Consider the following 42,245-nt stretch of genomic DNA (forward strand, 5'->3'; position numbering starts at 1 on the left):
GGTAACTCATGGCCGCGGATTGTGTCGACCATTCCAGGACGGGAACAAGCCCCGGAATAGCGAGAGAAACGCCACCACCCACCGGTGGAACATGAATCGAAATCGAATAATCCCCCTGACCTGCGGTCGAAAAAAGTTGCTTTCACAAAACCAATTATTCGACCAAGAAAAGATCACCTTTTCGCAATTCCGATGTGCTCCCATCGTTATTCGGTCGTGTGGATCCAGTCCTATTTCCCCAGCCGTTCCCGTGGCATGCTTCGCGCCGCACAAGTCGGGGGAATGTTGTTATTGGAGAACGAATTCGGGCAGCAGAATGACTTACGCGCAGCCACAACCGGCTCACGAGCAGTCGCGAAGCCCTCATGGGCCGCCGATTCGGCGTCGACGCCCCGGCCGCAGAACCCTTGCCGCTTTTGCGGTGCTCCTGCTGGTTTTGGTCGGATTTCTGGCGTACGTGGATTTCTCGCTGAAGCGGGAGGACGCGCTGCCGGCCGACGGAAATCGGCCGGCGGACGGACCGGGCACGAATTGGTTGTTGGTGGGTTCGGACAGCCGGGACGGTCTCGACGCTGAGCGGCAGGCCGAACTCGGGACCGGGGGCGTCGCGGGGCGGCGCACCGACACGGTGGTGCTGGTGCACATCCCCGAAGGGGACGGCAAACCCACCATGGTGAGCTTGCCGCGCGACTCCTACGTGCCGATCCCCGGGCACGGCAAGGACAAGCTCAACGCCGCATTCGCTTACGGCGGCCCGCAACTGCTGGCCCGCACCGTGGAAACCGCCACCGGGGTGCGCATCGACCACTACGCCGAGATCGGCCTCGGCGGTTTCGCCGACATGACCGACGCGATCGGCGGTGTGGACATCTGCGTCGAGGAACCGATGCAGGACCCGAAGGCCAATCTCGACCTGCAGGCCGGGTGCCAGACCCTCGACGGCCCGCAAGCCCTGGGGTACGTGCGCACCCGCGCGTCCGCGCGCGGCGACCTCGATCGGGTCGAGCGGCAGCGCGAGTTCCTCGCCGCGCTGACCGAGAAGGCCTCCAGTCCCGAGGTCTTCCTCAACCCGGTTCGCCTGCTCCCCCTGGTCCTCAACACTTCCGGCGCGTTCCTGGTCGACCGGGGCGACCACGTCTGGCACCTCGCGAGCCTGGCCTTCGCCATGAACGGCATCGCCTCCGGAGAGGGCACCACCACCACGGTCCCGGTCGGGGGTTTCGGCGAGACCTCCGACGGGGCATCGGTCCTCAAGTGGGACTCCGACAAGGCCGGGGCGCTCTTCGACGCGCTGGCCAACGACACCCCGGTGCCGCCGGAGACCACCACCACCGCCTCGACGGGCGGCTGACCAACGCCGGGAGGGGGAAACACGGGTGATCAGCCACTGCCTCGACGGGTGACGCGCCTTCGAGGCGGTGCTCGTCGCAATCGGTCGCCCCGTTCCTCCTGGGAGCAAGGCCGGACCACCTGCGCGCACTGCGGACGCAGGCGGTCCGGCTTTCATCCACATCGGATCGAAGAAAAGACCACCTCGTCGGGGAAGACGAACACAAGAGTCCACGTGGGACAAATCCAAGAGAGCGAAGGACTGGAGATTCGTTCACCGACGAGGAAAGCGGAGCCGCCAACGACGAACGCCCCGCGCGGTTTGACCACCAACCGCACGGGGCGTTCCACCGATCAGGTCACCGCGGGGCGAGGTGCTCCTGCAGGTCGTCGAGGACGAGGTTGGCGGCGATCGGCCCGAGTCCGAGGAACCAGGTGTCGTCGGGGACCTCGATGGCCTTGCCGTTCTTGACGGCGGTCAAGGAGGACCACTGCACGGAGTCGATCACCTCGTTCATCTTCTCCTCGGTGGCGTCCCCGTAAGCGGCGTAGAACAGCAGGTCCCCGTCGGCTTGGCCGAGCTGTTCGCGACTGATCTCGACGAAGGTCTTGTCGACGAGCTGGCTGTCCGGCCGACCGAGGCCCACGTCGGCGAGGATGGTGCCGATGTAGGAGCCGGTGCCGTACATCCGCAGGCCACCGGGGAGGAACCGCAGCGTGCTCACCCGGGTGTTGGCGGGGTCGCCGAGCTGCCTGCCGATGTCGGCGGCGCGCTCGTGGTAGTCGTCCAAGATCCGCTGCGCTTCCGCTTCCTTGCCGAGGGCTTTGGCGTAGAGGAGGAAGTTCTCCTTCCACGGCTTGCCGACGGTTTCGGCGAAGACGGTGGGGGCGATCTTGCTCAGCGCGTCGTAGTTCTGCTCGTCGCGGACCTTGCTGGACAGGATCAGATCGGGTTTCAGCGCGGCGATCTTCTCCAGGTTGGGCGAGCCGATGGTGCCGACGAATTCGATGTCGCCCGCTTTCTCGGCCAGGTAGGGCTGCAGCGAGCTGTTGACGTCGGGCAGCACGGTGCCGACGGGCTTGACGCCCAGGGCCAGCGCGGCGTCGAGTTCTCCGGTGTCGAGGACGACGACTCGCCGCGGCGTGCCGGGAACCTCGGTCCGCCCCATGGCGTGGTCGACGATTCGCCCGCCTTCCTGCGGAGCAGCGGATTGGTCGGGGGCGGGCGCGCCACACGCTGCGGCGGTCCCGAGCGCGAGCACAGCGGTGATCGCCGCGAGCAGTCGACGGGGATGGAACATGGTGCTCCCTGCTCTCCAAGAACCGAGTTTGGTTTGGTTAGGCTAAGCTAATACGAACGTGGTGTCGATGGAAGAGAGCGACATCACCGCAGGTGCATGCCCTTCCAGCACGGTCGGCTGCCGATGCGGCATCGCGAGCTGGTGGGCCCGCCACTGCGAGCACCACGCCGGGCGCTCGCGGTGCCGAGCCCGCCGCGCGGTCGACCACCAGACCAGCACGCCCACCATGACGCGACATCCCAGATCGAATCCGAAGTGGACAAGATGATCTGCCGACCCGAGGCCGGCCATCCGCCCCCGCGGTCACGACGAGAGACCGAACACCCAAGCCTGACCGCCTCCGCAGCAGGCGCCCGTGCAGCACCCCCACCGGAGAAACCCTGCTCATGTCGGTGCTCGGTGTTGAGATGGCGTCATGAGGTGGGAAACGCATCCGGTGACCCCGGAACGCTTCGACGATTTCGCGGACGTCATCAACCGCAACCGACGCCTCAACCACTGCTGGTGCCTGTCGCACCGACTCCCACCGGCGGAGATCGAACGCCTGGGCGGTGGCAGTCGCGAGCAGGCCATGCGCCGCTGGTGCGAGCGGGAGCATCCCCCGGGGGTGGTGACCTACCGGGACGGCGAGCCGGTCGGGTGGTGCAGCATCAGCCCCCGCAGCGAGATCCCGCGGCTGGCCCGCTCCCGCCTGATCCGCCCCGTCGACGACGTGGCGGTGTGGAGCATCATCTGCCTCGTCGTCCGCCCGGGCCACCGCCGACAAGGCGTGACCGGGCCGATGCTGGAAGGCGCGGTGTCCTACGCCGCCGAGCACGGCGCGCCCGCCGTGGAGGCCTACCCCGTGGACCCTCCCGGGCGCATGGACCTGACCATGGCGTTCGTCGGCACCAAATCCATGTTCGAAAGGGCCGGTTTCCGCGTGGTGGGCACCACCGACGCCGTGGCCAGCGGCATGCCCCGCTTGGTCATGCGCCGCTACTTCTCCTGAGCGAAAACCATGCAACCCTACCTCTCCTGAGCGAAGATTGAGGTAGACCTGCCGTGTCACACCAACTCGTCCACAGCAACATCGGAAGAACAACAACGGTTCCGGCCTGACGAATCGATTGCCACCGCAGCGCCCCTGCTCGCGATCTACTGCCCGTCGGGGACGAATTGCCCTGTTGATCGATTCAATCACCCGGAAGGTGGGTCGTGTTGCGACGGTCCTGGCCGCGTGCGGGATCGCCCAACAGTTCCTCCGCGGATTCGAGAGCAGGTATCAAATGGGCACAATCACCACACCTGACGGAACCGAGATCTACTACAAGGACTGGGGATCTGGCCAACCGATCGTGTTCAGCCACGGCTGGCCGCTGTCGTCCGACGACTGGGACAACCAGATGCTGTTCTTCCTGCAGCAGGGTTACCGGGTCATCGCGCACGACCGGCGCGGGCACGGGCGTTCCAGCCACCCCGCCGAGGGCCACGACATGGACCACTACGCCGACGACCTCGCGGCGTTGACCGAGCAGCTGGACCTCCAGAACGCCATTCACGTGGGCCATTCGACCGGCGGCGGTGAAGTGATCCGCTACCTGGCCCGGCACGGCCAGAGCCGAGCGGCCAAAGCCGTGCTCATCAACGCGGTTCCACCGCTGATGGTCAAAACTGGGAACAACCCGAACGGCACGCCCAAAGAAGTGTTCGACGAATACCAGGCGCAGCTGGCGGCCAACCGTTCGGAGATGTACTACTCGGTGGCTTCCGGGCCTTTCTACGGATACAACCGCCCGGACGCGAAACCTTCGGAAGCCATCATCCTGAACTGGTGGCGCCAGGGCATGACGGGCGACGCGAAAGCGCACTACGAAGGCATCGTCGCCTTCTCCCAAACCGACTTCACCGAAGACCTGAAGAAGGTCACCCTCCCGGTCTTGGTGATGCACAGCGTCGACGACCAGATAGTGCCCTACCAGGCCGCCGGCCCCCGGTCAGCGGAGCTCCTGCCGAACGGGACGCTGAAGACCTACGAAGGCCTTCCGCACGGCATGCCCACCACGCACGCCAAAACGATCAATGCTGATCTGCTGGAGTTCCTGAAGAGGTAGCCGCATCCTCGCACCGGAATTCACCGAGGACGACCGGGGACAGCGCTGCCGAGCGGTCTTCTGCTCGGCAACACCGCCGCCTCGGTGAATTCCGGGTGGTCGCGGAACGTTCAGCTCGACTCCCACTCCCGCGTCGGACGGCGAGTCCGGAAGGAGTCCGCGCGCACCTCGGCGAACCGGGTTCGGGTGAACAAGGTCGAGCCGTCGGTGAAATCGGTCCGCAGGAACGTCGGGCGCGGAATGCTGCGCCCCAGCAGGGCCAACTGCATGTCGGCGATCCGCTCCAACGGCACCTCGAAGTAGGTGGCCGGGACGTTCTCCGACGAGGCCAAGTTCTTGGCCGCGTTCTGCACCTGGCTCACCACCGCCCGGGCCCGGCCGAAGAACCCTCCCCCGGAGGACTCCTGCTGCTCTTCTTCCAGGTGCTTTTCCTTGACCACGACGGCCAGCCGCTGGGTGGTGAGGACCAGGAACGCTTCCCCGGGGACGTTCGCGATGTGGTCGCCGAACAGCACGGCATCGCGCCCGGGCTGGTCCGCGAACACCCACCCACATGATCGACGGGTCGTCGGCCCACTCGTCGTTCAGGAAATCACCGTTGGTGAGCTGTTCGCTGGGCAGCGGCCAGTTCGGTGGTTCGATCCGCGTTCTGCGGACTTCGGACATCACGGGGTGCGGGACGCGGAACTGCTGGTCCACCACCGATCCCACGTAACCCTGGACTGGGAGTTCGATCCACAGCAGTGATTCGCGTTCCCGCAGCCACCGCTGTTCGAGGACCGGTTTCCACTTGCGCCACAACGAGTTCTGGTCGATCAAAGACAGGTCGGCCACGATCCCTCACCGCCTGCTGCTGTTGAACGCTTCGACCATGGCGCGTGCGCTGGCGGGTTCTTCGCGTTCAGCACGAAGCCCGAGCCGTCCTCCAGCAGCAGCGCGCAATGCCGCAGATCGTTGGGATCCTTGGCGTCACCCGCCAACTGGCAGTGGGCGATGTCGTTCAATCCCAGCTCGAACCACGGGTGGACTTCTTCGCCCCGAATCGGCTCACCGGGCTGGTTCTCGCCGAACCTCTCCGGCTCCCTGGTGACCAGAGCGCGCGCCGTCTCGCGAAACCCCGGGCCTTTGGTGATCTCCTCCATGCCCTCCGGAACTTCGACCTCCGGGACGAGCACCCCCCAATCTGGTCGGCGTCAGCACCCACAACTGCTCGAGCGCGACAGTGCCTTCTGGGCGCTTGGACCTGGCCACCGCATCGCAGCGCAATCCGGATGCGAACCGACAACGGTCAAATCAGCTGAGGGAGTGCTGCCACCGGAGGTCTTTCCGCTGTCATCGCCACCGCCGAAGGCCGCGGTCAGAATCCCCACGGCCACCGCGCCACCGACTTCGGCAGCAGCTTTGTCGGCCGCCCGGGCAAACCGCTTACCGACGCTCTGCTTCTCAGTCTGCTTTCGGAAACCGTTCTCGGTGCATCCATCCACCCGGTAGGTCTTGCGAACCTGCCACACCGCCCACAAGATCGGCTCACCCGGCTGGCACCAACAGCGCCGCGCGGTCAACGCCGCACCGAGTCCCTGCGACACCGTCACGATCCACGCCCCTCGGAGTTGGAAACCGCGTTCCTCCGCCGCGCGCCGCTCCTGCTCGCTCGACGGGTCCACCGCCTTGTCGTATCCGTACTCGACGCCCTGCTCGACGCCCTCCTGGGACACGGCCTTGCTGTCGCTTACCCGCTGACCTGCTGCATCTCCTCCTGGAGCTGCCTGCTCACGCGGCTTGCTCATCGAACTTCCGCATCACCTCCTGCAGACGCTGCGACGCCTGCACCGCATTCCTTCCACGCGTATTCGGAAGGTGGCGGCTCGTGATGCTATCGGGGCAAGCGATCTGGTCAGCCCCAGAAGAAAACATCCGTGCCGTGAGAAACCGCTCCACGCGTCCGCGACCGACACGCGAAGCGATCAAGCGAGGATCAAAAGCAGTGCAGCGGAAACGCCCGCAGTTCCGCTCAGTTGAACCGCACCCGAACTCCACCTCTTCATCCCAATTGTCCGCAATGGACGCAAGTGGGTCTTGGCGCTCCACCGCGAATTGAGCGAGTGCTCAGCGAACCCCGCAGCGCGAATACCGGCCAGTAGTCCTGGATGCAATGCCGTTGCAACGTCGCGTGCCGCACTCTGACGTCCTGTTCTCCCCGCGCTCGCAGAGGAGAGGATTCGTGGTCGAACTCGGTCGCGGCAAGGGCTCTCGCCAAACAGGTGTGGATGCTCCGGTAGCGCTACAGCGCCCTCCGACGGTCTCCGGCGCCCCCTTTCCGCGTCTGCCCGCAAACACCTCGCTCTGCCGCGGGACTCCGCCGGGGGAGTGACCCACCGAGCACCAGCACTTCGGAGGTAGAAGATGGATCTTCGCAGGTGAGAAGGACCGCCGGTGCAGCGCGAAACCCGTGGCGCTGAACGGATACAGCTCGTTCTCGGGGTAGCTCTGGACCAGGTCTCCCCCTAACCTGAGAGTATGATCTTCATCACTCGCGGGACTGCAGTGGCATAGGATCGACTGACCGCCAGCACGGAAGCAAAACCGCTGAAAAGCGCAACCATGACGCGGAAGTCGGCCGCCTGGCGCTTGGAGGATGCCGCCATGACCGTGCAAAGCCGTGTATCCCGTCCCCTGCACCAGACTGCGGTCAGCACTACCGCTCCCGCGGCTGAGCTTCCTGGCCCGCGCACCGCGGAGAGCATGAGCAGCACGGGCCAACTGGCCAAGTTCCACGTTCCGGAAGTGGTGTTCGGTCCGGGTGCCCTGGCTGAACTGGGCCACTGCGCTCGCAGACTAGGTGCCCGACGCCCATTCCTCGTCACCGACGCGGGGCTCACCGAAGCGCGGTGGGCGGCCGAGGCGGTCGACCACCTCGAACAGGCCGGGCTGTCCTCGGTGGTGTGGAACGCGGTCACACCGAATCCGAAGGACCACGAAGTCGAAGCGGCCTACGCGCGCTACGCCGAAACCGACAGCGACGTGATCATCGGTGTCGGTGGCGGCTCGGTGATCGACGCCGCCAAGGGCGTGGCGATCTTGGCCAGCAACGGCGGCCGGATCCTCGACTACGAGGGCGTGGACAAGGTGGTCAACCCCATTCCACCGCTGGTCATGGCGCCTTCCACCTCGGGCAGCGGCGCGGACGTCTCCCAATTCGCGATCATCACCGACACCGCCGCAGCCAAGAAGATCACCATCCTGAGCCGGACCCTGGTGCCGGACATCTCCCTGGTGGACCCGAGGCTGCTGACCACGATGCCGGACTGGTTGAACGCCTCCACCGGTCTCGACGCCCTCACCCACGCGATCGAGTCGTTCGTCTCCCGCGCCCACAACTCGCTCACCGAGCAGCACTCGCTGCACGCCACGCGATTAATCATGAACAATCTCGCCCGGACCATGTTCCGGCCGACCGAGGCCGCGCCGCGGATCGCGATGGCGCAAGGAGCGCTGGAGGCGGGGATGGCCTTCACCAACGCGATCCTCGGCGCGACCCACGCGATGAGCCACCAGGTGGGCGGTTTGCTCGACGCCCCGCACGGCGTGATCAACGGAGTGCTGCTGCCGCACGTGATCCGCTTCAACGCCGAGACCCATGCCGAGCGCTACGTACCGCTGGCACAAGCCGCCGGCATCGACACCGAAGGGACACCGGCCCTCGAGGTCGCCCACGCCTTGGCGGCGCGGATCAAAGAACTGGCCGACATGGTCGGGGTCCCCAAGAACCTGAGGGCGCTCGGCGTGACCGAAACCGACGTCCAGCTCCTGGCGCGCAACACCCTCCAGGACGCTTGCCTCACCACCAACCCGCGCGAAGCGGGAGCAGCTGAGATCGAGTGGTTGTTCCGGGCGGCGCTGTGAGTTCCGGCTTGCCTCGCGAGGTGACCGTGGAAGCGCGCGAAGACCTCGAGAAGGGTGTCGAGCAGCAGGATCTCGGTGTGCTCACCGGGCTCCGCTCCGGGAAGCGCTCGTTCTACCCGGAATACGTCCGCTCGACCGAGCGGCTGGAGTACACGGTGCGGGCTCTCGACCGCATCTCCCGCGCACTGGTGCGAACCGTCGAAGGACCGCGCTGCCTCGTGGAAGCGGTCGTCCGGGCCGCCGCGGAGCACTTGCAGGCCAAGTGGCTGCTGCTGGCCATAGCCGATGGCGCGTTGCGCGCCGCGCGCCCCAGGTTCCTGCTGCTGCGCGACGGGGAGCTGATCGACGACGAAGCCGCGCTCCCGCCGGAGGTGCGCGAGCACTTGGAAACGGTGTGCTCCCGACCGTGGGAGCTGGAGTGGGCCTCGGACGGGGACGGGTGGATACGAGCTCCGATGACGCTGGACGGCGAGCCGGTCGGCGGCATCGTGGGCTGCCCGGGCAACGAGGTGTCGGTGGCCGACACCGATCTGGCCATCCTGCGGGTGTTGGCCAACCAAGCGGCGGTCGGCTTGCACAACTCCTTCCTCTTCCACGCGGCCGCGCAACTGCGCGGCCGCACCGAGCAGCTTTCGAAAGCCGCTGCCAGACAAGCCCGGGACCTGGCGGTGCGCAACGCCGAGCTGCAGGAAACCCAGCGGCGGCTGGTGGAGGCCATGCAGCGGCAAGCGCTGGACGACGAGCGGCACCGCATCGCACGGGAGCTCCACGACACGGTCACCCAGTACGTGTTGAGCGCCGGGATGACGATCGAGGTCTGCCGATCGGACCTGGCGGACATGGGTTCTGAAGCGGCCCAGGTCGCGGAGCGCTTGGCGACGGCGAAGGACCTCACCCAGCAGGCCGTCGAGCGGTTGCGGGCCGCGATCTACGCGCTCCACCAGAACACCGAGGAACCGCCCGGTTCCTTGCCGGATCTGCTGAAGAGCCTGTCCACCGTGCATCTGCACGGCGATTTGAAGGTGCAGGTGCGGATCACGGGGAAGCCGGTGCCGCTGCCACCGGAGGCCGAGAGCTCCCTCCTGCGCCTGACGGGCGAGGCCCTGTTCAACACCGTTACCCACGCTCGGGCGTCCCGGTCCCTGGTGCACCTGACCTACGGGGACGACCACCTCCGGTTGACCATCTCCGACAACGGGGACGGTGATCCCGCGCAGTTGAGGCGATCCTTGCGCTTGGCCTCGACGACGGACCTCGCCGGGCAGCACCGGGGCTTGGTCAACATGGCGACCCGGGCCCGGGAGCTCGGCGGCACCCTGGCGATCCGGCGGTCCCGGATGGGCGGTGTTCTGCTGCAGATCCGGGTTCCCCTGCCGACGGCTTCACCGGTGGAGGTGGCGTTGTGACCGCGGAAGCGAAGGAAGTCCTGGAGCAGTGCGACAGCACGGCTGCCGAGCCCACCCAGGTGCGGATCGTGCTGGTGGACGATCACGCGATCGTCCGCCACGGGTTGCGGGCGGTCCTGGAGCGCGAAGACGACCTGCAGATCGTGGGCGAGGCCGCCACCGTGACCGAGGCCCTCACCGTGGTCGAACGCACCCGGCCCGACATCGTGCTGCTCGACCTCAAACTGTCCACCGGGGACAACACCGAGGGCCTGGAGCTGTGCGGGCAGCTCACCCAGCAGTACCCGGACATCGGGGTGCTCATCCTCACCACGTTCCTGGACGGTGACCTGGTCGTGGAAGCGATCCGCCGCGGCGCTCGCGGGCACGTCGTCAAGGACGTGGACACCACGGAGCTGGTCCGCTCGATCCGGGCGGTGGCGCGTCGGGAGAGCTCGTTCGACTCCAGGTCGGCTGCGGCGATGGTGGAGTCGATGAACGCCCCCGCGAACAAGCCTTCCTTGACGGAGCGGGAGCTCAACGTGCTGCGACAGCTGGCGCGCGGGTGGAGCAACCGCGACATCGGCCGCAAGCTGTTCATCTCCGAGACCACGGTCAAGTTCCACGTCCGCAACATCATGCGCAAGCTCGGTGCCGTCACCCGCGCCGAAGCCGTCTACGAAGCCAGCAAGGCCGGACTCATCTAGCCGACGGCACTGCACGGGGTTCGCAGCTCAGCTGCGCGCCCGGACCTGTTCGCTCGTGCCGGAGCGACGAGCGCGCGGTGGCTCGCTCGTCTCGCGGTCGCGGGTGTGGACGACCAGCCAGCCGCCGTGGTGTTCGTCCACTTCGAAGGGAAACCCGCTGGCGCGGCCCATCTCGACCAGGTCGTTCCGCGTGAAGGTGCGCACGTGCCCGTAGGCGGCGGTGGGTTCGTCTTCGAAGGGCACGGCCACGACAACGCGCTCGCGGGCCAAGCGCAGGGCCTCGGCCAGCACCGCATCCCCGTGCTCCACGTCGAGGTGCTCCAGCAAGTGGATCGCGGTGACCGTGCGCACCGCCTGGTCCAGCAGAGGTACCTGCGCCGCATCGCACACCAGGGTGCGCAGTTCGAGTCCCCGCGCTGCCGCCATCGTGGCGAGGAGCTGCATGCTACCCGGCACGAGATCGGAGGCGATGACGGCGTTCCTGCCGCGTTCGGCCAGCAGCATGGGCAGGAAACCGAAGCAGGACCCCAGGTCCAGCACGCACCCGGGCGGCACCAGGTCCAGCGCCCTCCGGTAGACCGGGGCGAACCCGGCGATCGAGGAGTGGCCGGCGTCGACCTCGGGCTGCTCCCAGCACTGCTTGATGCGGGCCAGGGTGTTGTCGTAGAAGGCGGCCCAGGCTCGGGCCGGTGCTTCGGCCACGGAGAGCACGATCTTGGTGAAGACGTGCTCGAAGACCTCAGCCCCGCTGAGCCACCCGGGGGCGAACAGCTCCTCGGCGAGGAGACCGGCCAGGTTGTTGTCCAGCTCTTCGGGCTGCAGCCAGTGGGTGATTTCGATGCTGTGCCACCGGCGGCGCAGGCAGAAGTGCTCGGTGCGGACCTCTTGGGGGTCGCAGTCGGGCGGTGGTCCGCTGCGCTGAACCACTTCCACCGGCCGGCCCGGCGGTGGGTCGGAGTCTTGGACGCTCGGTGCGGCATGTGGTGCGCTCACCGCCCGGTCACCTCCATCGCCATGGTTTCGGCAGCGCGTTGCAAACCCGACAGGTCCCGCACGACGCGCACCCGGTCGCAGTGCTCGGCGTACAGCGGGAGGTCGCACTTGCCCAGCGACCACGAGTACCGCGGCTCGGGGGTGAGCCAAATGGTCTCCCGAACGCGGCGGGTGATCTCCTCGAAGGCCTCGACGTTCGGATCGTTGCCGTTGCCCCGCCCGTCGCCAAGGACCAGCAGCGTGGTGCGGCGGTTGAGCGCGGTGCCGTGCTCGTCCAGGAAGAGGCCGAAGGTGCTGCCGTAGTTCGAGTTGCCGTCGACGTCGAGCACACCGCCTTGGGGAAGCCCGTCGAAGACGAGCCCCAGCGCGCGTTCCAGCGGGTGGTCGGCGAACAGCTCGGTTATCTCGACCGGTTCGTCGACGAAGGCGAAGCTGCGGACCTGGCTGAACAGCGACTGCAGGCCGTGCACCAGGTGGAGGGTGAACCGGGCCGTGGCCCGCACCGACAGCGACACGTCGGCCAGCACGACCAGGCGCGGCTTGTCCTCGGCGCGGGGGATGGTCACCGGTCGGAACGGCACCCCGTCGTACCGCATGTTCCGCCGCATCGTGCGGGCCGGGTGCACCCGTCCCCGCGGCGTGTTGCGGCGCCGGCTGGTCAACGCCCCGTGCAGGCTGTTGGCGATGCGTCGCAGGGATTCTTCGAGTTCTTGCCGTTCCTGCTCGTCCACCCGGTCGATCCGTCCGGTGGAGATCTCCCTCGACTCCACATTGGATTCGAGTTCGGCGAGTTTGGCCAGGTGCCGTTTGATCAGTTCCGGCAGGTTCTCCAGGATGCCCGCCACCGGCTGCCGCGGGGAGCCGGCCTCCTCGTCGGTCTCCTCCCCGCCGGCCAGCCAGTCGAGCAGGGTTTGCTCTTCGGCCACCGAGAGCTCGGTGTCGATCCGGTGCCCGGTGTGGTCGGCCAGTTTCCCCGGGACGCCGGCGTTGTGCAGCCGCTCGGTCTCCAGTTGGACCGACGGGACGGAACTGGCGCCCCCGGTGGCGCTGTCCTGGGAGAACAGGATCTCGTCGGTCATCGAGGCGAGGTCGATCTTGTTGCTCTCCTGGTGCAGGTTGTACTGCTGCGCCAGGTCCTTCTGGTCGAAGTAGTCGCGGATGTCGACGGGTTTGGCGTGGGTGTGGCCCTGCTGCGGCGTTTCCGAGGGCTCCTCGGAAGCCGTGAAGGACTGCAGATCACCGGTGTCGGACAGGTCGTCGTGCTCGTGGGAGTGTTCGTGCTCATCCGCGCCCGGGACGACCGAGGTCAGCGCGAAGAACGCCGCGAACACCTCGTCGAAGATCTCCTCGTCGCGGCGGTCCTTCACGAGCGCGACCTTGAGCGCGTCGCGCAGCACTTCCTTGCTGGTGAGCATGCCGGGTTGGGAAGCGCAGCGCATCGCGTCGGTGGCTTCCGACACCGATATGCGCATCCCGAACAGGCGGAGGAGCCGAACGAACCGGTGCAGAGCGGATTCCATGGTTGCCTTCCTGCCAGTTGTCCGCGAAGTTCCCGCAGCACCGCCCTGGCCGCGTCACCGGCGACGCCGGATGGCCGCGGTGAACGCGCGCTGGCCCTGGCTTCCGGACTGCTGCGACCGGGAACGCGCATCGCTTCCGGGCGCCCCGTAGTAGTTCTCGTCGAAACGCCCCGGCAGGTCCTTGGCGGCCCGCACCTCGCGCCCGTCGACCTCCTCCTCGTCGTGGGAATGCGCATGCCCGTGGCCGTGACCATGCCCATGACCATGACCGTGTCCATGTCCGTGTCCGTGCAGGTGTTCGGGCACTTCCCGGTCCGGGTCCACCAGCTGTGGGATGAGGTCGAGCACTTGCCGCAGGTCCCGCTCGTACTTCACCACCACGTTGACCGTCTCCGACAGCAGCTCGGCAGTGAGCTCCTCGGCCCCGAGCACGGCCAGCGTGCGCGCCCAATCGATGGTTTCGGAAATGCTGGGGGCCTTGCGCAGTTTGAGCTCCCGCAGCTCCCGAACCACCGTCACCAGCTGCCGGGCCAACGCCTCCGGCAGCCCGGTGCTCTTGGCGCGGACGATCTCCAGTTCCCGCTCGTGATCCGGGTAGTCCAGGAACAGGTGCAGGCACCTGCGCTTGAGCGCGGCGGACAGGTCGCGGGTGTTGTTCGACGTCAACACCACGTAGGGCGGGGTCGCGGCCGCGTAGGTGCCGACCTCCGGGATGGAGACCTGGAACTCGGCCAAGCACTCCAGCAGCACCGCCTCCAGCGCCTCGTCGGCCCGGTCGACCTCGTCGATGAGCAGCACGGCGGGCTGTTCCCCGCGGATCGCCTCCAGCAGCGGTCGGGGGGCGAGGAAGCGGTCGGAGAAGAACACGCTGTCCTGGTCGCCGATGCGCTCCACCGCCGTGGCCAGGTCCGGCGCGTCCGCGATGATCTCGCTGATCTTGTCCCGCAGCATCTGCGTGTAGAGCAGCTGCTTGCCGTAGTCCCAGTCGTAGAGGGCCTTGCTCTCGTCCTGCCCCTCGTAGCACTGCAACCGCAGCAAGCGCCGGCCGGTCACCTCGGCCAGCTTCTTCGCCAGTTCGGTCTTGCCGACACCGGCTGGTCCTTCCAGCAGCAGCGGCTTGCCGAGCCTGGACTGCAGGAAGACGGTGGTCGCCAAGCGGCGGTCCGCGATGTAACCGCACTCGGCGAACCTGGTGGTCACCTCTTCCACCGATTCGAAAGGCGCGTCGTCGGCACTGGTCGCGGCCTGCGATCCCGAGGACGGATTGGGCACGAGTACCTCCCGGTGCTTGGAACGAGCGACGAGGGGCCGTGGCGCCCGGATCCCGCCGCGGCACCACGCCCCTCCGCGGAAATCAGCTGATCAAGTCGTCGAGATCGCCGGTCATGCAGTGCTCGACCACCGGCCGCACTGTGTCGAACGTGCTCTCCTTCGGGTTCCCCGGAGTGCACGCGTCACCCAGCACGTGCTTGGTGATGCGGTCGACGTCTTCGGCGTCGCCCCTGATCTCCTTCGCGCGCTCGTAGAACTTGGTCGGCCCTTGCCCGAGGCGGTTCTTCGAGTAGGTGTCGGAACGCACGTCGACGAACCGCTCCGGGATGCCGACGTCGCGCAGCAGCCGCACCGCCGCGGCCAGCGCCGCGTCCGCGGCCTGCACCGTGGTCATGCCGTGCGTGTCGACGCCCATGGCCTCCGCGATGTCGGCGAAGCGCTTGTAGGCCACCGGCATGTTGAACGCCCACACCCGGGGCAGCGCGATGGCGTTGTTCAACCCGTGGTGGGTGTCGTAGAACGCGCTGACCGCGTGCGAGATCGAGTGGATGAGCCCCAGGCCCCCGGAGTTGAACGCCTGCGCGGCGATGTACTGGGCGTACATCATGCCCTCCCGCCCAGGCAGGTCCTGCCCGTTCCACACCGCCTGGCGCAGGTGCTGCGCGGTCAGCTTGATCGCGTGCAACGCGTTGCCGAGCGAGGGCTGGAAGTTCAGGCGCGACACGTACGGCTCGGAAGCGTGGGCCAGCACGTCGAAACCGCACTGCGCGGTGTAATCGATCGGGCAGTCGTAGTACAGCACCGGGTCGTCGATCGCCAGGGTCGTCACGCACGTGTCGTCGAAAGCGACGTACTTGTGCGGGTTGTCGGGATCGGTGGTGGTGTCGGTGATGACGTAGGCCCAGGAGGTCTCGGAACCGGTTCCCGCGGTCGTGGACACCGCGATGTGCGGCGGGTTCTTCGGGTTCTCCGACTTGTTGAACCCCTCGAACTCGTTGATGTTGCGCCCGTCGTGGGCGACCGAGATCCGCGCGCCCTTGCAGGCGTCGTGCGAGGAACCCCCTCCGATGGAGACGAAGGAATCGCAGGAGTTCTCCTGGTAGAGCTGAACCGCGTCCATGACGTTGTAGTCCTTGGGGTTGGACTCGACCTTGTCGTACACCACGACCTCGAGCCCGTGGTACTTCATGGACTCCACGATCTTGTGCACGATGTCGGTGCCGCGCAGCCCCGAAGTCATCACCAGCGTCTTGCGGAAGCCCAGCTTCTTGGCCTCCGGACCGATCAGCTCGTGCGCTCCCGGCCCCATCAAAGCCCGGGGGAAGGGATGGAATTCCTTGATGGGGAACGGTCTGAGCAGCTCCTCGACCTTCATCTCGCCGTCCTTTCCACACGCAGCGTTGCACTGGCCACGGCTCTCGCCCGGGAGGTGAGCACCACCGCTCCCGGTTGAGCCGTGAAAGTAGTGCGCCACGTCACGCCTCGAGAACCCTGCGAAGCCCAAGACTCGCCCTCCGGAAGCACGATCAGAACGAACGGCGGGGAGCGGACCTGTTCGATCGGACAGGGGGCAGACCTCCCCCGGCGAACGTCAGCTGCTCGCACCTGTTCGAACGGACAGGTGCGGATGACCCGCTCGCACGGCGAAGCGCGAATTCCCCCGCCATAGCGTGTTTTTTGCCGCTGGCGCCGGTGGCGCCGCGGCGATCAGAACCCGCACCGAAGGAGGGGAACGATGGAGGATTCCGCCACCAACACCACCGACCTCGCCGTGACCGGCACCGAACCGGAATCCCCCGACGTGGTCGAGGAATTCCTGGTCGAAGAGGTCTCCATCGACGGCATGTGCGGCGTCTACTGAGGACGGTGAGCGATGGGTAGCCCGGCCTTCCGGCCCGATCTTCCGTACCGGAAAAACCCGCAGGTAGCGCTACGGCCCGAACCCTTCGGCGCGCTCGCCTACCACTTCGGGAACCGGCGGTTGTCGTTCCTGAAGAGCCGCCAGCTCGTCGAGGTCGTCGAACACCTCGACGACCACAGCTCGATCGACGAGGCGCTCACCGCCTGCCAGGTGGCCGAACAGCAACGGCCGGGCTACCTGCGCGCCCTGGCCTCGCTCGCGGAGGCCGACATGATCGTTCGCCGGCAACCGACTTCGTGAAGGGCGGAAAGGCGCCATGACCATCACCGCGCAGCCACCGAACCAGCAGCCGGTCCCGCCCTTGGTCGAGCAGTTCAAGCACGGCCTGGACGCCCCGATCTGCCTGACCTGGGAATGGACCTACGCCTGCAACCTCACCTGCGAGCACTGCTTGTCGTCCTCGGGCCGCCGCGACCCGGACGAGCTGACCACCGGGGAGATCAAAGCGGTCCTCGACGAGCTGTCCCGCATGCAGGTCTTCTACATCAACGTGGGTGGCGGCGAACCCACCGTCCGCCCCGACTTCTGGGAACTCCTCGACCACGCCATCTCCCGCAACATAGGCGTCAAGTTCTCCACCAACGGCATCCGGATCACTCCGGAACGGGCCCGCCGGCTCGCCGCCACCGACTACGTCGACGTCCAGATCTCCCTGGACGGGGCCACAGCAGAGGTGAACGACGCGATCCGCGGCCCCGGCTCCTACCGCACGGCGCTGCGGGCCATGGACAACCTGGCCGCCGCCGGCATGCGCGGCTTCAAGATCTCGGTGGTCATGACCCGCCAGAACGTGGACCAGCTGGACGAGTTCAAGAAGATCGCCGACTCCTACGACGCCCAGCTGCGGATCACCCGACTGCGCCCCTCCGGTCGAGGCGCGGACGTGTGGGACGAGCTGCACCCCACCGCCGAACAGCAGCGGCAGATCTACCGCTGGCTGCTCGACCACGGGGAGAACGTGCTGACCGGCGACTCCTTCTTCCACCTCAACGCCCTCGGCGAAGGCGCCCTGCCCGGCCTCAACCTGTGCGGCGCCGGCCGAGTGGTGTGCCTGATCGACCCGGTCGGCGACGTCTACGCCTGCCCGTTCGCCATCCACGACGCGTTCAAAGCGGGCAACGTGCGCGACGCCGGGTTCGAAGAGGTGTGGCGCAACTCCGGCCTCTTCTCCAAGCTGCGGACCACGCAGAGCAGCGGGGCCTGCACCTCCTGCTCGGCGTTCGACGCCTGCCAAGGAGGCTGCATGGCGGCGAAGTTCTTCACCGGGCTCCCCCTGGACGGGCCGGACCCCGAATGCGTCAAGGGGCACGGCCGACAACTCATGTCCACCGTGGACCCGAACGCGATTCCTCGAGCGGAGAAGGACCACTCCCGGCGCACCTCCCGCAACCGGGTGCTGCTCGGCATGCCAGCGGTGCGGACAGCACCGCGCCCGTGCGACGAGAACCCGCTCGCAGACCTCCCGTGACCAGGCGGCTCGCGCTTCGGGGACCGCTGCGGCGCGGCCCCGAAGCCGGAGAGGAACCCAGTCATGACCGGGCACCTGGCCGACCGAACATGGCCTGAACTGGAAGCACGCGAACCGCTGGTGCTGCTGCCGCTCGGCGCGTGCGAGCAGCACGGCCCCCACCTGCCGCTGGACACCGACGCCGCCATCGCGACCGCGGTCGCCGAACGCGCTCTCGCCCTGCTGCGCAGCGACACCGACGTCGTCCTGGCCCCCACTCAGAACTACAGCGCCAGCGGCGAGCACGAAGGCTTCCCCGGAACCATCTCCATCGGCCACACCGCTCTGCACCTGTTGATCGTCGAGATCGGCCGCTCGATGCTGCGCTGGGCTTCCCGGCTCGTCGTGGTCAACGGCCACGGCGGGAACCTGAACAGCTTGGCCGGCGCGGTGCGGCGGCTCCGCTCCGAAGGACGCAACGTCGCGTGGTGGCCGTGCGCGAACGGGGAACCCCACGCGCACAGCGGCCGAGCCGAAACCTCGATCGTGCACGCCCTCCGCCCCCACGCCGTGCGCGGAGCACACCTGGAGCCCGGCCCGGACGCACCGGCCGTGCTGGACCAGCTCCAGACCCTCGGTGTCAAGGCGGTGAGCCCGAACGGCGTCCTCGGCAACCCGGCGGGTGCCAACGGCGCCGAAGGCGCCGAGCTGCTGGCGAAGATGTCCACCGCCCTGGCCGCCGCCGTGCGGGGCTGGCAGGTCGACGACACGGGGCGGCTGCTGGTCGCGCCGAAGGTGGGCGCGCCATGAGCGAGCGTCGCGTGGCAGTGGTGACCGGAGCCGCGCGCGGCATCGGCGCCGCCGTAACCCGCCGCCTGGCCGCCACCGGCTGGGCGGTCGTGGCCGTGGACCGCTGCGCGGACGACCCAGCGGTGAACTACCCCCTGGCACGGCCCGAGGACTTGACCGAACTGGCCGGATCCCACTCACGCGTCGAGTCGGTGGTCGCCGACGTGCGAGACCCGAACGCCCTGGCAGCGGCCTGCGACCTGGCCCTGCAGCAGCACGGCCGGCTGGACGCCGCCGTCGCGTGCGCTGCGGTGATCCTCGGCGGCGAACCGGTGTGGGAGATCCCGGAGAGCAGCTGGCGCACCCTGCTCGACATCGACGTGACCGGGGTGCTCAACCTCGCCCGCGCCGCGGTGCCGCGCCTGCTGGCCGCCCCCGAACCGCGCAACGGCCGCTTCGTCGCGCTGGCCTCGGCAGCCGCGCACCGGGGCCTGTGGCGGCTGGGCGGCTACTGCGCCGCCAAGCACGCCGTGCTGGGGCTCGTCCGCGGCCTCGCCTGCGACCTGCAGGGAACCGGGGTGAGCGCGGTCGCGGTGTCCCCCGGTTCGACCCGCACCGACATGCTGCGCGCCACCGCCGAACTGTACGGGCTGGACGACGAAGAAGAACTCGGCCAGCACCAGCTCGTGCGCCGAGCGCTCGAACCCGACGAAGTCGCCGCCGCCGTGGCCTGGGTGTGCTCCCCGGAATCCACGGCGGTGACCGGTTCGGTCGTGCACGCGGACGGGGGGTTCGGGGCATGACCGCGGAACACCCGGTGGCCGCGGTACCCCGCCCACCGCGCAGCACCGACCTGCCCGACGGGTTCACCGTCCAGCTCGCCGCCGACGTGCACCGCTCGCGCAACGGGCGACTGCTGTACGGGGGAAGCCCGCCCCGGCTGCTGCGGCTCAACGAACGGACCGCCCGGCTGCTCGACGCCGGGCAGTTCACCGCATCGGACCCGGCCACCCGGGCGGTGGCCCGCAAACTGCTCGACGCCGGCGTCGTCCACCCCCGCCCGCCCGCGGTGCGCGCGCACCAGACCAGCATCGTCATCCCGGTCCGGGACCGCGCCGACATGCTCGAACGGCTGCTCACCGCCCTGCGCTCCGACGCGGACACCGCCGACCTGCCGGTGCTGGTGGTCGACGACGGGTCCCGCGACCCCACCCGGATCGCCGCCGCGGCCCGCCGGCACGGCGCCCGCGTCCTCCGGCACGAGCACAACCTCGGCCCGGCCGTGGCGCGCAACACCGGGCTGCGGCACAGCTGCACCCGGTTCGTCGCCTTCATCGACTCCGACGTCGTGCCCTGCCCGGGGTGGCTGCCGACGCTGCTGGGGAACTTCCTCGACCCGGCCGTGGGGCTCGCCGCCCCACGAGTGGTGCCGCTGCACCGGGAGAACCGGAACTGGCTGGACGCGTTCGAAGAAACCCGCTCCCCGCTGGACATGGGGCCCCGGGAGGGGCCCGTCGCCCCGCTCACCCAGCTGTCGTACGTCCCCTCCACCACCATCGTCGTGCGCCGGGAAGCCGTCCCGTGGTTCGCAGTCGACATGCGAGTCGGCGAAGACGTGGACCTGTGCATGCGCATGCACCGGGCCGGCTGGCGCCTCCGCTACGTCCCCACCGCCCGCGTGGCCCACGAGCACCGCACCGACCTGCTCAGCTGGGTCGGCCAGCGCGCCTTCTACGGGACGAGCGCCGCCCCGCTCTCCCTCCGGCACCCCGGTCAAGTGCCTCCCCTGCACACCGCCTGGTGGTCCTCGGCCGCCACGATCCTGCTGCTCAACCGCAGAACAGCGCCGCTCGCGGTGGCGTTGACCGCTTCCGCAGCCGTCCGACTGGCCAAGCGCATGCCCGACGCCGACACCCCCGCCCGCGCGGGGGCGCTGCTGGCCCTCGGCAGCCTGCACGCCACCGCGCAGCAACTGGCCCGCGCCGCGACGCGCCACTACTGGCCGCTCAGCGCTGCAGCAGCGCTGACCAGCCGGCGGGCGCGCAGACTCCTCGCCGCCGCAGCGCTCGTGGAAGGCCTGCTGGACCACCGGAACAGCAGCAGTCCCCTCCCGCCGTTGGCGCACGTGCTCGTGCGGCGCCTGGACGACCTGGCCTACGGGGCCGGGCTCTGGTGGGGCGCGATCCGCAACCGCACCCTCGCGCCCCTGCTGCCCCGGATCGAACGGGTTTTCCGCTCACGCAACCATCGACGACCACCGATGGAGGAACCGAAGTGTCGGAATGGTTCGAGACAGTCGCCGAAGCCCACCGGCGCGCCAAGAAACGCCTGCCCAAAACCGTCTACAAAGCACTCGTCGCGGGCAGCGAACGAGGCTTGACCCTGGACGACAACATCAAGGCTTTCGGCGAAATCGGCTTCGTCCCCCACATCGCCGATCTGCCCGCGAAGCGGGACCAGGCGACGACCGTGCTCGGCCAGGAGATCTCCCTGCCGGTCATCGTCTCGCCCACGGGCGTGCAAGCGGTGCACCCGGACGGGGAAGTCGCGGTCGCGCGAGGAGCAGCGGAGGCCGACACCGCGATCGGGCTCAGCTCGTTCGCCAGCAAACCGATAGAAGACGTGGTGGCGGCCAACCCGAAGACGTTCTTCCAGATCTACTGGTCCGGCAACCGGGACCGCATCCTCGCCCGCCTGGAGCGAGCCCGCAACGCGGGTGCCAAAGGTCTGATCGTCACCCTGGACTGGTCCTTCGCCACCAGTCGGGACTGGGGCAGTCCGCCCATCCCGGAGAAGATGAACCTGCGGACCATGCTGCGCTTCGCCCCTGAAGGCCTCAGCCACCCGCGCTGGCTGTGGGGCTTCCTCCGGCACGGGCTCCCCGATCTGACCACCCCGAACGCCTTCCCGCCCGGGGAACCAGCACCGCCCTTCTTCGGCGCCTACGGCGAGTGGATGCAAACACCCCCGCCCACTTGGGAAGACCTGGCGTGGCTGCGCGAGCAGTGGGACGGCCCGTACGCCATCAAGGGCATCACGCGACCCGACGACGCGCGCCGCGCGGTCGACATCGGGGCCACCGCCATCTCGGTGTCCAACCACGGCGGCAACAACCTGGACTCCACCCCCGCCACCATCCGATTGCTGCCCGCGATCGCCGAAGCCGTCGGTGACCAGGTGGAAGTCCTCCTCGACGGGGGCGTGCGCCGCGGCAGCGACGTCGTCAAAGCACTCGCCCTGGGAGCCAAAGCGGTCATGATCGGCCGCGCCTACCTGTGGGGACTGGCCGCCAACGGGCAGGCCGGGGTGCGGAACGTCTTCGACATCCTGCGCAGCGGCATCGACTCCGCGCTGCTGGGGTTGGGCAAGTCCTCGATCCACGAGCTCGCCCGCGAAGACCTCATCATCCCGGAAGGTTTCTTCCGCACCACCCGCTCCTGACCCGGCACGCCCCAGCGCACCGGAAGCGCCTTCCGCCCAGGAACGGCGGGGCGCTTCCCGTTGAAGGGGAGATGAACGGGGGTCGGGCTCCTCGCCCACCTCCCGGGTGGTGCCGAGCGCCCAGACCGAGCACGCAGTCGCAGCGGGTTGCCCACCGGTCACGGCTGAGCGCAGCGGACCGCGCGAACCGCCGGCAGCCCGTGGCGACTCCACTCCTCCCGCGGTCTTCTCCCCGCCCAGTGCAGCGGGCGCACCAGCGCGACCACCGCGGTCCGGCGAAAGCACCGCGCCTCAGGCTCAGAACGAGCCCGCCCCGCGCAACTCCGCCCAGAGCACGGAGGATTCACCTCGAGAACCGCTCGTGCGCGCTATCGCGGTGCAGCCCCAGCACCGAGCGCACCGCTGCCCGCGACCGCCGATCGGCGACAGACTTCCCACCGCGCAAGCGGGAACCGCGCACCACCGGTGGCGGTGCGCGGTTCCCGTCCAGGAGAAGTCCTCAGCGGACTGCTCAGGCGAGCCCGAAAGCTTCGAGCTCCTCGTCGGTGAGCAGGCGGGAGCGCAGCAGGAAACGCACCCCTTCCGGGGCTTCCAAGGAGAACCCGCTGCCCCGGCCCCGCACCACGTCGATGGTGAGGTGGGTGTGCTTCCAGTACTCGAACTGGGCCGCGGACATCCACACCGGAACCGGCTCCGGAACCCCGTCCACCTCGAGGTCACCGAGGTGGACGTCCGAAGCCCCGGTGCGGAATTCGCCCGCCGGGTAGCACATCGGGGCGCTGCCGTCGCAGCACCCGCCGGACTGGTGGAACATGAGCGGGCCGTGCTGGCCGCGCAGGCGGCGGATCAGCTCCGCCGCCTGCGGGGTGACGGCCACCCTGCTGCAGGTCATCAGCCGCCTCAGAACAGTCCGAGCTTGTTGGTCGAGTAGCTGAACAGCAGGTTCTTGGTCTGCTGGTAGTGCTCCAGCATCATCTTGTGGGTTTCCCGCCCGATGCCGGACTGCTTGTAGCCGCCGAACGCGGCGTGCGCCGGGTAGGCGTGGTAGTTGTTCACCCACACCCGGCCGGCCTGGATGTCGCGGCCGGCGCGGTAGGCGGTGTTGGCGTCGCGCGACCACACCCCGGCACCCAAGCCGTAGAGGGTGTCGTTGGCGATCTTCATCGCGTCCGCGTAGTCGTCGAAGCGGGTCACCGACACCACCGGGCCGAAGATCTCCTCCTGGAAGATCCGCATCTTGTTGTGGCCCTCGAACACCGTGGGCTGCACGTAGTAGCCGCCGGACAGCTCACCGCCGAGGTCGGCCGGTTCACCACCGGTGAGCACCTTCGCGCCTTCCTTCCGGCCGATGTCGATGTAGGAGAGGATCTTCTCGTACTGGTCGTTGCTGGCCTGCGCGCCGATCATCGTTTCGGTGTCGAGCGGGTGGCCCTGGCGGATCGCCTTCGTGCGCTCCACGGCCTCCCCGAGGAAGTCGTCGTAGATGCCGGCTTGGATGAGCGCCCGCGACGGGCACGTGCACACCTCGCCCTGGTTGAGCGCGAACAGCGCGAACCCTTCGAGCGCCTTGTCGTAGAAGGCGTCGCGGGCCGAGGCGACGTCGTTGAAGAAGATGTTCGGGCTCTTGCCGCCCAGCTCCAGCGTGACCGGGATGATGTTCTCGCTGGCGTACTGCATGATCAGGCGACCGGTCGTGGTCTCACCGGTGAAGGCGATCTTGGCGATCCGGTTGCTGGACGCCAGCGGTTTGCCGGCCTCCACGCCGAAACCGTTGACCACGTTGACCACGCCGGGCGGCAGCAGGTCGGCGATCAGGCTCAGCAGCACGTGGATGGACGCCGGGGTCTGCTCGGCCGGTTTGAGCACCACCGCGTTGCCGGCGGCCAGTGCCGGGGCGAGCTTCCAGGTCGCCATCAGCAGCGGGAAGTTCCACGGGATGATCTGCCCGACCACGCCGAGCGGCTCGTGGAAGTGGTAGGCGACGGTGTCCCCGTCGATTTCGCTGATGCTGCCCTCCTGGGCGCGGATGGCACCGGCGAAGTAGCGGAAGTGGTCGATCGCCAAGGGGATGTCGGCGGCCAGCGTTTCCCGCACCGGCTTGCCGTTCTCCCAGCTCTCGGCCACCGCCAGCGCCTCGAGGTTCTCCTCCATGCGGTCGGCGATGCGGTTGAGCAGGCTGGCGCGCTCGGCAGCGGGGGTCTTGCCCCAGGCGGGCGCGGCCCCGTGCGCGGCGTCGAGCGCCCGTTCGACGTCCTCCGCCGTGCCGCGGGCGACCTCGGTGAAGTTCTCCCCGGTCACCGGGGTCGGGTTCTCGAAGTAGCCGCCCTTGGCCGGCGGCACGTACTCGCCGCCGATGAAGTGGTCGTAGCGTGACTCGTAGGCAACGACGCTTCCCTCAGTTCCTGGCGCTGCGTACTTCGTCATCTGCTGCCTCCTGCGCGGAAGTGGGGTTGGTGGGCGGCAGCGTGACCCACGACGCGTTGCAACCGCGTTGCACCGAGGTTGCTCCGGAGGGGTTGCAACCCTTTGCAACTCTTGCCGGCGGCCGCGCGGATGGCGTCTGCTGTTCCCAACCTGAAGTGACCTGCGTTACACGAATGGCGGGTTGGGAGGCAAGGGTGCAGCAGCACGGCTCGGGCAACGGCCAGGTCCACCGGCCGCCGGCGCCCGCACCGGGCACGCGGTGCTCGACCATCGGCGTCATCGCCAACCCGATGTCCGGCCGCGACATCCGGCGACTGGTGGCGCACGCCTCCGTGTTCCCCAACGCCGAGAAGTCGAACATGGTGCTGCGGATCGTGGCCGCCGCCGGCGCGCTCGGCGTCGACCGGGTCCTGCTGTCCACCGACCAGTTCGGCGTGGCCGGCGGGGTGCTGCGGGCCGTCCGCCAGCACCGCGCCACCGAATCCGGGCGGCTTCCCGACCTGGAGTTCTGCGAACTCGACCGCACCACCGGCACCGCCGAGGACACCCGGGCCCTGGTGCGGCGGATGCGGGCCGCCGGCGCGGAAGTGATCGTCCTGCTCGGCGGGGACGGCACCGTGCGCGCAGCGGCCAGCGAACTGGGCGACACCCCGGTGCTGCCGCTGAGCACCGGAACGAACAACGCCTTCCCCCAGATGTGGGAGGCCACTGTCGCCGGCACCGCCGCGGCCCTGGTGGCCACCGGTCTCGTCGATCCCGCGACCGTGGCGCAGCGGGCGAAACTGCTGCGGGTCACCTGCGGCGACCGGGACGAACTGGCGCTGGTGGACGTGTGCGTGTCCACGGCCGAGCACGTCGGCGCCCGCGCGGTGTGGCAGGCCAGCAGCCTGCGCGAGCTCTACTGCGCGTTCGCCGAACCCCACGCGACCGGGCTGTCCAGCATCCCCGGGCAACTGCTGCCCACCGGGCGGCACGAGCCGCGCGGGGTCGCGGTCCGGTTCGCCCCGCAGGACACCGCCCCGCGCACCGTGCTGGCCCCCATCGCCCCCGGCGCGCTCACCACCGTCGGCGTCGCCGACGCCGAACCACTACCGCTGGACCAACCCCGCAGCAGCGACGTGCCCGCCGGAACGGTCGCCCTCGACGGGGAACGCGAATTCGAGTTCGGCGCAGGCCAAACCGTGACCGTGACCCTCACCGACCAGGGCCCGCGCGTGCTGGACGTGCGGGCCGTGCTCGCCACCGCCGCCCAACGCGGACTGCTGATCCAGCCCCCGCCCGCAAGCGCCGCGCCCAACGGCTCGTGGCGCACCGCACCGCACAACGGAGGAATCCCATGACAGGAACGGTTTCCGCGAAACCGGCCGGTGCACTGGACGAAACCGGCCTGCTCACCGCCTACCGGACGATGCGGACCATCCGGGCCTTCGAAGACCGGGTGCACCAGGAGTTCGCCAAAGGCGACATCCCCGGTTTCGTGCACCTCTACGCCGGGGAAGAAGCGTCCGCCACCGGGGTGTGCATGCACCTGGACGAGCGGGACGCGATCGCCAGCACCCACCGCGGCCACGGGCACTGCATCGCCAAAGGCGTCGACGTCCGGGAGATGATGGCCGAGATCTACGGCCGGCGCACCGGGTCGTGCCGCGGCAAAGGCGGCTCGATGCACATCGCCGACCTCAGCAAGGGCATGCTGGGCGCCAACGGCATCGTCGGCGGTGGGCCGCCGCTGATCTGCGGCACCGCGCTGGCCGCCAAGATGCAGGGCACCGGCGGGGTCGGGGTCGCCTTCTTCGGTGACGGCGCCAGCAACCAGGGCACCACGTTGGAGGCGCTCAACCTCGCGTCGGTGTGGAACCTGCCGGCCGTGTTCGTCGCCGAGAACAACGGCTACGCCGAAGCCACCTCGAGCTCCTGGTCGGTGTCGGTGGACAACATCGCCGACCGGGCGGCCGGATTCGGCATGCCGGGAGTCATCGTCGACGGGTTCGACTTCTTCGCGGTGCACGAAGTGGCCGGTGAAGCCATCGAACGCGCCCGCAACGGTGGCGGACCGACCCTGATCGAAGTCAAGTTCACCCGCTACTACGGGCACTTCGAAGGCGACCAGCAAACCTACCGCAGCAACGAAGTCGCCCGCGCCAAGCAGGAATCCGACTGCCTCAAGGCGTTCCGCGCCAAGGTCACCGCCAACGGCCAGCTCACCGACGCGCAGCTGGACGAGATCGACCGCGAAGTCGACCAGCTGATCGACGAATCGGTCGCCGCGGCGCTGGCCGCGCCCGAACCGGGACGCGAAGACCTCGAAACCGACGTCTACATCTCCTACTGACCGGGAAGGTTTCCCATGGCACGCACCATCAGCTACCGCGAAGCGCTCAACGAGGCACTCGCCCAGGAGATGGAGCGCGACAGCAGCGTCATCGTGCTCGGTGAGGACAACGCGGGCGGCGCGGGAGCCCCCGGCGAACAAGACGCCTGGGGCGGTGTCCTCGGCGTCACCAAAGGCCTCTACCACCGGTTCCCGGGACGCGTCCTGGACACGCCGATCAGCGAGTCCGCGTTCATCGGGGCCGCGATCGGCGCGGCCACCCGCGGCATGCGCCCGGTCGCCGAACTGATGTTCATCGACTTCATGGGCGTGTGCTTCGACCAGATCTTCAACCAGGCGGCCAAATTCCGCTACATGTTCGGCGGCAAAGCCGTCACCCCGGTCGTCATCCGCACCATGTACGGGGCGGGGCTCAACGCCGCCGCGCAGCACTCCCAAGCCCTCTACCCGATCTTCACGCACATCCCCGGGCTGAAGGTCGTGCTGCCGTCCTCGCCGTACGAAGCCAAAGGCCTGCTGATCCAAGCGATCCGGGACGACGACCCGGTGATCTTCTGCGAGCACAAGGCGATGTACGACGAGACCGGCGACGTGCCCGAAGAGCCGTACGCCATTCCCTTCGGGGAAGCCAACATCGTGCGCGAAGGAGACGACGTCACCATCGTGGCCCTCGGGCGGATGGTCTCCTTCGCCCAACGAGCCGCCGACGAACTCGCCCGCTCCGGGGTGGAGTGCGACATCATCGACCCACGCACCACCAGCCCGCTCGACACCGACACGATCCTGGAAAGCGTCGAGAACACCGGGCGCCTCGTGGTCGTGGACGAAGCCACCCCGCGCTGCAACCTCGCCACCGACATCTCCGCGCTCGCGGCGCGGGAAGCGTTCGGCGCACTGCGCGCACCGATCGAAATGGTCACCGCACCGCACACCCCGGTGCCGTTCAGCGCCGCCCTGGAAGACCTCTACATCCCCGACCCGCAGCGCATCGTCAACGCGGTCAAGAAAGTCACGAGCTGGGAGCGCTGAGCATGACCGACGACCGGATCCGGCACGTCACCATGCCCAAGTGGGGGCTGTCGATGACCAGCGGCACGATCACCGAGTGGCTGGGGTCCATCGGCGACCCCGTCACCGACGGCACGGAACTGGCCGAAATCGACACCGACAAGATCGCCGGCACCTTGGAATCCACCGAGGAAGGACTGCTGCGCGGCATCGTCGTCCCCGCGGGGGAAGCCGCCCCCGTGGGCGCGACGATCGCGATCGTCGCCCCGGCCGAGGTGCCCGACAGCGACATCGAGGCCGCGGTCGAACAAGCCCGCGAACAGCTCGCCACCGGCGAAGTCGAAGCGGACGCAGGCCCGGTGACCAGCAAGACCGAAGTCGGGGGCCGCACCCTCTCCTACGCCACCCTCGGCGACGGTCCCGAGACCGTGGTGCTGGTGCACGGCTTCGGCGGGGACAAGAACTCCTGGCTGTTCGTCCAAGAACCGCTCGCGCAAGGCCGCACCGTGCACGCCCTGGACCTGCCCGGGCACGGCGACTCCAGCAAGGACGTGGGCGACGGCAGCCTGTCCACACTGGCCGGTTGCGTCACGGGATTCCTGGACGCGCTCGGCATCGAACGAGCCCACCTGGTCGGCCACTCGCTGGGCGGCGCGATCGTCACCGCGGCAGCCGCCGCGGCCCCGGAACGGGTGCGGTCGCTGACGCTGGTGGCACCGGCCGGCTTCGGCGCTGAAGTGAACGCCGACTACCTGCGCGGGTTCGTGTCCGCCAGCACGCGCCGGGAACTCAAACCGCACCTGCGGCAGCTGTTCGCCGACGAATCCCAGGTGACCCGGCAACTGGTGGACGACCTGCTGAAGTTCAAACGCATCGACGGGGTCCAGCAAGCCCTGCAAACCCTGCTGGGCACGCTGCTGGACGGCGACAAGCAGGCCATCGACGCCACCACCGCCCTCGCGGAGGTCACCGCGCCCACCGCGGTGGTGTGGGGCCGGCAAGACCGGGTGGTGCCGATGGTCGAACCCGAGGTGTTCGGCAACCAGGTCACCTTCCGCGTCGTCGACGACGCCGGGCACATGGTGCACATGGAAAACCCGACAGCCACCCGGGAAACCATCGAATCGGTGCTCGGCTAGCCCCCAGCAGGCAGGACAGCGCGCTGCGGCCGCAACCGCGAACGGCCGCAGCGCGCCAGCACGTCAGCAGGCGAATCCCCCCCCCGGAGGCAGGGCATTGCCCGACAACGAGTGCGTGAGCACGGAAGTCTTCGAAGACCCGATCGAATACGCGTCGGTGCTGGAACGGGTGTGGAGCGCGGTGCTCAGCGGCGACCGAGCGCCCCGCTCCCCCAGGCCCCTGATCTACGAGTCCTGGCAGCGCTCCCTGGCCGCCGACGTGGACCCGAACGACCGGCAAGCACCGGTGGTGTGGGAGCGCGACGAAGTCCACCAGCGGCGCTCCGCCCACCCGCTGGCAGCCGTGCTCCCCGTGCTGCGGGAAACCGTGCTCAGCGTGGCCGACGAAGCCAAGCACGTCATGATCGTGACCGACCAGGACGGTCTGGTGCTGTGGCTGGAGGGCAACACCGGCGTCGCCCGCCGAGCCGAACAGGTGCGCCTGGCCGAAGGCACCCGGTGGTCGGAAGACGCCATCGGCACCAACGCGATGGGCACCACCCTGGCCGTCGGCAAACCCGTGCAGATCCACTCCGCCGAACACCTGGTGCGCACCTACCACGACTGGACGTGCGCGGCCAGCCCCATCCACGACCCGGACACCGGACGCGTGCTGGGCGCGGTGGACATCAGCGGACCGCTGCGCACCATGCACCCGGCGATGGTCGCCCTGGTGAGCGCGGCAGCGCAGCTGGCCGAAAGCCACCTGCGGGCCCGGATGGCCGTCCGGGACGAGCAGCTGCGCGCCCGCAACATGCCGCACCTGCGCGGTTTGCGCGGAGAAGCAGGAGCACTGCTCGCCCCCACGGGGCGGGTGCTGGCGGTCGAACCCGGCGACGGCCTGGCGCTGCCGGAACGGGTGGACGTCACCCCCGCGCACGGGCGCGTGGTGCTCGCCGACGGTCGAGAAGCGACCCTGGAACCCCTCGCCGAGGGATACCTCCTGCGGCTCGGCCGCCCCACCAGCAGCCGCGCCCGACGCCCCTCGCTCTCCCTGTCCTTCCTCGACACCCACGGGCCCCGGGCGGTGCTCGACGGCCGGAACATCGCGTTGAGCCTGCGGCACGCGGAAATCCTCGCCCTGCTGGCCCTGCACCCCACCGGGCTCACCGCCGACCAGCTGGCCTGCCAACTCCACGGCGACCATGGCAACCCGGTGACCGCCCGGGCCGAGATCCACCGCCTGCGCGCCCACCTCGGGGAACGCGTGATCGCCACCCGGCCCTACCGGTTGACCGCCGAAGTGTGCGCCGACTTCCTCGACGTGCGCCGGGCCCTGGACAACGGGGACATCAAGACCGCGGCGCAAGCCCACCGGGGGCCGCTGCTGCCCGCTTCGGAAGCCCCGGCGATCCGCGACGAACGCGAAGAGCTCCTCGCCCGCCTCCGCAGCGCGGCCCTGGGCGGTGGGGACGTCGAAGCGCTGTGGCTGCTCTCCCAACGCGGCCTGGACGACGACCTGGAAGTGCTCGGCCAGCTCGCGCACCGGCTACCGGCCAGCGACCCGCGCCGGCACGCCGTGACCGCGCGCATGCAGCGGGTGCTCGCCGAAGAGGACTGACCCGCTCACCCCCGCCGCGAGGCGCGGGAACTGAGCAGCGGGAACCGGCGCCACACGCCGGAACAGCTCTTGCATTCTCCCGCGGCCACAGCTTTCCTGTCTCCTGTGACCCGGGCAACAAGTCCTGGTTGAACCGGTTCCCCGACCCAGGAGGGGCTGGCATGCGCACTCAGGACCTCGCGACCGCCATGGCGCCGCAAGCGCATCCACGGCAGCTCGCCCGCGCCCGCGAAGCAGTGCTGGCCGGCCAGCGGCCGCCCACCATGCCGCGTCCGGTGATCGCGAAATCCTGGCAGCGCGTCCGCGAGCAGGGCGTCGACCCCGACTGCGGTTCCGCCAACCACCCCGTGCCCGCCGGCGAAGTCCACCAGCGCCGCCTGCGGTGCGGACTGTCCGGGGAAGCGCTGCAGGAACTGCGGGGTGGGCTGGTGCCCGCCGCGGAACGAGCCGGGCACATCGTCGTCATCGTGGACGCCGACGGCCGCGTCCTGTGGCGGGAAGGGCACCTCCGCGCGATGCGCAACGCCGACCAGCTCGGTTTCATCGAAGGCGCGTCGTGGCGCGAAACCGAGGTCGGCACCAACGCGATCGGCACCGCGCTCGTCGAAGAAGCCCCGGTGCAAGTCCACTCGTGCGAGCACTACGTGCGCTCCCACCACCCGTGGACGTGCGCGGCCGCGCCCCTGCACGACCCCCGCGACGGGAGGCTCCTCGGCGCGGTCGACGTCAGCGGGCCGGCCGACACCGTGCACCCCAGCACCCTGGCCCTGGTCCACGCGGTCGCCGGCCTGGCCAAAGCACGCCTGTGGGAGCAGCACCGCGCCCACCTGGACCGGCTGCGCGCCGTCGGCACCCCCATGCTCGCCAAGCTGAACGGGCAAGCGCTGGTGATCGACCACACCGGGTGGGTCGCCGCCTCCACCGGGCTCCCCCCGATCGACCGGGTGGCCCTGCCGGCCGACCTCGACCAGCCCCGCATCTGGCTGCCCGCGTTCGGGACCTGCCTGGTCGAGCCGCTGCCCGGCGGGATGCTGCTGCGCCTGTGCGGTGACGTTCCCACCACCAGCACCCGGGTGGTCCTCGACCTCCGGCGACCCGGCCGCCCGACCCTGACCGTGCACCGGGAGTCGGCCAGCTGGACCCACCGCCTCAGCCGGCGCCACGCCGACATCCTGCGCACCCTGGCCGAGAACCCCGCCGGGTGCACCGCGGCCGACCTCGCCGGCCACCTCTTCCAGGACCGCAGCCGCACGATCACGGTGCGGGCGGAGATGTCCCGGCTCCGCAAGAAGTTCGGCGACCTGCTCGACCACCGCCCCTACCGCTTCCTCACCGGGCTCGAGGTGAACGTGCTGCGACCGCAGCAGTGAAATCACGGCCTGCCCGTCGACCGCGCCGCGAAGGGATCCGGCGCGGGTTCTTCCGGCCCGCGAGCGCTCTTCACCAACAGCGCAGCCGCGCCGGCGAAGGCGAGCGGAACGGCCAAGCTGAGGAAGTAGCCCGCGACACCGAGCGCGTCGAGCAGGAACCCGCCGGACGCGGACCCCAGGATCGACCCCACCCGGCCGAGACCGATCCCCCAGCCGGTCGCGGTGGCCCGCAACTGCGCGGGATAAGCGTTCGCGATCAGGTAGTTCAACGCGAGCTGCTGGCCACCCACCCCGAAACCGGCCAGGGCGAGCAGCGCGAACACCAGGGGAAAACTGGTTCCGGCCAAGCTCAGGCCGACCGACAACGCCACCCCGCAGCCGAACATGGCCAGCAGCAGGTTGCGCGGGTCCGCCCTGGACAGCAGCAGGGAGAGCGGAATTGCGAAGACGATGAACGCGCCGTTCACCGCCACCGTGCCCAGGGCAGCTGCCGATTCCGCAAGCCCCAGCTCGGCCAGCGCGGTCGGAATCCACAGCAACAGCAGGTACCAGGCGATCCAGTTGAGCAAGTAGATGCTGAACACCGCGATCGTGACGGTGCGGAAGCGACGCTGGAGAAGAGCGGTGACCGAGCCCGCTTGGTCGCGGCCCCAGCGACTTCGAACTCGGCGTCCTCCGCCGTTTCCACGGCGAAGTAGCAGCGCACCAACCGCCTCACCTGGCGCCGCGCGGCACCAGTTCCCCTGGTCACCAGCAGGGACGGCGACTCCGGCAGGGCCACCAGGCAGAACGCCGCGAACAGCAGGGGCAGCAGCCCGCCGATCAAGAAGATCCCCCGCCACCCCACAGCCGGCAGCCACGCGGCAGCGACCAAGCCACCGAGCAACGCTCCCCCGGGCAAGCCGAGCAGCACCAGCGCCATCGCGATTCCCCGGTACTTGCTGGCGCTGTACTCCGCGGTCAGCGCCAGCAGCGCAGGAGTGGCTCCTCCCATGCCGATGCCGATCAGGAAGCGCAGCACGACGATCTGCTCCGGTGTTCGGGCCGCGCTGCCCAGCAGCGAGAAAAGCCCGAAGCACACCAGGGCCACCAGGACCACGACGCGGCGGCCGAACCGGTCGCTGAGCGATCCCAGCACCATCGCCCCCAGGCACATGCCGGCGGTGCTCGCCGTGATGACCAGCGTCATGTCGGCCGCGGCGAGACCGAATTCCCCGGCCACGGCTGGTCCGATGAAAGCGATCGACTGGGTGTCGAACCCGTCCAGCAGGGCGATCAGGAAGCAGATCCCCACCACTCCCCAGCGGCGCGGCCCCATGCGGGTGCTGTCGACCATTTGGCCGAGGTCGTGCGTGGTGGCGCTGGTGGGCACGGTGCCTCCTCCGGGGAGCTGGGGCTGCACCGGGCGCGCATCCCCAGCTCAAGATGCCCGCTGAACCCGGCGAAGTGAATTACTTGTTTCGTATTGATCCAGACGCTGGAGATGTGCAATCCACCGGAAGATCACGATGAACGGGATTCGCCCGAGCTGACGCTCGCCACGACCGACCGGGACGTGGTGGCAACAACCGCCTGGAACTCACAGATGCGCTTGCGCAACGGTGGATGATGGGAGCTTTTCTCTCGGTGAGCGCAGAAAAGTTCCCTTCAAGACGATTTGCGTCGAGCACCATTCATCGTGGTACCTGGAGCGGCAGCCCCGACGCGGTGAGCACAACGGGAAGCAGACCGACCACTTTGCTAGTCCACATTGGAGAAACGACTCCAGGCAGGAGTGTTGTGGCACTCGTGCAACGCGGAAACCACCGCTTCCCAATCGAAAGCGACGTGCCCGTCAGAACCTCTGGTGGTGATGCTGGACGGAACGAGGAATTCCACTCCGCACGACGCCAAACGTTCCACATTGGTCTTGTATACCGGGTGTTGCCGGAAAACGCTGTTGACGCACGGCGCGAAGACCATGGGAACTCCGAAGCACAGCATTTCGTTGAGCATCCTGGCCGCGAGCGTGTCGCTGATACCGGACGCCACTTTGTTCAGGGTGTTGAACGTCAACGGCGCGGCGAGCACCGCATCGGCCCGCGGCAGCGGCTTCACCTCACCAGGAGCGCCCTGCTCCACCAGCACCGGGTTGCCGGAGAGCTTCTCCAATTCGCCGGCCTTGACCCAACTCGCCGCTGTCGGCGTGAGCACGACATGGACCTGCCAGCCCTCCTGCCGCAATCGGGTCACTGGATCGGTCAGCTCACGAACCGGCGGAGCAGCGCACCCCACCACGTAAGCGACCTGCTCCTCAGCAGCGGCAGCAGTCCCGTCCAGCCGGCAGCCAGGCACACCGATGCTCACGCCTCACCACTTCCCGTCCATACAGCGTGATCATTTTGTACCTCAGACGCCACTGATCGCTACGGTCCACCTCCGGTCGGCACCATTCGTGCAGCTACAAGCCCCCCGGAGCGGGCGGTAGACCTGCTCGGCACTTCCCCACCAACCGCACCGAATTCGAAAACCCAACAGATCAGTCACTCATCGTGATCGAATTCGGCCACATCATCACCGAGCGCTGTTCCCCGAAATCGATTTGCAATGAAAAATGCCCCGGGGCATCCGCCCCGGGGCGAAAAACCAGCGGCTCACTGCGGTTGCTTCTGCCGCGAATTGGTGAGGACCAGAGCGGCGAACGGGGCGACCCCCACGATCACCACGCCCACGGTGAAGGGCCTGCTGCTGACCGCCTTGTAAATGGTGTAGTGCGTGCCTGTGTACACCGAGGCGTTCACGTTGCACCTGATGGTCGCGGCTCCGGAGAACCACGGCTCGAGCTCAGCTCCCCGGAAGACCCAGCGGCGACTGTGCCCCCACAGGTTGATGGAACGCTCTTCACCGTTGTCCGGGGTGACGACGCAGTTGGGGTAGCGCTGCTCACCAGAATTCCGACTGCTGAGGATCAGCGGTTCACCGTTCCACCGGTACGGAGCGGGACGCCCCGTCACCGGTGAGTTCTCCGGAGACTCGTAGCCCAGGCTCGGGGCAGTGAACATGACCGCCGCGGTGACGAGCGCGAAGGCTCCCACCACGACGACGAGCCAGCCTACCGCCAACGTCCTCAGTGTTTTGCGGCTCATAAGCAATCAATCACCATTCTCAACGCTGGAGCATGGAGTCCGGCGGGTAGTCGTCATCGTCGTCGAACCCTTGCGGGGCGCGGTGCGGGTCGGCATCGATGATGTCGTCGAGCGAGTGCCCTTCGTCGATCAGGTCCTTCGCCCGCTGCATGTCGGAGACCACGAGCGCGAAGGCGTTCTTGACACCCTCATCGCGCAACGCCCGCCCGTTGGCGATGTCGTCCCAGCTCAACTCCCCGGCGTCGATGCGCTCCTGCAGAGCCCTGATCTCCGGCGGAGCTTTGCCCTCGCGCACCAGTTGTTCGATCTGCTGGATCTGCTCCTGCGACAAACTGGTGTCCGGAAGGGATGCGCTGAACTGGTCCGCTTCTGCGATCGCTTCGTCTGCCTTCAGCAGCGCCTCTTCCAGGGCTTCCTCAGCTGCCCTGATCTCCGGCGTCTTCCAACTCTCCATCGTCTCACCCTAAAGTCATAGCGTGCCGGACATCGCGGTCCGGTAACCGGACGACTCACCGCTGTTCGAACTGCTGCTGCTCGAGTCGGAGCTGGAACTGCTACTGCTGCCCCCACTGGAGTCGGAGCCACCGCCCGAGCCGTCCCCGGAGTCCCCGCCATCCCCGTTGTCGGAATTGCCGGAGAAAGCGTTCTTGGTGTCCCTGGCCGACTGCCGCACCTGGTCGACGCTGTCGCGAACCCCGGTGGCCGCATCGGTGACCTCGGTCGCCTTCTCCCCGATCTCGATCCCGAGGTTCACGGCGTCGCCAAGGCTGCGCACGTCCTTGATCTTGGCCAGCGAGGTGCCAGCGGAGATCACGCTGTTGATGAGGTTGACGACCGAGTCGTACAAGCCCTTGAGCGCTTCGATGAGCCCCAGGACCGTCGACACGATGTCGACGCACTTCATGACGTTGCGAGCCACGTTGGCCCATCCCGCGATCGGGATCCACCCGGTGGCGCCGATCTCGATCAGCCGGTCCACCAGCTTCTGGATGAGCTCCAGCGCCTTGTCGCAAAGCCGGCGGGACCCCTCAGCCGCTTTCTGGAAGCCGCTGCTGATCAGCCTCGCCAACCCCGCGTCGGCCTCGAGAGCCACCGTCCAGGAGAAGACCAGGCCGGTTTCGAACGCCGCGGCGCCAGCGCCTTCCCAGGTTTCCCGGAGTTCGCTGATGCCGTTGTTGAGGTTCTCCCGGATGCCGCGCAGCGCGTCGCTGATCTTCTGCCAAGCTGCCGCGTTCTGCTCGATCTTGGCGAAGTCCCCGGTGAGAGGTGCGATGAGGGCTTCGACCAGGTTCTGCCCGGTGACCTGCTCGTACAGCCAGTTGACCGCTTGAACCTGCCAGCCGGCGTCCTCGATCGCGGCCTTCAAATCATCGCCGCTGGCCTGGTTCGTGTCGTCCGCGCTTAACTGCGCGAGCGGATCCACCACGTCAGCATATGCGCCCACAGTTCCCCCTTACATCATGAGCTTGTCCAGATCGGCTTCGATCCGGCGCAGGATTTCGATGATCTGGTCCTCGCGTTGCTCGTATTCTTCCGCGGTCTTTTCCAGTTCGTCCTTGACTCGGAGCAACGCACCGTGGGCGAAATCCAGCGTTTCCCCGAAGAGCGCCGTGATGCCCTCCACAACCGGGATGAGCAGCATCATCACGCCGGTGAAACCACCCGTGTGCGAGGAGGTTTGCTCCGCGTACTGGTCGAGGCTCTTGAAGTAGTTGGCGTTCCGCTCCAGCAGCTCGCAAAAACCGCGCATTTCATCGGGGACCGCTCGGACTGAATCCATCACACCTCCCGCTCACTTCACCGACTGCCGCCGGCATACCGCTAGCTCTCTCTACTACGGTCGGTCGCCCTGACATCGGCAGATCGGGGCAAAAGTGACCAATGCGTGATCCTACGTTCTAGACGTGTTCAAGCCGCTGATCTGCGGAAATTTCCTATTGCGAATGCGCTGTGGACAGCGCCCCACTACCACCGGCACAGCGGGCGTCCGATGTGCAGCGCGAACAGCACCGCAGCTTGTTCTCTATGGCCGACGAGCAGCGGAGCGGGCTGCACTCGCTCCACGGCTCGCACGGCTTCCACGACCGTCCACCCCGCGAACCAGCGGTGGAGAGCGCTGCGCCCAAAACCCCGGGTATTCCGACAAAGTGGACGAGGTTGTCCGGTCGACGTCGTCCACTCCGGCCGCGAGCCCCTACGACGAGGCAATCCCTCCCACTCAGCAAAAGAGGAAGGGAACTTTTCCGACGCACATGCCAGAAAAGTTCCCTTCCTGCTGCAATGGCGCACTGCAGAGCAGGCGCCGACCCCCGGTCGTCAGCTCAACACCGCAGAAGCTGCACCGGCAGCCCGTCGACCGGAACCGGCAGCGAAGTGTTGTCCCACCGGACCTGGTAGCCGTCGGCCACCCGCCACCGGTAGTTCAACAGCATTTCGTGCAGGATGGCTTTGACCTCGAAGGTGCCGAAGTGCATTCCGATGCACTTGTGCGCCCCGCCGCCGAACGGCACCCAGGCGAACCGGTGGCTCTTGTCCTCGCGCCGCTCTTCGGAGAACCGCAGCGGGTCGAAGGTGTCCGGGTTCGTCCAGTACTCCGGCAAGTAGTGGTTCACCACGGGCGAGATGCCGACCACGGTGTTGGCCGGGATGTAGTAGCCGGCGACCTCGGTGTCCCGCACCGTTTTCCGCATCAGCGAGGGCACCGGGGCGCACATCCGCAGCGCCTCCTTGATGATCATGTCCAGCGTCTCCAGGCGCTCCAAGCCGTGGATGTCCAGGGGCTCCCGCCCCAGCTCGCGGGACTCCTCCCGGGCCCGCTCCTGCCACTCCGGGTGCTTGGCGAGCAGGTAGGCCGTGGCGGCGCTGGTGATGGTGGCCGTGTCGTGGGCGGCCATCATCAAGAAGATCATGTGGTTGATGATGTCCTCGTCGCTGAACCGCTCGCCTTCCTTGGTCGTCACCTCGCACAGCGCGGCGAACAGGTCATCGCCGCCCCGGGCCCGCTTGGCCGGCAGTTTGCTGGCGAAGTACTGCTCCAGGTATTCGCGCCCCTGCACACCGGCACGCCAGCGGGTGCCCGGGATGGGGCGGCGAACCATCGAGGTGGCGGCGCGCACGGTGGCCACGAACGACTGGTTGATCCGCTCGGCTTCCGGGCCGCTCTCCAACCCCATGAACACCCTCGTCGCCACGTCGAGGGTGAGTCGCTTCAGCGCCCAGTAGAGCCTCACTCGCCCACCGGTTCCCCACGCCGGCACTTTCCGGCGGATTTCGGGCACGAACTGGTCGACGTACCCGGTCAGCCGGTCGCGGGTGAACGCCTCTTGCATGATCCGCCGGTGGCTCAGGTGCTCTTCGAAGTCCAGCAGCATCAGTCCGCGGCGGAAGAACTGGTCGATGAGGAAGACCCACCCCTCTTGGGAGAAGACCTTGCCCTTGTTGGCGAAGGCGACTTGGGTGGCTTCGGGCCCGGATATGTTGACGATCTTGGTGCCGAAGGCCCCCATCCAGGAGACCGGCCCGAACCGCTGGTGCCTTTCCCGGGCGTAGTCGGTGCCGAAGCGGATGTAGTCGATCAAGTGGCCGACCAGGGGAAGACCGTAGTCCCCCAGGACTGGGCGCAGTCCGCTCCCGGCTGGTGGTTCGGCCAGTGCGGTCACCTGGCCGCGACGGCTCAGCTTCCAGAGCGCGTTGTCCACTGGCCGTGGGGCTGGGGCGGCTATCACGGAGGACAGGCGTTGCCGGGCAGCTTGGGCGGTGCGATCGAGAAGATTCACCATTTTTGACCCCTGCAGTTGTGGCCGTCGGCTGGCGCTGACCCGGCCGCTGCCGGGTCAGCGCGGCGAGTGAGCGGGTTGGAGCACGAGCACTTTCTGACAGGGCGCCATGTCAGAATTAGCATGGATGTGATCCAGGTAACTGTCAAGATGTTGATGTGGCTACATCCGAACGGCCGTATCGCGGACGCAGCGCCCCCTCCCGGCGCGCCGACCGCCGCAAGAAGCTGCTCGAAGCCGGGCTCGACCTGCTGGCTTCGCGGGGCTGGCGGGGCGCCACCATGACCGCGATCTGCGCCAACGCCAACCTGACCGAACGGTACTTCTACGAGAGCTTCCGCAACCGCGACGAACTGCTGGTGACCGTCATCGACGGGATCGCGGACGAGATCCGCACCGTGACCCTGGCCGCGATGGAAGCCGCCGATGGCGACCCGCGCGAGCAGATCCGGGCCGGCATCGACGCTTTCATCAACCTCATCGCCACCGACCCCCGGAAGGGGCGGGCGGCGATCATCGAATCAGCCGCGGCCGAACCGCTGCGCACCCGACGCCGCGAGCTGCTGCACGACTTCGCCCGTTTGATCGCCGCCCAATCCCGGAAGTTGTACGGGGAAGAAGCACTGCCACCCACCCGAGCGCACATCAACGGCGTGCTGCTGGCGGGCGGCCTCGCCGAGCTGGTGACCGCGTGGTTGAACGGCGAAATGCGAGCCAACCCGGAAGACATCGCCGTCACGGTCACCAGCTTCTTCGCCAACACCACGAAGCGGTAGCGAACCGGCGAGGCGCGCGGCACCACCGACCCCGGCCCGCCTCGTCGATCCCCCCGCCCAGCAAGAAGAACCAGTCCACCGGAACGCCCCCCAGCTCGTCCAGCAGCACCACAGTGGACGAACGAAGGCGGCCCCTCTGCCGGATCCCCGCGCCGAGGAAATCCTTCAACAGGAGTTCCTCGGCAGCCCCCCCCGGCCGGCCCGGCAACACGCCCGCAGCAGCGGAATTCGGAGCCCCGGAACGACGCGGCGAAGCAGGCCGCCAGACCACCGCAGATCAACGACCACAGCCGCCGCGCCACCGATCAACAGCCCCACCGGCCTCCGACGCACCACCAGCACCGCCCTCACCTGATCGGCGGCGGAGCGGGGAACCCTCCTTTCCCGAACAGTGAAAACCCCCTTGGTCTGTTCGGGCCAAGGCGTTCGTGCGACCAGCGCAGCGAGCCACCCTATCCGACCAGCACGGCGTCCCTGGAAGGGTGAATCTGCCTCCGCCAGTTCCACCATCCCTAGCGCGAGCGGGAAGTTGTTCGAGACGGTGGTGTGTATCACCCCCTGACGCGTGGGTAATCCGGGCGTGGGACAAGGGAGGCTCACATGGTCCAACTCACCAGTGAACGCGTGGCCATCGGAATCGCCGATGGCGAGCTCGAAGGGGAACTCGTGGTGCCACCGCCGGCGCGGGCGGTGGTTCTTTTTGCCCACGGATCAGGCAGTTCCCGGCACAGCCCGCGAAACCGCTCGGTCTCCGAATCGCTGCAGAACGCCGGTTTCGGCACGATGCTCATGGATCTGCTGACCCGGGAAGAAGCCGAGTACGACCACCGCACGCAGGAGCTGCGCTTCAACATCGACCTCTTGGCCGAACGCCTGGTGATGGCGATCGACGAGCTCGACCGCCACCCCGCCACCAGGGGCATGCGGGTAGGTCTTTTCGGGGCGAGCACCGGCGCAGCCGCAGCGCTGAAAGCAGCAGCTGCCCGCCCCGATCGAGTGGGCGCACTGGTCTCCCGCGGAGGGCGCCCGGATCTCGGCGGCGAGGCGTTGTCCTCGGTGCGCACACCCACGCTGTTGATCGTCGGTAGCAACGACCGCGAAGTGCTCAACCTCAACCGGCAGGCGGCCCAGCTGCTGACCTCCCTGCCACTCGCCGAAGTGAAGACCGAAATCGTGCACGGCGCGGGACACCTCTTCGAAGAGCCGGGGGCGCTCGAGAAGGTGGCCGACTTGGCGGCCAAGTGGTTCCGGACCCACTTGGGAGCCGGTGTTGAACGCCCCACCGGCCCGGACGGGGGACGGTTCAAACCGCCGCAGCCGCGCCGTCGCCCACCCATGTGACCACCGCGCGGTTGGCATCCCGGTCGAACGGCCGGGATGCCAACTGCTGTTCAGCGCGGCAACCGCCGCCAAATGGGTTGCGGGATGAAGCGGGCCAGCGCGAACACCCACCGCAGGATCGGCGGGACCCACACCGTGCGGCGGTTGTCGACCAACGCCCGCACCGTCGCGTCGGCCACCTGGTCCGGGGTGCTCGACCAAGGAGCCGGGCTCATGCCCCTGGTCATCCTGCCGATCACGAACCCCGGGCGGACGATCAACAACCTGCCACCGGTGCCGGTGAGCGCATCGGCCAGCCCGGAAGCGAACCCGTCCAGCCCCGCCTTGGCCGAACCGTAGACGTAGTTGGCGCGGCGCACCCGCACACCGGCGACCGAGGAGAACACCACGATCCGGTTGCACAACTGGCGGCGCACCAGGTTGGCCAGGTGGGTGAGGATGCTGACGTGCGCCACGTAGTCGGTGTGCACGATGCTGATCGCGTGCTCGGCGTCGCGCTCAGCGCGCTGCTGGTCCCCCAGGATGCCGAAGGCGATCACCGCGACGTCGATCGGACCGTGCTCGTCGGTGATGGTGCGCAGCACGGACTCGTGCTCGTCGAGCCGGTCGGCGTCGAACTCCACCCGAACGACCTCCGCCGCACCCGCATCGCGCAGGGTCCTCTCCTCCCCGTCCAAGTCCGTTGCTCGACGAGCAGCGAGGACGATCTTGCGGTGGCCTCGCTCGGCCAGCCGCTGTGCCACGGCGACGCCGATCTCACTGCGGCCGCCGAGAATCAGTACCGTTCCGCTCACCTGGGCCAGTGTGCCACTGGACGGAGCAAGAGCGGGCAACTGCCGGAGGATCCCGGTGCGCCGTGCGGCAGCACCCGGCACCGGCCGGTTGGCACGGGAACCTTTCGATCGGCGCCCGCGGAAAAGTTCCCTTGCTGTTCCTCGGGCTCGAGCGGTGGTGGCGTGCTGCTCCGCTGCCTTCCCAGCTTTCCCACCCAGCGATTTGGTCCACAAAGGACTAGCTGGTTGTTCGTCCGCTGCCGGCCCGGCCAACTCCGGGGGCGGCGGCAATTGACCAGGGTGGGTTTTCGAACCGTGTTCCGATGATTACCCTCAATCTTGATCTGTACACCGGACTTCACACTGAGCGGACGGGCATGTCAGCGGAGCACCTGAACATCGACACGACGAAACCGAGCATCGCGCGGGTCTACGACGCCTTCGTCGGGGGCAAGGACAACTTCGAGGTCGACCGGCAGG

At 68.2% G+C, this 42,245-nt stretch carries 41 protein-coding genes; 22 read left to right on the forward strand and 19 right to left on the reverse strand.

The annotated features are described in order from the left end of the window. Positions 1 to 421 precede the first annotated feature (421 nt). Positions 422 to 1,351, forward strand: a complete 930-nt coding sequence (locus SREC43747_RS0111095) for an LCP family protein (protein ID WP_029721318.1) — start codon at positions 422 to 424, stop codon at positions 1,349 to 1,351. A gap of 337 nt (positions 1,352 to 1,688) precedes the next feature. Here the strand turns inward: SREC43747_RS0111095 and SREC43747_RS0111100 are convergent, their stop codons facing one another. Beyond that, positions 1,689 to 2,630, reverse strand: coding sequence for an ABC transporter substrate-binding protein (locus SREC43747_RS0111100; protein ID WP_029721319.1), 942 nt, complete (start codon positions 2,628 to 2,630; stop codon positions 1,689 to 1,691). Between the two features lie 415 nt (positions 2,631 to 3,045). Between SREC43747_RS0111100 and SREC43747_RS0111110 the strand changes: the two genes are divergently transcribed. Together SREC43747_RS0111110 and SREC43747_RS0111115 are read left to right on the forward strand one after the other, a co-directional pair. After that, positions 3,046 to 3,621 carry a GNAT family N-acetyltransferase gene (locus SREC43747_RS0111110; protein ID WP_029721321.1) on the forward strand — a complete coding sequence of 192 codons (576 nt, stop codon included), beginning with the start codon at positions 3,046 to 3,048 and terminating at the stop codon, positions 3,619 to 3,621. A gap of 277 nt (positions 3,622 to 3,898) precedes the next feature. Continuing rightward, positions 3,899 to 4,723 carry an alpha/beta fold hydrolase gene (locus SREC43747_RS0111115; RefSeq protein WP_029721322.1) on the forward strand — a complete coding sequence of 275 codons (825 nt, stop codon included), beginning with the start codon at positions 3,899 to 3,901 and terminating at the stop codon, positions 4,721 to 4,723. A gap of 110 nt (positions 4,724 to 4,833) precedes the next feature. Here SREC43747_RS0111115 and SREC43747_RS0111120 read toward each other — a convergent pair whose 3' ends face one another. From SREC43747_RS0111120 to SREC43747_RS0111135, 3 genes are all read right to left on the reverse strand, one after another. After that, positions 4,834 to 5,268, reverse strand: a complete 435-nt coding sequence (locus SREC43747_RS0111120; RefSeq protein ID WP_029721323.1) for a hypothetical protein — start codon at positions 5,266 to 5,268, stop codon at positions 4,834 to 4,836. 270 nt (positions 5,269 to 5,538) lie between these two features. Then, a complete protein-coding gene (locus tag SREC43747_RS0111130) occupies positions 5,539 to 5,865 on the reverse strand; it encodes a hypothetical protein (protein WP_152528390.1) in 327 nt (108 codons plus the stop codon). Positions 5,866 to 5,916: 51 nt separating this feature from the next. Beyond that, positions 5,917 to 6,510 (reverse strand): hypothetical protein, encoded by a 594-nt coding sequence (locus SREC43747_RS0111135; RefSeq protein ID WP_152528391.1) that lies wholly within the window; start codon positions 6,508 to 6,510, stop codon positions 5,917 to 5,919. Between the two features lie 955 nt (positions 6,511 to 7,465). Here SREC43747_RS0111135 and SREC43747_RS0111140 point away from each other — a divergent pair. From SREC43747_RS0111140 to SREC43747_RS0111150, 3 genes are read left to right on the forward strand one after another with little or no spacing between them, the layout of a single operon-like run. Beyond that, complete coding sequence (locus SREC43747_RS0111140) at positions 7,466 to 8,626, forward strand: iron-containing alcohol dehydrogenase (RefSeq protein ID WP_236623141.1); 1,161 nt, start codon at positions 7,466 to 7,468, stop codon at positions 8,624 to 8,626. 20 nt (positions 8,627 to 8,646) lie between these two features. Beyond that, positions 8,647 to 10,032, forward strand: a complete 1,386-nt coding sequence (locus SREC43747_RS0111145) for a MadS family sensor histidine kinase (RefSeq protein ID WP_236623142.1) — start codon at positions 8,647 to 8,649, stop codon at positions 10,030 to 10,032. Between the two features lie 20 nt (positions 10,033 to 10,052). Next, complete coding sequence (locus tag SREC43747_RS0111150) at positions 10,053 to 10,718, forward strand: MadR family response regulator transcription factor (RefSeq protein WP_051387959.1); 666 nt, start codon at positions 10,053 to 10,055, stop codon at positions 10,716 to 10,718. A 27-nt stretch (positions 10,719 to 10,745) separates the two neighbouring features. Here SREC43747_RS0111150 and mftM read toward each other — a convergent pair whose 3' ends face one another. The 4 genes from mftM to mdo all read right to left on the reverse strand — a co-directional run bounded on the left by mftM (position 10,746) and on the right by mdo (position 15,878). Then, positions 10,746 to 11,711 carry a mycofactocin oligosaccharide methyltransferase MftM gene (gene mftM, locus SREC43747_RS0111155; RefSeq protein ID WP_081722535.1) on the reverse strand — a complete coding sequence of 322 codons (966 nt, stop codon included), beginning with the start codon at positions 11,709 to 11,711 and terminating at the stop codon, positions 10,746 to 10,748. Beyond that, positions 11,708 to 13,231: a VWA domain-containing protein gene (locus SREC43747_RS0111160; RefSeq protein ID WP_029721330.1), complete on the reverse strand. Its 1,524-nt coding sequence runs from the start codon at positions 13,229 to 13,231 to the stop codon at positions 11,708 to 11,710. Before SREC43747_RS0111160 ends, mftM begins: the two co-directional genes overlap by 4 nt. Positions 13,232 to 13,285: 54 nt before the next feature. Further along, positions 13,286 to 14,503, reverse strand: coding sequence for an AAA family ATPase (locus SREC43747_RS0111165; protein WP_029721331.1), 1,218 nt, complete (start codon positions 14,501 to 14,503; stop codon positions 13,286 to 13,288). An 82-nt stretch (positions 14,504 to 14,585) separates the two neighbouring features. Further along, positions 14,586 to 15,878: an NDMA-dependent methanol dehydrogenase gene (mdo, locus tag SREC43747_RS0111170; RefSeq protein WP_029721332.1), complete on the reverse strand. Its 1,293-nt coding sequence runs from the start codon at positions 15,876 to 15,878 to the stop codon at positions 14,586 to 14,588. 360 nt (positions 15,879 to 16,238) lie between these two features. On the opposite strand from mdo, the gene mftA reads away from it, so the two are divergent. From mftA to mftD, 7 genes are all read left to right on the forward strand, one after another. Continuing rightward, the gene (gene mftA / locus SREC43747_RS20595) at positions 16,239 to 16,364 is read left to right on the forward strand and encodes a mycofactocin precursor MftA (protein WP_081722536.1); all 126 of its coding nucleotides are present in this window, start codon (positions 16,239 to 16,241) and stop codon (positions 16,362 to 16,364) included. Positions 16,365 to 16,376: 12 nt separating this feature from the next. Further along, positions 16,377 to 16,664 (forward strand): mycofactocin biosynthesis chaperone MftB, encoded by a 288-nt coding sequence (mftB, locus tag SREC43747_RS0111180; RefSeq protein WP_029721333.1) that lies wholly within the window; start codon positions 16,377 to 16,379, stop codon positions 16,662 to 16,664. Between the two features lie 16 nt (positions 16,665 to 16,680). After that, entirely contained in the window at positions 16,681 to 17,892 is a 1,212-nt protein-coding gene (mftC, locus tag SREC43747_RS0111185) for a mycofactocin radical SAM maturase (protein ID WP_037331799.1), read from the forward strand. A gap of 63 nt (positions 17,893 to 17,955) precedes the next feature. Then, positions 17,956 to 18,681, forward strand: a complete 726-nt coding sequence (gene mftE / locus SREC43747_RS0111190) for a mycofactocin biosynthesis peptidyl-dipeptidase MftE (protein WP_029721335.1) — start codon at positions 17,956 to 17,958, stop codon at positions 18,679 to 18,681. After that, entirely contained in the window at positions 18,678 to 19,463 is a 786-nt protein-coding gene (locus SREC43747_RS0111195; RefSeq protein WP_029721336.1) for a mycofactocin-coupled SDR family oxidoreductase, read from the forward strand. The genes mftE and SREC43747_RS0111195 overlap by 4 nt, the downstream gene beginning before the upstream one ends. Next, positions 19,460 to 21,040: a mycofactocin biosynthesis glycosyltransferase MftF gene (mftF, locus tag SREC43747_RS0111200; RefSeq protein WP_081722537.1), complete on the forward strand. Its 1,581-nt coding sequence runs from the start codon at positions 19,460 to 19,462 to the stop codon at positions 21,038 to 21,040. The genes SREC43747_RS0111195 and mftF overlap by 4 nt, the downstream gene beginning before the upstream one ends. Further along, complete coding sequence (gene mftD, locus SREC43747_RS0111205; RefSeq protein WP_029721338.1) at positions 20,935 to 22,101, forward strand: pre-mycofactocin synthase MftD; 1,167 nt, start codon at positions 20,935 to 20,937, stop codon at positions 22,099 to 22,101. The genes mftF and mftD overlap by 106 nt, the downstream gene beginning before the upstream one ends. Before the next feature lie 511 nt (positions 22,102 to 22,612). On the opposite strand, the gene SREC43747_RS0111210 is transcribed toward mftD, so the two are convergent. Together SREC43747_RS0111210 and adh are read right to left on the reverse strand one after the other, a co-directional pair. Beyond that, positions 22,613 to 22,993 carry a DUF779 domain-containing protein gene (locus tag SREC43747_RS0111210; protein ID WP_029721339.1) on the reverse strand — a complete coding sequence of 127 codons (381 nt, stop codon included), beginning with the start codon at positions 22,991 to 22,993 and terminating at the stop codon, positions 22,613 to 22,615. 8 nt (positions 22,994 to 23,001) lie between these two features. Next, a complete protein-coding gene (adh, locus tag SREC43747_RS0111215) occupies positions 23,002 to 24,525 on the reverse strand; it encodes an aldehyde dehydrogenase (RefSeq protein ID WP_029721340.1) in 1,524 nt (507 codons plus the stop codon). 194 nt (positions 24,526 to 24,719) lie between these two features. Here adh and SREC43747_RS0111220 point away from each other — a divergent pair, with 194 nt between their 5' ends. From SREC43747_RS0111220 to SREC43747_RS0111245, 6 genes are all read left to right on the forward strand, one after another. Further along, positions 24,720 to 25,865, forward strand: a complete 1,146-nt coding sequence (locus tag SREC43747_RS0111220) for an ATP-NAD kinase family protein (RefSeq protein ID WP_051387955.1) — start codon at positions 24,720 to 24,722, stop codon at positions 25,863 to 25,865. After that, positions 25,862 to 26,857, forward strand: coding sequence for a thiamine pyrophosphate-dependent dehydrogenase E1 component subunit alpha (locus tag SREC43747_RS0111225; protein WP_037331801.1), 996 nt, complete (start codon positions 25,862 to 25,864; stop codon positions 26,855 to 26,857). Before SREC43747_RS0111220 ends, SREC43747_RS0111225 begins: the two co-directional genes overlap by 4 nt. Positions 26,858 to 26,872: 15 nt before the next feature. Continuing rightward, a complete protein-coding gene (locus SREC43747_RS0111230; protein ID WP_029721343.1) occupies positions 26,873 to 27,886 on the forward strand; it encodes an alpha-ketoacid dehydrogenase subunit beta in 1,014 nt (337 codons plus the stop codon). Between the two features lie 2 nt (positions 27,887 to 27,888). After that, the gene (locus SREC43747_RS0111235) at positions 27,889 to 29,004 is read left to right on the forward strand and encodes an acetoin dehydrogenase dihydrolipoyllysine-residue acetyltransferase subunit (protein WP_029721344.1); all 1,116 of its coding nucleotides are present in this window, start codon (positions 27,889 to 27,891) and stop codon (positions 29,002 to 29,004) included. Between the two features lie 115 nt (positions 29,005 to 29,119). Further along, positions 29,120 to 30,604, forward strand: a complete 1,485-nt coding sequence (locus tag SREC43747_RS0111240) for a GAF domain-containing protein (RefSeq protein WP_029721345.1) — start codon at positions 29,120 to 29,122, stop codon at positions 30,602 to 30,604. A gap of 161 nt (positions 30,605 to 30,765) precedes the next feature. Then, positions 30,766 to 31,974 (forward strand): helix-turn-helix domain-containing protein, encoded by a 1,209-nt coding sequence (locus SREC43747_RS0111245; RefSeq protein ID WP_029721346.1) that lies wholly within the window; start codon positions 30,766 to 30,768, stop codon positions 31,972 to 31,974. Positions 31,975 to 31,976: 2 nt separating this feature from the next. Here SREC43747_RS0111245 and SREC43747_RS21700 read toward each other — a convergent pair whose 3' ends face one another. The 8 genes from SREC43747_RS21700 to SREC43747_RS0111290 all read right to left on the reverse strand — a co-directional run bounded on the left by SREC43747_RS21700 (position 31,977) and on the right by SREC43747_RS0111290 (position 38,878). Next, a complete protein-coding gene (locus SREC43747_RS21700) occupies positions 31,977 to 32,543 on the reverse strand; it encodes an MFS transporter (RefSeq protein ID WP_236623145.1) in 567 nt (188 codons plus the stop codon). Beyond that, entirely contained in the window at positions 32,438 to 33,346 is a 909-nt protein-coding gene (locus SREC43747_RS21705) for an MFS transporter (RefSeq protein ID WP_201768681.1), read from the reverse strand. Before SREC43747_RS21705 ends, SREC43747_RS21700 begins: the two co-directional genes overlap by 106 nt. Positions 33,347 to 33,714: 368 nt before the next feature. Further along, complete coding sequence (locus SREC43747_RS0111260) at positions 33,715 to 34,320, reverse strand: flavoprotein (RefSeq protein ID WP_236623143.1); 606 nt, start codon at positions 34,318 to 34,320, stop codon at positions 33,715 to 33,717. A 287-nt stretch (positions 34,321 to 34,607) separates the two neighbouring features. Continuing rightward, on the reverse strand, positions 34,608 to 35,075 hold the full coding sequence (locus SREC43747_RS0111265; RefSeq protein WP_152528392.1) for a hypothetical protein: 468 nt from the start codon (positions 35,073 to 35,075) through the stop codon (positions 34,608 to 34,610). A 43-nt stretch (positions 35,076 to 35,118) separates the two neighbouring features. Further along, on the reverse strand, positions 35,119 to 35,553 hold the full coding sequence (locus SREC43747_RS0111270; protein ID WP_029721349.1) for a hypothetical protein: 435 nt from the start codon (positions 35,551 to 35,553) through the stop codon (positions 35,119 to 35,121). A 15-nt stretch (positions 35,554 to 35,568) separates the two neighbouring features. Then, the gene (locus SREC43747_RS0111275) at positions 35,569 to 36,543 is read right to left on the reverse strand and encodes a WXG100 family type VII secretion target (protein WP_029721350.1); all 975 of its coding nucleotides are present in this window, start codon (positions 36,541 to 36,543) and stop codon (positions 35,569 to 35,571) included. A 9-nt stretch (positions 36,544 to 36,552) separates the two neighbouring features. Continuing rightward, the gene (locus SREC43747_RS0111280) at positions 36,553 to 36,879 is read right to left on the reverse strand and encodes a hypothetical protein (protein ID WP_029721351.1); all 327 of its coding nucleotides are present in this window, start codon (positions 36,877 to 36,879) and stop codon (positions 36,553 to 36,555) included. A 541-nt stretch (positions 36,880 to 37,420) separates the two neighbouring features. Then, the gene (locus SREC43747_RS0111290; RefSeq protein ID WP_029721352.1) at positions 37,421 to 38,878 is read right to left on the reverse strand and encodes a cytochrome P450; all 1,458 of its coding nucleotides are present in this window, start codon (positions 38,876 to 38,878) and stop codon (positions 37,421 to 37,423) included. A gap of 155 nt (positions 38,879 to 39,033) precedes the next feature. On the opposite strand from SREC43747_RS0111290, the gene SREC43747_RS0111295 reads away from it, so the two are divergent. Together SREC43747_RS0111295 and SREC43747_RS0111300 are read left to right on the forward strand one after the other, a co-directional pair. Next, complete coding sequence (locus tag SREC43747_RS0111295; RefSeq protein ID WP_037331803.1) at positions 39,034 to 39,651, forward strand: TetR/AcrR family transcriptional regulator; 618 nt, start codon at positions 39,034 to 39,036, stop codon at positions 39,649 to 39,651. A gap of 600 nt (positions 39,652 to 40,251) precedes the next feature. Then, positions 40,252 to 40,992 (forward strand): dienelactone hydrolase family protein, encoded by a 741-nt coding sequence (locus tag SREC43747_RS0111300; protein ID WP_029721354.1) that lies wholly within the window; start codon positions 40,252 to 40,254, stop codon positions 40,990 to 40,992. A gap of 50 nt (positions 40,993 to 41,042) precedes the next feature. Here SREC43747_RS0111300 and dprE2 read toward each other — a convergent pair whose 3' ends face one another. Continuing rightward, positions 41,043 to 41,786 (reverse strand): decaprenylphospho-beta-D-erythro-pentofuranosid-2-ulose 2-reductase, encoded by a 744-nt coding sequence (gene dprE2 / locus SREC43747_RS0111305; RefSeq protein ID WP_029721355.1) that lies wholly within the window; start codon positions 41,784 to 41,786, stop codon positions 41,043 to 41,045. A 356-nt stretch (positions 41,787 to 42,142) separates the two neighbouring features. Between dprE2 and SREC43747_RS20600 the strand changes: the two genes are divergently transcribed. After that, the coding region (locus SREC43747_RS20600) for an SAM-dependent methyltransferase (RefSeq protein ID WP_201768682.1) at positions 42,143 to 42,245 on the forward strand (103 nt) is incomplete at its 3' end.

It is taken from the genome of Saccharopolyspora rectivirgula DSM 43747 (assembly GCF_000497205.1).
Taxonomy (GTDB): domain Bacteria; phylum Actinomycetota; class Actinomycetes; order Mycobacteriales; family Pseudonocardiaceae; genus Saccharopolyspora; species Saccharopolyspora rectivirgula.

What these genes read in the sequence shown, in the direction of transcription:
- SREC43747_RS0111100 (WP_029721319.1), bottom strand. Translation starts at nt 2,630, where the DNA reads ATGTTCCATCCCCGTCGACTGCTCGCGGCGATCACCGCTGTGCTCGCG.
- SREC43747_RS0111110 (WP_029721321.1), top strand. Translation starts at nt 3,046, where the DNA reads ATGAGGTGGGAAACGCATCCGGTGACCCCGGAACGCTTCGACGATTTC.
- SREC43747_RS0111115 (WP_029721322.1), top strand. Translation starts at nt 3,899, where the DNA reads ATGGGCACAATCACCACACCTGACGGAACCGAGATCTACTACAAGGAC.
- SREC43747_RS0111130 (WP_152528390.1), bottom strand. Translation starts at nt 5,865, where the DNA reads ATGGAGGAGATCACCAAAGGCCCGGGGTTTCGCGAGACGGCGCGCGCT.
- SREC43747_RS0111135 (WP_152528391.1), bottom strand. Translation starts at nt 6,510, where the DNA reads ATGAGCAAGCCGCGTGAGCAGGCAGCTCCAGGAGGAGATGCAGCAGGT.
- SREC43747_RS0111140 (WP_236623141.1), top strand. Translation starts at nt 7,466, where the DNA reads ATGAGCAGCACGGGCCAACTGGCCAAGTTCCACGTTCCGGAAGTGGTG.
- SREC43747_RS0111160 (WP_029721330.1), bottom strand. Translation starts at nt 13,231, where the DNA reads ATGGAATCCGCTCTGCACCGGTTCGTTCGGCTCCTCCGCCTGTTCGGG.
- mdo (WP_029721332.1), bottom strand. Translation starts at nt 15,878, where the DNA reads ATGAAGGTCGAGGAGCTGCTCAGACCGTTCCCCATCAAGGAATTCCAT.
- mftA (WP_081722536.1), top strand. Translation starts at nt 16,239, where the DNA reads ATGGAGGATTCCGCCACCAACACCACCGACCTCGCCGTGACCGGCACC.
- mftB (WP_029721333.1), top strand. Translation starts at nt 16,377, where the DNA reads ATGGGTAGCCCGGCCTTCCGGCCCGATCTTCCGTACCGGAAAAACCCG.
- mftC (WP_037331799.1), top strand. Translation starts at nt 16,681, where the DNA reads ATGACCATCACCGCGCAGCCACCGAACCAGCAGCCGGTCCCGCCCTTG.
- mftE (WP_029721335.1), top strand. Translation starts at nt 17,956, where the DNA reads ATGACCGGGCACCTGGCCGACCGAACATGGCCTGAACTGGAAGCACGC.
- SREC43747_RS0111195 (WP_029721336.1), top strand. Translation starts at nt 18,678, where the DNA reads ATGAGCGAGCGTCGCGTGGCAGTGGTGACCGGAGCCGCGCGCGGCATC.
- mftF (WP_081722537.1), top strand. Translation starts at nt 19,460, where the DNA reads ATGACCGCGGAACACCCGGTGGCCGCGGTACCCCGCCCACCGCGCAGC.
- SREC43747_RS0111210 (WP_029721339.1), bottom strand. Translation starts at nt 22,993, where the DNA reads ATGACCTGCAGCAGGGTGGCCGTCACCCCGCAGGCGGCGGAGCTGATC.
- adh (WP_029721340.1), bottom strand. Translation starts at nt 24,525, where the DNA reads ATGACGAAGTACGCAGCGCCAGGAACTGAGGGAAGCGTCGTTGCCTAC.
- SREC43747_RS0111225 (WP_037331801.1), top strand. Translation starts at nt 25,862, where the DNA reads ATGACAGGAACGGTTTCCGCGAAACCGGCCGGTGCACTGGACGAAACC.
- SREC43747_RS0111230 (WP_029721343.1), top strand. Translation starts at nt 26,873, where the DNA reads ATGGCACGCACCATCAGCTACCGCGAAGCGCTCAACGAGGCACTCGCC.
- SREC43747_RS0111235 (WP_029721344.1), top strand. Translation starts at nt 27,889, where the DNA reads ATGACCGACGACCGGATCCGGCACGTCACCATGCCCAAGTGGGGGCTG.
- SREC43747_RS0111245 (WP_029721346.1), top strand. Translation starts at nt 30,766, where the DNA reads ATGCGCACTCAGGACCTCGCGACCGCCATGGCGCCGCAAGCGCATCCA.
- SREC43747_RS0111270 (WP_029721349.1), bottom strand. Translation starts at nt 35,553, where the DNA reads ATGGAGAGTTGGAAGACGCCGGAGATCAGGGCAGCTGAGGAAGCCCTG.
- SREC43747_RS0111280 (WP_029721351.1), bottom strand. Translation starts at nt 36,879, where the DNA reads ATGGATTCAGTCCGAGCGGTCCCCGATGAAATGCGCGGTTTTTGCGAG.
- SREC43747_RS0111290 (WP_029721352.1), bottom strand. Translation starts at nt 38,878, where the DNA reads ATGGTGAATCTTCTCGATCGCACCGCCCAAGCTGCCCGGCAACGCCTG.
- SREC43747_RS0111300 (WP_029721354.1), top strand. Translation starts at nt 40,252, where the DNA reads ATGGTCCAACTCACCAGTGAACGCGTGGCCATCGGAATCGCCGATGGC.